This is a genomic window from Chitinophaga sp. 01L420 (genome assembly GCF_056399985.1).
In genome coordinates this window covers 173,015-230,685 of record NZ_JBFTSK010000015.1, presented here as the reverse complement: position 1 = coordinate 230,685, position 57,671 = coordinate 173,015, and the positions used below count along the sequence as shown (strand labels likewise).

The following is a 57,671-nucleotide window of genomic DNA, read 5'->3' as shown; positions in this document are numbered from 1 at the left end:
CACTGGGATGTTACTGCACAGACCATTTTACCGAAACAACTGCCGGTATTCTGTCAGCCGGAAGATGTAACGGCATTGGCAGAACAAGGTTTCACACAGGTAATACCTGTTCATACGTCCGTTAACTGGGAAAATACCACTATCAGCCGTACCGGCGGACAACATGGCACCGGAGAAATCGGTAAGATGATGGCGCCCGTGTCCGGCTTTGTGTTACAGGACGAACACACCACTTTATATATTGCCGGAGATACCATCTGGTGTGAAGAAGTGAATACCGCGATGGATACTTTCCAACCGGATTATGTAGTTGTAAATGCCGGCGCTGCACAATTCCTGCAGGGAGATCCTATTACCATGACTGCGACTGATGTGATTAAAACCATTCAGCATCCTGCACAGAGCAAAGTGATGGCGGTACATATGGGCGCCATCAATCATTGTTTTCTGAGCCGGGAAGTATTGAGAGCAGAAGTTAGCGCTGCAGGCTTGTCAGCACTTATTCCGGAACAAGGCGAGTGGATTAGTCCAGAGTAGGAAAGGTATGACTACTGCTGTTAGATCCAAAACTATTTGTTTGTCTGCCATCATGAAACTTTAAAAAAATGCTGGTCAAATATATTTCTTCGAAAACAAAATGCTTTCATCATGAGTGAGAAATTTCGCAAAAAAATGCAGGAGGTTTTTATACTCGATGATTTTGAAGCAATGAAAACGCTGGTGACCGATGGCGCCGACGTAAATTCAGTCGATGCCCGGGATGGTAGCCCGATCCTTCAACGAGCTGTGATTGAAAACAAAAAGGCCATAATCGATTTTCTAATAGCCCATCATGTCGATGTAAACAAGGCTGATCGAAGAGGGATGACAGCGCTTCACTATGCTGCCCTGTATAAATTTATTGATATCGCGGAAACCCTGATCGATGCCGGCGCACCAATAGATATAACTGATCAGTCCGGAAATACGCCTTTGGCATACGCTATAAGCGACAAACGGGAAGGATACCTCGAAATGATAAAATTATTAATTGATCACGGGGCAAATACTGACATCAAAACCAGGGATGGCAGATCGATGCTTGAATTTTATGGAATTTCATTAACAGATATCTAACCGTTTAAAAACGGCACAGGCATAATAATTCAAAAAAAGGGGCTGTCTCTGAAAATGAGACAGCCCCTTTTGCATAATAATGTCGGGAGTTATTACACCCATTCATTAACATGTTTTGCGTTGCCCATGCTAACTTCACGGGCTGAAATGGTAAAGGAGATGACCATTGGGTTTTTGTTTTCGTAGTCGAAAGACTCTTCAAACTTAACCAGGTAACCTTCTTTAAATTCCAAAGTTTTCAGTTTGGAATCAGTGTCTCTTTTGTAGAAGGTGATGGAACCATCTTTGCGTTCAAAGTTGTTTACCATCCACTCAAAGAGTTCTGTTTTTCCGGTAGATTCTACCGTCAGCTTAATACGTCCGCCACGGGTAATTGCCGATGGGCGTCCTGTAGCATCTGTTTCCTGTGTGAGATCGTAGGCGACATGCTGTACATTGTACTCTTCACCGCCTGCTGTGAATTTTGCCTTGAAGGACATGTGGGTTAATTTTTAAGGTTACAATAAAGAAAAAATAATTAGGATTTATTTATGTATTTATAAGTCCCAAATATAGGATGAAATTTTTCAATAGTCAAGAGTCCTAACAAATAATTTTAATTCCAATATCTATCGTCAATATAGCCATCAAAGTTAGTGTGAACGACTGTTCAGCAACATCATTTGTCTGCAGTTATCAAGATCCCTGCTCTTGCTTTCTACCTTCGCATTCAGGTCCGCCACTTGCATTTTCAGGTCTGCAATACTTTGCTGCGCATTTTGTAATTCACGCAGTTGTTGCTTGGTTTGTTGCAGTGACAAGCAGTTCTGCACAATATTATCATAAAGTCCATAATGCGTTACGGCATCTTTGGGAATGGAATTACGCATATCAGCCAGGGAAGCGGCTATTACCTGATCCATATAATTAGCGTTCTGATTAGGAAGATTAATGGAATCGAGGTTATGTTTTACCTTTTCCAGCTTCTGCAGGAACTCTGTCTGGAAGGCCTGTTCCTGTCTGAATGAACTCAGTTCTTTACGCAGGGAAGCATTTTCCCTGGCAGGTACCTGGTAATTAAAGAATACGGCTAACACAAACAAGGCGACTGTTATGATAAAAAATAACAGGAACCATATAAAGGAAATACTTCTTTCCTGCCTGTTTAATACTTGCATACTACGAAATGATTTTTTTGATTGAATTTATCGGGATACGAAATATGTTGTTTCATTTTCTAGTCGGTAAAAAACCAACGCTTGGTTTTATGCTTACGCAGGTATTCGGCATCTTCGGCTGATTCTTCTTTCACAAAAATATTGCTGTCCTGCTTGCGTCCGATATAATCCAGTCTGCTCAGGCTTTCAAACAGTTTATTCACGGCCCGTACAAAAGGAATCATGGGTTGCAGACACTCTCTTATATCGAGGTGTTTATAACGGATATTCGCACAGTTGATCATCAGGTTTTCCAGCTCACCCTGCCGTAGTTCACACCATTCAGATAAGTAGTTGAGTAATTCTTCTTTCCCCGCGCCGGCGCGTTGGTCAATAGCGTTTTTCATGGTACGGGCGAGGCCGGCAATAATTTCCAGCATCTGTGCAGGTGCCTGATTCAGGGCCAGCCATCTGAATTGGGTGATGCGGGTGCCAAGGAACTGAACCATTTTTTCGGTGATATACAATACCACCAGTGCCAGGTCATTATTCTGATTTCTGCCGTAAATTTTTTGCACGATGTGTACGCCATAGAGTTCCATTTGTCCCAGGAACTGATCCAGCTCATGGTGGAGATCTATTAAAGCAGGATGCGCGCTCACAATGCTACATGGAGGGATGTAATCATCATCCATCTGCGGACGGCCATCCGCCACACTAATGCGGGCCAGCACCATCTGGTAGCTACCCAGCTGCCCGGATGGCAACTGAGAAGCGGGTGCTACATACAAACTATATTCCGGGGTAGCATAAGGCAGTCTTGGCGGATCTTCATCCAACAAAGGCTCGCCACTGGGTTGCCGGTTAAACGGGTTCACCTGTATGATCACATAATAGGTACTTTCTGTATGCTGCGGATCCCAGGTATAAGTAGCTTCCGGAAAAGTAGTGGCATATTTCAGCGAGTGTACGGTATGCTCCGGTACTTCTATTCTGCCACCACCGGGAGTTACTGCCCGACACTCTGTTAATTTAATACGCCACTGCTGTTGATTATCACTGATAAACCAGCAACGCAGGGATTCTTTATTTTCTGCTTTGGGAGGTAGCAGGCCATAGTTGAGCGCATGTATGCTGCAGGAAAGTGCATCCCTGATCTGATCCAGCAGCGCATTTTCGGTATCAATAAAATGCTGCTTCTTTATCTTCATGCCATCGACCCAGTTAACGGGAAAATGCTTTAGCGGTTCTGCCATAATGCTGCTTTTAGGATAACATAATTCTGTTGCAAATAATCACACTGTTTTCTTTGATACCATTCATAAACACCGCCTTGTGCGGGTCCAGTGTTTTAGCTCCCCCAAACCAACGTGGCTTCAGGTGAAATACCCAACCATAGGGCTGTCCGGTGTTATCTACAAAATCAATGGGGGTATTGGGATAACGGTCGTTATAGTCATTTATAAAATGGTAGAACAAATCACCCAGATCCATTTTAATCGGGGTACGTGMCCTGAAGTAGGTACGACTATTATCCAGTGGTCCCTTCTCCATTTCCAGGCCAATAACGATCAGGTCTTTCATCTCATCTTCATTTACCTCCGGCATGTCTTTATACATCGGATATTGCCACCACTTATGCACCTTCACCGGAATGGCCATCATCTTCTCAAAAGTTTTATAAACAAATGTGGGCAACACAAAGGAAAACATACTGGTAAGCATAGGATAATACAAAAAGGTATCCTTATCCAGGAAACGGTTGACCAGCACAAAGCCTACGCCGCCAAACAGCCAGATGGCCAATATAAAAGCCAGTTCGGATACCAGTGTTGTTTCATTGGCCCAGAAACGGGTATACATGAAATGGCAATGCACTACACCCAGGCCCAGAAACCATACTTCATAGAAAAAATACTGGTTCATCAGGTTTTGATGGGTAAACAGGAAAGGGATGGAACTGATAACGGCAAATACCAGCGTCATACACACTAAATACAACAGTGCTTTCTTTTTATAAAGGCTGAAATTTTTAATGTATCTGCTGAGCAAAGCCACTATGAAAGATCCTACGGCCAGTACGCCGGCCAGCATAAAATAAAACTTAGCAGTGTATCTCATAGTTCTGTTGATGTCAAGGTTTTTCGGGTTTGGGTACTAACATTTCTTTGGTTTTTCAGATGCCCGGTAACAGCAAAAATAATTCCATAATAAACAACAGCCTGCTATCAGAGATAAAAATTATATCCCATGATACCCTGATCAGGTTGCTTATCCGACATCACTACCCTCTTATCTCCCGGAGGCGGCAACAGTAACGTGTTAATTTCCACATCTGCCGGCAAAAAATAGCCATAACAGGTTTCCAGCAATTTGCCAAATGGCTGCCAGGGAAGATAATCGTATATACGTTGGCGTTTAACCGGACCGATGCTGACCGTTAACACGGGCATATCTGTATAACACTGCGTGCCTACCATGGCATCTACACCCAGCAAACATTCTCCCAGGGGAATGCCGCTACCGGTTGTTACCAGCTGTGGTTCGCGGTTCCAGGAAATATCAACGGTTTCTTCCAATACCTGCTCCAGGCATAATTTCACCAGCGACATATTACCCGCAATATGATGCATATAAGGCAACAGCTTCACCAGTCTGTTGGCTGCCGCCGCAGGAAGACCTGCCGGCAGTTCCCAGAACGCATGGAATAGCTGGTCTGCATCTTTACCAAATACATCAAACAACAAATGCTTTTCCCGCTGTTCCAGGTATACCCGTTGCAGAAAAAATTCATTCTCCAGGGGCTGGAAAAATTTACGGGCCTGCTGTTGCTGCTGCTGCTGCTTTTTATAACGGACCACCATTTCAGTCACCCCGCTTTGCCGGGAAGAAGTCTCCTGCTTAAACTCATGAAACATGCCCTGCGGCAAACGGTCATAGATACCATCCCGTGAAAGAGAGAAATTGATAAAAGGCTGATAAGGCTGACTATCATCCAGTTTTACATGAGTAATATCTGTGGTAAACGAGCGGGTAAATACATTTTTCATCTGTACCACCACTTCTTCCTCCCGCACATGATTATCCAGTAATTCTCCCACCACCACTTCTGCCCTGACATCATAGGGCAAAGCATTGACGTGATCAATTACTTCCTCCAGCACCGCAGCCTTCTCTGCATTGTTTACCATAAGGTATTATTTAGGTTTTTCTTATCCTGCTATTACTGTTAGCATAACTATCTTTCATCTATGGTTCCGGGCTAACAACTCAGTAACAAAAATAGGGGTTTGATTTAATTATTATGGCTTAAATTTTGATCCGTGGAAAAAATCTTTTTTACGTGAATTAACTCTGGTTATTTGTCTAAATTTATATTAAAATTGTAAAAACCTGAAAAACCGATGGCCCCCCGTAAACCCGAAAATGAACGTAAGGTTAACTCATTCCGACCTTTTGGTAAAATAGCCAGTCATGTTGACCCCATGGTACTCTGGACATTTCTTGGTCTGTTCCTTATCAGCGCAGCGCTGCTTGCCTTTCAGATGGACGGCAGGGAAGATTGCAGCAATACCGATATAGCACTCAGTCATATCCAGAACAGTAACAGTAAAGCTTATTCTGTAGGTGAAGTCATTACTTTTAATGCGGAGAATCACGACAAAAAAACAGGCAGCTACACCTGGGAGTTCGGTGACTCCAGCGCTAAAGCCACCGGCAGACAGGTATACCACTCTTTTAATAAAGCAGGCAGCTATATTGTGACACTGACCTCCGGTAAATGCAGTTGGAATAAGGAAGTGCTGGTCATCATGAATACCCCCGTTGCCGCCACCACCAATAACGCCGACGTATTCCCTGTTATTGATGGTCCTTCTGAAGCCTTTGCAGGCCGACCCGTCACCTTCAGCAACAAAACACCCTCTGCCACCAAATGGAGCTGGCACCTGCTGCAGGACAACGCCGAAATACATAGCAATTCATCGGTTACCTATACTTTCTCCTCTCCCGGCGAAAGAACATTGTYACTTATTATCAATGGCGACAGCAGCCATATGGTGCTCAAACACATTACCGTATTCCCGGCCCGTCCGGTGGAGCGTCAGGAAACACCTCAACCCGTTATTGACCTGAATCCGGCACCAGCGCCTGCGCCCGCCCCGGTACCGGTACCTGAAAAGAAGCCATCTATTTCTGACGAGGAATTTAAATACCTCCTCATCCAGGTAACGCTGAAACAGAAAACAGCTGCAGACTTCTCCCAGTATCTCTGTAATAATCTCAACGCCAGAGTGGTACTGAATGCGAATGATGTAGATAATTTCACACATTTCTGCTCCCGCATTTATGGCAAGAAAAAATTCAAAATAGAAAGGGTTAATCTCACCAAAACACCAAATGGGTGCGTAAATGAGATCCTGATCATGTATGACCGTAAAAAAGTGTTGGGCATATTTTAAGCTGCTATCATGAAAGGAAAATATTATAAACTACCCATAGACTTTTCTCAGTTGCTGCAAAAAAAAGATATGCCGGCCATTGCACTGGAAGAGTCGATAGAGCAACATATCCATCTGCTCATCACCACCGTACTGGGGGAAAATAAAGATGATGCCCAGTATGGCTGCCAGTGGTGGGACAGCGACTTTGATATCAAAGCCTCCAACAATGAAGTAAAAGAGCAGATAGAAAGCGCCGTCAAAACATCTATTGTTCGCTATGAAAAAAGAATAGCACAGATAAGGGTCGTGGCCGCTGTAAACCAGGAAGAACTGTTACTGCCGGCTACCCGCAAGATGAAGAAGAAAATCCGCGTCACGGTATCAGGAACCATCGCCAAAAACAATAACCCGTTCCAATACAGCAGTTTCTTCTACATCAGCCCGTTGTCGTATGATTGATCATTTGTTTATTAACACCACCCATGAAAGAAAAAAAAGAACGCATAAAAGACAGGATGCTGAAAACCGCCGCCCGCCTCTGGGGATACCCGGATGCGGAAGTGGAAACCTCCTTTGACCCGGTAGTACAACTCCTGCTGGAAGCCTGCGCCAGTGAGCTGGAAAAAATTTCCGGCGAAGTGGATGTTTCACATGCGCGACTGGTGGAAAGACTGGCTCAGATCATGATGCCGGAGCCCATCACCAGCAGTCAGCCTGCCTATGGTATCCTGCATGCCCTGGCCACCGAACCTGTAGCAGATATTCACGCCGATCATCAGTTCTATCATCACACCAAAACAGGTACACATAGCCGCGATCTTTTCTTTTCTCCTGTCACCAGCCATCGTCTTTTCCGCGGCCAGGTCCAATACCTTGCTATTGGCAACAAGCTTTATGAAACACGTGACAACTGGTTCAAGGAACAGATACTGCAGGGACAAACCTTTCCCGACATGGCCCCCAATCATTTATGGATAGGCCTGTCTATGGAAGATGTAGCACATTCCTGGGAAGGCATGTCGTTTTTCTTTGACCTCCGCAATGTGCACCAACAAGAAATGTTTTACCATTACCTGCCACTGGCGAGGGTATTTATTAACAATAAAGAGATCTCCATAAAAGCCGGGTACCATCATAGCCGCAGTGCAGCAGAAGAAGAAGTAGACAGCATGATCCAGGTAGCCGTGAATAACAATGCACGTTACAGTCAGCATATACTGCACCGTTTCCGCCGTCATTTCCTCACCGTCACTGATGCCCCTAATGCCAACAGTCCTGGCATTCCGGAAACACTGCTCCGCATTTTCGGCACTGACAGCAACCGGATCAACAAAGACGTGCAATGGCTGCGTATTGAATTTCCCGAAGCATTGCATCACACATTGCTGGAAGATTTGTACTGCAGCATTAACTGCTTCCCGGTGATCAACAAAAAAAATAACGAGCAGTCGATGAAGCTGAATCGTTATCTGAATATCATCCCCATGCAAACACCCGATATCTTTTTTGATATCAAACGGGTATATGACCTGGAAGGCACCGATTACTATGTACGTAACTTCTCCACCGCCGGACAAATGCAGGAAGGCGAACTGGTGATCCGCAGCAGCGGTATCGGCCGGTTCGATACCCGTGAAGCCAAAGAAGTAATCGCCTACCTGGTGGAAGTGATCCGGGATGAAAGTTCCCTGTTTGAAGAAGTGAAGAATGACTATGTGACTAACCGGATGCGGGAACTGCATCAACTGATTGCGTCTCTGGAGGAGCAATTGCAACCGGGCGCCAACAAAGGGAATATCCCCTACGTGATGGTGAAGCCTAAAGAAAATGCAGAATATATCTTCATAGAATTTTATTCCACCAACGGCACCGCAGCCAATAACATCCGTATGGGTACACGGCTGCTGGAATATGGCAGCATCAACACCCGCCCCAACAGTATTACTTTACTCACCAATACACAGGGAGGAAAAGACCGGCTGAATATTGATGAAAAGATAAATTTGTACCGCTCGCATTTGTTATCTCATAACCGTATTGTAACACCGGAAGATATCAAAGCACTCTGCAAAACTATCTTTGGAAAAGAGATGAAGGCAGCTGTTGTAGCCAAAGGCATTGCCCTGCAACCAGGTAGCGGCGCCAGCTATAGCCGTACACTGGATATCCGTATCACCCTGCATCAGGCTACGGAACGTTATCCTGTTGCCAATCTTCATTATATGAAAGAGGAGTTGCTGTTACAGCTGGAAGAGAAATCCAGTAATACATTTCCCTACCGGGTATTTGTAAATGAGGCGCTGGTATAATATTTCTTTAACCGTCATTCATCAGCATCCGCTGATAAATGACGGTATCTGCATATGCTTCGCCGGCGAGGCGCCGACAACCAGTATTATTTTACTTATACATAAAAAAGAGTGATGCAATATCCGGCATCCCTGCCATATCCTGCCTACCTGGCCGCTACAGTAGTAACCGGCCCACCACCCAAAAATGCATTACTCCTGTTATCACCTACATTTCTCAACTGCACCTCTCCGCCTGTTTTCAACAAACCGGCAGGTACCCCCTTTTTCCCGTCTGCAGCATAAAGCACCACGGTATTACCAAAGCCGAGGTCTACGTATATGCGGCTGCTGACCAACCATCCTTTACCGGAGAGACTGGAATTTTTACGTATATACACACCGTTAGCCTGCAGGTCATCCAGCAATTGAATGCTGACCAGCTGTCCATCTTCGAAGGCGCCGTTATTTTGCAGGCGGGCGGCGTAAACGACCACTGCGTGTTTGACGGGTGCAGTTTTACCCAATGCGATACGGATCGTATTAAAATCCTTGTCTCCGGTTTTACTAACCGGGGCAGGTGTGGCGAATACAGATCCGCTGTTGGAATTTTTACTGAATACGTTATAGCCAAAGCCTGGCATATATAATTCCGGGCTTTCAAAAAGCTGCTTGATCGCAATGATCTTGTAGATATACTGGGCAGTTTCATTATTGAGCAACAACTGGTAGTAGTCGCTGCTCCCCTGCCGTTTTATATTTTTGGAGATGTTGCCCGATCCGGCATTATATGCTGCTGCGGCCAGTGTCCAGGAGTTCAGCTGATCATGCAACAGCCGTATTAGTTTACAGGCAGCATGTGTTGCTTTAATCAGGTGATTGCGTTCGTCATAACCAGCGCTGACCGTCAGGCCCAGCTCCGCAGCCGTGCCAGGCATAATCTGCCATACGCCCTGGGCACCTACCGGTGAGGTAGCATTACTCAGACCGCTTTCCACAATGGGCAGGTATTTAAAATCCAGCGGTACATTGTATTGCTGAAGAATCGGTTCTATAATGGGGAAATACTGTTCGGCTTTCAGGCGCAATGCAGGCAGGTAACCCTGATAGCGAAGGTTGCGCTTAATCACATCCATGAGACGATAGGAAACAAAATCTCTTTCCATCGGTACAACTTCCCCGCAGAAATCCACCTGTTGTGCTATCCCGGACCGGGTGAACAACAGGAATACAAGTAACGTCAAAACAAAACGTGTCCTCATTGTTTGGCCAACATGTATTTAGGAAGTACCGTTACCGGCACATATAATACCACCTGTTGTTTCCCTTCTGTTGTTTGCAGCACAATAATTACCTCATCGTCTTTCTTATATTGTTTGGAAGGCACTACAAATACCTCGCTGGCCTCTTCTCTGGGGGCGATGATAGTAGGTCCTTTCTTATAAAGGATGGGCATGGTATGCAGTAGTGAGGTGTCTTTTTTCTCCTTGTGGATCAGACTGGCCTTCACAATTTCAAATGGTTCTTTGCCTTTATTGCGGATGCGGAAGCAGAAGTAATTCATGCTACTCAGCGTCATGGCTTGTGCATATCCAACGCTGATACCATCTACCTTCACTTCGTACTGGTGATTTACTTTATGATCTTTCCCGAAGTCTTCCGCAATTTTACCAACGGTAACAGTATCTACGCTGATAAGGTTGCCGGTTTCTTCCGGCAAATTAGCCAGCTGTTCATCTCCGCTTCTTTCTCCCCTGCCTGGACGCGGTGCCTGTGGCGTTGCTTCCGGCGTGGTGAAGGCGCCGGTGGTCTTGGACTTACCGGATAAGGTGTATTTCAGGCGGGACAGATCCGCCTTATCATGATACGCAATGATCATGTAATGAATATTTTCGCCTTCCCGGACAATCAGGTTAGTTGGGCGTGGGGCCGCAGTAATGGGACGCAGGAATACCATGTTTCCATCCACTATGCGATAATCATAATCTGTATTCTTTCCGTCGCCGATCTGAAAAGTACTGATAGGGGCGCCGGAAGTAATGAGCGTTACCGCTCCTTTGGTAGTCAGAATACTATCTGTACCTGTTTGGGCTTTTACGGATAACCCGGCACTTGTAATTAACAAACAAAGCAGTAAACTGCACAACACTCGTTTCATCTTTAGGTCAGCTTTTACCTTTAAAAAATGTAGGGATTCTCCGGCTGTCAGCTTTCGGGCATATACACGAGCTGTTTAAAGCATCGTTAAAGCCCAAAAGCTGACCACTGAGGGTTATTTGCCATCCTGCTCGTAGGTAGTATCCCAATCAGTAGCTTCATCTCCTTTTTGACCCTCCATTTTGATCAGGAAGTTCTTGGCAGGGAAGTAAGGCTTGAGATGGATATCCAGGTGGATCCGGTCTTTCTGTATCGGATCCTGCTCAAAGCGACGGATGTTAAAGTCTTCAATCAGCTTATCAGGACCGGTGATGCCATCCAGGAAGCGGATAATCTGCTTCATCAGGTCCTTGCGTGTATTGGCATTGAAGTTTTCGAAGGCACGGCGGTTCAGGAAGTCCATCAGCACCTTGGTCACGAAATCGAATACCCGCACAACAGAATAAGTTTGCAGCCCCAGGTTATCCCCGTTGAACAGTGTTTTAGCACTGAAGGCCATTACTTTTCCGTATTCTTTCACCATGGGTACCAGTCCCATTTTTTCCAGGCTGGCAATTTCACTTTTCTTCAACTCGAATTTCACCCCATCCACTTCGTTCATGCCGCCGAATTTTTTACCGGCAGTTACCTGCGACATGAGGGTTTTATAGATCTTACCTGCCAGTGCACCGGAAGGCGGTACATACAGATGATCCTGCTCTCCTACTTCATCAAATTTGCCACGGCCTACCAGCCAGTTGCAGGACATGATTACATTGGAGCGGTGGATTTCGCCACCGGTAAGATTGGCCTGCTCAAACATCTCCATCACGTCATCCGGTGCATCCAGGTGTGCGAAGTCCGTTACCAGCATGGCTTTATTTTCATGGGCAATTTTCGCCCATTTCTCTATCACCTTATTGGAGCCCAAGTAGCCGGGAACAACAAGCAGACTGTAGTTGGTACGCAGATCCAACCGGTCATAGTTGCTCACCAACTCGTTGTTGACAGCGTCAATGAAACGGGTATTATCCAGGTCTTTCAGCTGCTCCAGTTCCACGTTGATAAAGGAGATGTTCTTTACCTTGTCGGATTCTGTATTCTTGAAGAAGAGTGCCACATTCCGGTAAGACTGTTCCAGTTCACGGGTGGAGTCCACTGCTTCACCCAGATTGGTTGACAATATCTTTCCGGCTTCTTCCGCGTGGGAAGCACAGTAGTCCACCATTTCAGGCAGCTCTGTTGTTTCGGACAATACTTTTTCCCAGAGGGACAGTACTTTTTTGAGTTTATCTCTTTCTGTTTTTTTGCCGGCTTCTGTCAAGAATATATTGCGGCGCGCCTTACGCTCGGGGTTAAGGTTTTGTGCACCTTCAACGGTACCTTCCAGGAGGTCAAAGCCGCCATACTTGGCAAGATCTTCAATATTTCCGCTGAGGTTAACTTCCTGCTGTGAAGACAGGCCATCATTTTGCAGCTCCTGGTTTTTCTGTAATTCTGCCATAATCAGTGAGGTTATGTTCCTGAATGGGGGAACTGTTAATTATTTGGTATTAAGGTCTTTCATCATGCCACGAATTGCGCCTAATATCGCTTTGCGGGCATCCGGATCTGCCAGGGCTGATTTCAGAATTTTATTCGTCTTCAGCTGTTTCATAATTTTCAGGTATTGTTCCTTTTCAGTAGCCAGATCATTGAGGAAAGCACTTTGTTCTGTAATACCTTTTATACCGAAATCACCCAGGTGATGGAATTGTAACTTTTCCGGCACAGTGCGACCTTCTGCATCATGGAAACTTACATTCACGGCTGGTTTGAAATGTTCAAAAACAGCTTCTACGGAAGTAAGCCCTTCCACTATTTCAGGTTTAACAGGTGTTTGCTGGGTTAACTTTTCAGCAAACAAGGTACGGTTATGCGAAATTTCCGCGATGGCTTCGTTGGCGTCCAGCTTCACTTCTGTGCCGCCAATTCCGTAGTTGTCATTCATTTGAGATAAATTTAGAATTTTGGAATCTGACAATCATCAATTTATTGTCCAGTCTAGCTGATCATTTTTTATATCCAGTGTTACAGTCATATCTTTTCGCAGACTACCACCTATGATCATGCGCGACAATGGTTTACGCAACTGACCCCGGATCACCTCCCGCAGCGGGCGGGCACCATACTGAGGAGAATAGCCCATCAGCGCCAGATGCCGGCGGGCATCCGCAGATACAGTTAAGCTGATCTCCTGCTGCTGCAATAGTTGCAGTAAATGTTGTAAATGGATATCAAAGATTTTCTCCACGTTTGCCTGCTGAATAGGACCAAATGGAACAATCTCTGTAAGTCTTCCCAGGAACTCCGGTCTGAAATGACGGGCCATCAGTTCCATCAACTGCTGCGATGCAGGGATCACATTCTCCTGAAAAGACCTTGCAATCGCTTCACTGCCAATGTTGGAAGTAAACAACACCAGCGCATTGGAGAAATCGCCTGTTTTTCCCAGCCGGTCATGAAGTTTTCCTTCATCCATGATCTGCAAAAAAATATCGAATACAGAGGGATGTGCTTTTTCAATTTCGTCAAACAGTACCACTGCATAGGGCTGTTGCCGTATTTTGTTGACCAGCAACCCACCTTCTTCATAGCCCACATATCCCGGAGGAGCGCCATACAACAGGGCGGCGGCATGTTCTTCTTTAAACTCTGACATATCAAAGCGGATCATGCAGCGTTCATCCTGGAACAGGAAGTCCGCCAATGATTTTGCCAGTTCCGTTTTACCGGTACCTGTTGGTCCCAGGAAAAAGAAGGAACCTATGGGCTGTCCGGGCCTGCTGAGGCCGGATCTTGACTCCAGTATGGCATCCGCCACTGCTTTGAGTGCATGGTCCTGTCCTACTACCCGCTTACTTAACTGCTGCTCCATGTTCACCAGGCGCTCTCTTTCCTGGGACTGTACTTTTCCCAGGGGAATGCCGGTGATAGCGGCAATCATGGTAGCCAGATCTACTGGAGTCACTTCTTCGTGTGGAGTGGTTGTTACAACAGAAAGCTGCTCCAGTAGCTGTTGCAGGTAAAGTTGTATGTCCGCAACCGCTGTCATTTTACTGACATCCTGCGGAGTATGCAACCGGGCAGCTAACAGGGTACCTAAACGTTCTGTCATTTGCCGGTGAAACCATTGAAAATCAGTTATTTGTAAGGAGTCCTTACCATTAAGAGATTCCAATTCCAGTTGTAAAGTTTGTAATAACCCGGCGCCGGTGTCCTGCATGGCGCGTATAGCCGCCATGGTACGGTCCAGCAGGTTAATAGCACTGTCTGGCAAAGATCTTTCTTTCAGATAGCGCCGCGACAAGCGGATGGATTCGTGTATGCTTTCGGGTGATACTTTGAGCTGATAGAAATTTTCATATACCGGTACAACTGCGCTCATCATGCGACCAGCCAGTATTTCATCGGGCTCCGTCAGTGTAACAGTTTCAAACCGGTGCCGCAGAATGGCATCCGGCTCTATGAGCTTACGAAACCCTTCCGGTGTGGTGGTGCCGATGAGAATAATTTCACCCTGACCCAATGCAGCTTTGATAACATTGGCCATACCTCCACCGGATTGCTTGTCCAGCAGACTGTGAAGATTATCGATAAAAAGTATATGCTTACCCGTTTGTTTAAGCTGCTGAATAATTTGCAGCAGGCGGTCTTCCAGTTCGTTTTTATAAGCAGCCCCAGCTATAAATGCACCGTAATCGAGTGCATACATTTCTGACGACTGCAACTGCAGTGGCACCTGTTTTTGTACGATAGCACGGGCCAGTCCTTCTACCAAAGCGGTTTTACCTACTCCGCCATCCCCGATCACCAATACACTGGCGCGGTCTTTACGTGTAAGCACTTCCGTGATGCTCCTGATTTCTCCATCACGGCCTATCACCGGATGAAACGTTTTCAGCAGTTGCGGATCTGTAATGCGATATACATATTTCAGTGCGCCGGGTTTAATACGGCTGGTGGTGGAGTTATCCGGTGCTATGTCTTTTCCACTTTTTCCGGCAGCTTTTAATTGCTCCCGTGTAAAAGGAAATGTTTTCAATTGTTCGTAGGAAAAGCCCACACCTGGTGTGCACAGTGCCATGAGCAAGGCCCAGGCATCCGCTTCTCCGAGATCGTTTTCTGTTGCTATGCTGATGGCTTCCTGTAGTACTGCTGTTGCCGCTTCATCCGGTTCCGGTTCATCCGGAATACGCGATGCCCTGGGCATCTCATCCAGTCGTACTTCCGCCCACTCTTCCAGGTAATATACATCCAGGTTCAATTGATGCAATGCAGGTGCCAGCCCTGTTTCTCTGTGTAAACAGGCGCGCAATAGATGCGCAGGTGTATACTGCGAATGATGATAATCTTTTGCAATGGCTGTTGCTATCCTTATGGCGGATTGCAATGCAGGGCCAAATATGGTCAATGTTGACAGGGTCATTTGGATGATACCAGGTTTTTCAAATATTAAGTTAACAATTACAATTACTATTTGGGCGCCCCTCTTAGGAGGCAAAGTAAAGATACAGCGAAAACATTTACATAGAATTCAATCTAAAAAAAAACTCGTTCGGGGTATACCATTCTATGCATAATCGGATATTATACGTATTTAACGTCCCTCACAATACACTACCATAAAGGGTTACAACGAATATAAAAAATATCACAACATATTATTTAAATTTTATTTTTGATGCTAAAATCTGGCAGAAAAATAAAATTTAAAAGGAAATTATTGGGAGGATGTCTACCTATTAAATATGACACAGACATTTTTTCTATCTCCTTAAAAAAATTATGACCTGGAAAATGCCCTGCTTGTCCAGATACTTCTATTGTCCTGCAGATCTTCCGCCAACTGCAGCAGTGACATAAAATCGAGATAAAAATTCTTCAGCATCTGCCGGTCCTGCAGTGATCTGTTCAGGGTTGTTTCAAAATAGTCCATCCCATGGCCAATACCGATGTAAACGCGGTTATTATAAAAAGAAATAAATAGTCTGGCAGTGCTCCTTTCCTGCAGGCGGATGATTTTTTCCATTAGTCGTTGCGTCAGCAATTGCTGCGCTTCGTTTGGATCCTGGGCATATACCATGAATAATTTATTGAAGGCTGCATCCGCGGGCAGCACCTTTTTGCCGAGGTCCCAGGTTTGAATAAATCCATTGTCGGCTGCAGTGCTGGAAAACAAGCTTTCCATTGCGGAATTACGGGAAAGAATATACACAGGGGTGCTGAAATAGCGCAGGAACTGTCCAATAAAATAGCTGCCGGAGAAGACAGTATCAGGCCCCTGCCCGCGTACCGTCACCAAAGGCATATGCGTCACCAGGAGATCGCAGAACTGGAAATTCATCTCCCCTGTTTTACCATAAACCTGGTCATTGCCACTGATGCGATAATTTTTCTTCGCAAACAAACCACTTTCGGTAAATTCCTCATAGCTGGCATAGTTGAGCGGCTGATAAGTATAGGAAGGATTGATAAAACCAATAATGGGCTTTACAATTCTTGTTTTAAAATCATGCTGAAAATCTACCGCATCGTCTACTCCTTTTCTTTTCATCATAACATAGCGGATCGCGTAACTGCCGAGCGTAAACAGCAATACAATACCCACTAYCAGAAATGCCTGGTTCCCAAAACCGGTGTTGGTGGTGGCTGCCGGCGCCTGCTGAGTGGCAACCCTGATCATGAAATAAATAAAGATGGCAAACGGAATCAGGCAGGCAGCCCACATCCAGCGCGTCCAGTTGCGACCGGAAATGCGTTTTTGTTCCATGGCCAGCAGCTCATTGCTGAGCTGCTGATCCAGGAAGGTATTAAATTCTTCCAGTGTTTTCATGAATGATACATTATCAGTTAGAAGACCAGTGGGCAGAAGATCCACCTATAGAAATGGGAGACATCTCAGGTACCTGCTGACTGATCAGCGCCTTAAAGGGCTGCACGTTTTCGGCAGACAAAGGCAGTTTGAAAAAAGAACGGCTTTGCCCAAGCCTTACATGCGCATATTCCATTGGAAACAATCGCAATCTGATAATACGCAGCGGCAGGGTAAGTTTATAATCCGTATAGGTATCTACGTTATTCACTGATTCTCCTTTTTCAAGACGGCTTACAAAGTCATGAATTTTCTCAGGACGTTTCTTCGCGTGGTACAGCATAAAGAGATAGGGGATCAAAACAGCTACGGGTAAAAACAATAATATAAACAGCACACCATTGGGTGTTTGACTGCTTTTTCCGGCAAAAATACTATAGGCTATTCCCCCAAAAACAAGCACAGCAAAAACTTCTGCGGTAATAAGGGCATTAATGGTTTGCTTTTTATCCTTCTCATGGATTTCAAGCAATGTTGTTTTCAGTTCAGAGAGGTTATTCATGCGGACATGTTGTGTTTAGGAATATGGATTTACTTCATTTGGATTTGAGTTTATAGAAATTACTGATAGCGAGATAAAAACCGGCTACGGATACCAACGCATAAGCGGAAATCAGTGCCCAGATACTTTCTCCCGTTACTTTATAAATCAGCATTTCAATTTTGGTGATACTGATCGTATCATCTCCGGGGCTATGAAACTGTTTATAACGATAGAAGATAAGTGCTATCCCTGCAATACCGAGTAACAAGCCAACGATCACACCTCCCCAGGAAGGCGCATCGTCCTCATCGGGAGATTTATTTATCTCTTCCTCTTTTTGAGAATCATTTAAAGTGCTCATGAGGATGATGGTTAAGGTTTATTGAATCAGGGTTACATCACACATCTCATCCGATCTGTTTCTCCGAGGTTAACCGAATTGAAACCGAATCATTCACAGCGCTAAAATAAATGAAAAAGAGAGAAAACACAAAATGCAATATCAAATGATACTTACTTCCGGCGGATGTACATATTCTTCCCAGGCGGCCTCTGCTTCAGCAACAGAGATATCACCGCTATACACCATCACTCTGTACTTCAGCTGGTAGTGTGCTCCCGGGTAAAGCTGCCATGGTTTCATGCGCGTAGGCGTATAGTTAAACATGAGTTCCCCCCCTTCCATATCTTCCGGCCATACGCGCAAAGGTTCGGGGGAATCAAAATTATCAGGATAGTTCATAATCAGCATTCCTGCCTTTCCCTGTGCGGTAGTGCCTGATATTTTCACCCAACGGGCGCGGGTGCTATCGGCATCTTTGCGGGTCTTACCTTCTGATGTCAGTACCTGGCTGGTTTTAGCTGTAAACTCCGCTGTTGTTCTTAGCCCGAAACCACCGCCATAGCGGTATTGCAACAGGGTAATACCATTGGGGGTATCCGGCGCAAAAGTGGAGGTAAAATCCCATTCCCGGCGGGATCCTTGTTCCGTAGCGGGATAAGCCTGTACCAGCCAGGTTTCCCGAATAGCCGTTTTTTCAGTGCCATCTTTCAGAAATGCAATATGATCCTGACCTGCGCTGAATCCACACCACACATTACCTGAAAGTGTTTCCAGGTGACCATTAAAACGTACTTTTCCTTCTTTCTTCTGCACATTCCAGAAATCTGTTTCTCTTCCTTCAAACAGCGTGTGGGTCCAGGGATTCCAGATACCCATATGATGCAGGTGTCCGGCATTAGGGAAGATGTTAGTCAGCACCACACCATTGGGAGCCCAGAGCGGGTGAATAAAGGCACTGCGGTTATATGCCGTGTCTGCGCCTGCCGGAGCTGCTACTGTTTCAAAATTATATTGCAGGATAGGTTGTTGTTGTTCTTCCAGCAACAGATGACCACCCTGCAGCACTGTTTTCATAGCCGGATTAGTCACCACTGCACCTTTTTTCAGCTCGTATTTCCTTTCTGTACCAGCAGGCGTAGTTCCCTGCATAATCCAGCATAACTGTCCTTTATATACATTAACGGCAACGGGCGTACGCTTTCCGTTGCTGACTTCTTCCAGGCTAACAGGTGCATTACCAACACCGGCTGGCAATGTCGTATATACGATACTGTTATTTCTGCTGATACTGCCTGCTTTTACAATAAAGCCGGCAATTACCTGAGCATGGATGCTGGTAACAAGGAATATCAGGAGAACGGTTAACCCGTGGAATTTTTTCATAAACTGCTGCATAGATTCTCAGAAAAATACGGTTTACTTTTTCACCATGCAAATACTCTGCGTAGGGAAATGATAATATTGTTGCAGTATGGGTAGCTTATTATCTTTTAAATCAATATTTTTGAACGCTTAATAAGGATACTATGGCATCCCCAAATATGAATATGCTGACTACCAAACTCATAATAACCAATAAAGCCGCCTTACAACAGAAATACGGCGATAGTCACCAGCTCATACTGGATGATTTAAATGCGTTGCAAACTTATGACAACAGCAGACACCTGGATGCACACATTATTTTCATTGACGACACCGTGCAGATGCAGGCTTGCCAGGCTACCACCGTAACAGATGCCAACGATGACGCGCAAAACAAGAAAGCGATCGATGATTTATACCGCTTCTTTTCACCGGGATATATACTGCTGGTGGGGGCACAGGATATCATTCCCTTCCAGCGTTTAAAAAATTTATTACCGGGCGACAATGATCCGGATGGAAACATCCCCAGTGATCTGCCTTATGCATGCGATACGCCTTATGACACGGATCCGGGGAAATTCATTTCCCCTACCCGGGTAACAGGCCGGCTGCCGGATATTCCCGCAATGGGAGATGCAAGCTACCTGCATACGCTGATTACCAATATTATTGAGGCGGCACCTGCACAGCGGGGTGATTATCTCCCTTACTTTTCCATCAGCACCTTTGACTGGCAGGATTCTACGCAGAACAGCCTGCAGAATATTTTTGGGAATCATACCAGCATGCTGGTATTTCCGGGAGATGAAACCATGACAGGAACTAACTGGACTGCGGCCCAATTGCAGGCAAAAACGCATTTTATCAACTGTCATGGCGCTATTTATAATCCTGCCTATTACGGTCAGAAAGCAACGGATTTTCCGCTGGCCATGCGATCTGACGTACTGAAAGATAAAATCACGCATGGCACCATTGTAGCAGCAGAATGCTGCTACGGTGGCCAACTGTTTGATCCGAAAAAGAACAGTGCCAAAAGAATCAGCATGGCCAACAGCTACCTTCTGAATCATGCACTTGCCTTTGTAGGCAGTTCCAATATTGCTTATGGTCCACCCACCGGACAGGGATTGGCGGATTTGCTGACACAATATTTTGTGATCAATGTGTTGAACGGCGCTTCTACCGGCAGGGCCCTGCTGGAAGCAAGACAGCGGTTCCTGAACGAAATGGGCCCCACACTTGATCCCTACGAACTTAAAACAGCCGCACAGTTTTACCTCCTCGGCGACCCGTCCTGGCAACCGGTGATCAACGATAAAGATCCCAGTACCACCGGCGCGGAACAGCCTTTCGTAAATACCGTGCAAAACCGCCGCGACAACCTGGAAGCCCGGGGTAAAATGCTGGACGACTTTATCGCCGTTCCTCACCCTTCTGATGGTTCCCATGCAACAGATCCTGCGCTGCACACCGCTATGCACCAGCTGTTGGATGAAAAAAACTTTGCCAAAGAACGGGACCCTARGATTTTTGTAAACAGGAAAAATAGCCAGGCAGGCAAAGAAGATGTCAGCGGCTCCATGCCATCTGTAAAATTTCACGTATTTTCGGAATCTGCCACCACCGGGGAAATACCGTTAACAAAGGTCATTGTGGTGAAAGAAAAAAACAATCAAATACTGGGGTATCGTGAATATGTCAGCAGATAAAACCAACAGGGACCAAAACAATCCCTTCATTACACTCACCGGACGCCTGGTGCTCCGCACATTTGGCAAACATAGTAAAAGTGAACACCTTGGCGTATTCCTGGTAACAGATCAGGGAGACTACCTGATACGTCCTGCCGGCGCCAACCCTTTTATGCAAAATCCCCTGATGCCACTGGCCGGCAAAACGATTGTTGCCACCGGTTGTATTGAGGATTATGTGTTTCTCGCCCAAACCTGGAAAGAAGAGGAATAGCAGCCCGGAGCTCCGGTAACAACGGCTATGAATGTGAACATTACCCGGACCCAGAAAAAGAGATAGCAAGCCTGATGACAAGCGGTTGTAAAATCTGAACTACCCGGTTCCGTAGATAAAAGAGGTAGCAAAGCCGATGACCAACAGTCATAATGCACGCCCTATTCTGCAAAGAGAAGCAGGAGTAAACCCGGTGAGTAACCATATCAGGTTCCCTACCCGGCAATAACAGGCACGCCATAACTATACAGTACATGTATATGTTTTTTTGTTATTTTGTCGTTTCAACGAATCCGCTGATGTTGCGGGAACGCGAACGGTCAAATGTTTACCTATGAATTTAGATGCGTTTATTAACCACCTTGTACGCGAAGGACAAGTAGCTGTAGTCAACCAAATTATCCCTTTTACACCGCAGGAATTACAGGACACCCAAACGATACTGGAGGCATATTATCAAAACGATATACTGGAAATACCCGGTACTGCACCAGCTTTCGATGCGGATGCCGCCCTCTGGGCCGCCGGGTATATTTACAGAATAGTACAACTGGCAATGCTCAGGGAAGCAGGAAAGCAAGACATCCTGCACTGGCTTAGTCCCTACCCCGCAACGCCTACAGCTGCCAGCATTTACAGCGCAGACCTCTGTCTGCGGTACCTGCCAGACCTGCTCAGTCTTAGCAAAAGCCTGGCACCGGATGATCCGCTGATGCAACAAATCAGGGAAACAGCCATGCAATGGCCTTTCTCTTCCACAGGCATGAACCTGCCTGCCAACGGGGATCTCACGGCAGTAATCGCATCGCCCGCTCTCCTACAGGCTTATGCCGACAGAATTATCGCTACCCGTGATTCAAACAGATGCGATATTCCCGCAGTGCAACAAACTGTCACCGCCTCACTTGGTAACTACGCGAGCATACTGTGGCCGGATTATAAAAAATGAACGAATTAAACACCGATATACTACTGAAGGATATGCTGGTTATAGTTATAATGGAGATAAACCGGGTATTGTGGCGGCTACAGAAAGAACTGATGCACAGCCACTGGATCGTGACCAATGCCGTGATATGTGCTGTAGAGTCCATACCTAAAAAGGATCATATTGCGATCATGTCAGAGAATGGGGATCTGGCGGTGTATGACCTGCACGATAACAGATCAGCGGAGTAATACGGCACCGGTACCGGGACCAGTGGCATAGATAATACGTCCATCTTCCATTTTAATACCGGCAGCAGTATCTTCTGCCAGCAGCAACGGTCCATCCATATCCACATAGTCCAGCAGCGGCAACAGATGTGCTACCGCAGAGGTACCCACCGTACTTTCATTCATGCTACCCGTCATCACCTTCATGCCGGCTTGTTTTGCAGTAGCAATCATGCGCAGGGCGGGTGTAATGCCCCCGCATTTGGTGAGTTTGATATTAATGCCATGGAAATAGCCCTGACATTGGGCTACATCCTGTTCCACAATACAGCTTTCATCTGCTATTACCGGCAGTACCACCTGCTCATACACCTTTTTCATTCCTTCTTTATCGGCTGCCGGCATGGGTTGTTCGATGAATTCCACGCCGAGTTCTTTTAATGCAATGGCGTTGCGCAATGTTTCATCAACACCCCAGGCACAATTGGCATCTACTCTAAAAACTGCGTCTGTGTGCTTTCTCAGCTCAGTAATGATGGCAATATCTTCTTTAGTGCCCAGCTTGATCTTATAAATAGGCCACGGAAATTCTTTCAGTTTGCGCACCATATTTTCTACGGTGTCAATGCCAATGGTATAATCTGTCAGCGGATTATGTGTAATATCCAGGCCCCATACTTCGTACAACTTTTGATGCTGTTGTTTAGCGTAAAGGTCCCATGCAGCAATATCCAGTGCGCAGAGTGCAAACATATTGTCCTGCAGCAAAGGATACATATCCTGCCAGAAAGCGGCTGGCGTGCTGAGGTGATAATCTTCAATAAAAGAACGATGTTGTTCTATCGCCTCTATAAGATGGGGTACCGTTATATTGTAGTAGGAATTATCTGCTGTTTCTCCCAATCCACTGTGGCCATCCTGCTCCAGCTTCGCTACCAGCAAAGGTTGCACGTCTTTCGATTTACGGGAAATCGTAAAGGTGTGACGAAATTTCAGTTCAAAAGGGTAAAGGGTGAGCTTCATATACTGAAAATACTACGATTTTTTTTCTTGTGCACGATTAAGAGCATTTTGTGGAATACGATATCGCCAGTAGTGCGATGCGACCGCAGGAATATTGATCCTTTCTGTGTCCGGATGGCCGGTTGAGCGTCCTTCAGCGGCCAGCAGATCCTGTATCTGGAAAATACGCCACATGGCAGGTGCCTTCATATGGCGGGCGACGATTTCCCGGATCAGCGCCGGGCTGGCTTCAGCAGGTGCAGGACCTTTATGGTGTAGTTCCTGCTGATAATATTTTCGGGAGATGTGAACGTCTTCCTGCCACCATCCTCTCAAAGTGCTCATGTCGTGCGTAGAAGGCGTTAATACAGAAAGATACGGCGCTTTGGATATTGCGGTAAAGGTGACGTCTCCTGCTTTTGGCATGCGTTCTATTTCCAGGCTTAAAATACCTTGTGCCTGCATTACGCCGGGAACACATGCTGGTACCATGCCCAGGTCTTCCCCACAAATAAGCATGTTGGTAGCTCTTTTGATCAGCGGCAATTTATGGATCGCTTCTTTGCGCCAGCAACTCTCCTGCCGTACGTAGAAGTAGTCGTGATACAATGCCTGCAGATGCCTACGGGTACTGCCATCCAACGCAGCAAAAGAATAGGTAGCTGCCATATCATAACGGGGATGATACAACGTTCTGTTACGGTTTGTCACCTTTATAAACAGTACATCTGCCAGGAGGGTATATAGCATATTTTTCACTGCTTCCGACAGAGTAGATTCCAGTACTTTTCGCTGGGTATCAAATGCAGGGAGCAGCTTATAACGACCATCTATGAGGGGTTCCATCAGCTGCTCTTTCATCATGCCGGCATAATTACCAAAAATATCTTCCAGGACGGCGTTGGTAATGTAAGGCTGACAAAACCGATCTTCTTCAAAATCTATTCCACGCAGCCGCATTTCTTCCCGGCTAACGGGAACGGCTGGATGAAAATAACCGAGTATTCCCTGTATAGCATCTCCTGGTATTTGCCAGATGCGGAAAAAGCCGAGAATATGATCGATACGAAAGGCATCGAAGTAAACGGACATATGCCGGAGCCTTTGCTGCCACCACTCCAGGCCATTGACCGCCATTTGTTTCCAGTTGTAGGTAGGAAAGCCCCAGTTTTGTCCTGTTGTGGTAAAACTATCGGGAGGAGCACCCGCCTGCATATCCAGGTGATAGCATTCGGGATTCATCCAGGTATCTGTGCTATGGCGGGCTACGCCTATTGGAATATCTCCTTTCAGCGCTACGCCGCACTGGTGTACCGCTGCTGTGGCAGCCGCTAACTGCCGGTGGAGATGATATTGCACAAAGAAGTGATAGTGTGCTGTCGCAGCAGCCGCTTCATCTGTTATAATAAGTTTGTTGATAGCTGTGTAGTCGTAAACGTTAAGGATCGGCCATTGAGTAAAATCACCTGTTTGATAGCGATCGCGCAGGTAACAATATACTGCATAAGGCAGGAGCCAGTGTTCATTGGAAGCAAACCACTGCCAGTAATCGCGTGTTTGCAGCTTCTCTCCTTCTGCTTCGTATAATGCCCTGAGATAGGCCAGTTTAAAAGACATGACCGTTTCATAGTCCACTGTTTCCTTTTCGTTCAGCCATTGCCGTAACCGACCAAATTGCCGTTGCAATGGATGCGTATCCGGCAGGCTACCTACCTCCTGCAATCTTATGTATAGCGGATGCAATGCGAAAGAGGAAATAGCTGCGTAGGGATAGGAATCTTTCCAGGTATTGGTTTGGATGGTATCATTCACCGGCAGTACCTGTATGAGTTGAAAACCTTTGTGCTTCGCCCATTGCGCCAGTTGAGGCAGGTCTGCAAATTCTCCGGTGCCAAATCCTTCCGTACTGCGCAGACTGAATACCGGCACCGCAATGCCGGCGCCTTTCCAGGGGGTATAGTCTATGCGCAGGAGGCCATCGTGCAGAATTACCTGTCTGCCTGTTACTGCTACCGTATGCAGTTCCCTGTTATCCCCATTTTCGAACTGTACAAACGCTTGTATATCCAGGTCATAAATACCGTACTTATAATAAAGCGGCATCGGTGATCCGGAGAGATCCAGTGCCACAGAAAACCAGCCCTGGGCATCGTATTGCAGCAATAATGGCTGTAAAATATTCCAGTTACCGGTTGATGGGTTGCTACCCAGTAAACAAATGGTTTTATGACGATCTAACAGGGGGGCCTGTACGCGGAATATATGCGTGGCCGTTAGTGGCCCGATGATAGCAGCGGTGGTTCTGGGATAAAATACGCGGGAGAATGGCGCCGTGAGCCAGGCATTTTCCGGGCGGGCGGCATCATTCCAGGTATCTGTAAAAACCACTTCAGGATGCTCTCCGGGGGTGAAGGCAAATTCCCGTACGGCTCCTTCGTATACTACGTCTTCCAGTTCTCTTAAAATATACTGGTATTGGAGGGTAAAGGCTTCTCCGGGAGCCAGCTGAATATCGGTATACCACCAATCTGCATTCAACCATTGCATACGGCGGGCATGCCTGGGCACATCACTGCCCAGTGCAGGTAAATTACCCAGCAGATAAAGTTCCTGCCCGTAATAAGTATGGTAACGGAGATAAAAACGTAGTCTATAATTCATTGGGTCCCGGCTAAGCGGGAACAAAGTAAGAAAAAATAGGGATCAAGTTGAAAACCTGAGAGATAGTGTAAATTTTAAGCATGAAGTTTAGTCAATCTATAAAGGAAGAATGCTGCAGATCTAAGCCTGCCAACTGCCCGAAAGCGGGTATCACGGATATTTTAGCAGGAATTTTATTTCGTTGTCGCTAAATACGCCTTTAGGATATAGGGCATTAAGAACACCCGTCATTACCTACAAAAGTGTATTGTGATTATGTTGGCTCCGTCGATGCTATGCTTAACACCCGCTAAATACCTATAGAAGCAGTGCAGCAGAGGTGGACTTGATGCGGGGATGACGTCCGGATGTATAACCGGGATGAAATTGCATCAGAAGATGTATGGAGGTCAGAAGTGGCCATAGCAGGGCTGCTTCAGTGTCAGACTGTAGCTGTGGAAAGAGAGGTACTATTCAAAAGGAAGCAGGTATAAGGGGTTTATTCATCAAAATATCTCCGGGGGCAAGATCGCTTTATTCCAGTTGAATGACAGCTGGATATGCGTGTGTATAGATAAGTTTGGGAAGCAATTTCGTCCGCTTTGGATACCTACGTTTATGAGCATATTTGGGTACCTGTGGCGCTGCCACCGCAATAATATCTGCGGCCATGTATTTTCTGTTGCCCGATGGACCATCTTTGTACATCGCTCTTACCTGGAAAACTACTACCAGTGAACCTTGCCCGGGTACCTCCAGCGAAACATTTGTTTCCTGGAAAGTGGTATCCGGCTCTATCATTAGCGTAACAGTTTCGCTACCCACCACCTGGCGTGATATAAAATCAATGCGCGTTGCGATCACTTTTACTTCCAGGGCAACCATGCCTTTATACCCGGCGATGGTTTGTGCGGGAATATTTAATATTCCGTTACTCAGAAGCCGGGGAGCCACCGGAAAGAAACGATCTACACCGGTATGTTGATTGAAGCGGAAGCCTGTCAGGGCCTCGTGATGATCGCCGGCAGCAATGAGTAGCCTGTTCAGCCGATTGATGTGGCCGCTGTCACAGGGGATATCCAGGTGACCGTAGAAAGCATGACGGATAAAAGCGCCTTTCCGGCTGGCGATGCCAAAGCGCCGGGATGCGCGGCGGGTAGCAGCCGTTTGCCGTACGCTTTCAGGCATGGAGCGCAGGAAATAGTTGCCATTGCGCTTATACCCAATGAGAGGACCGAGTTTTCCCGTAAAGGGAATGATAGACATTTGTTTTGCCATGAGAGATAATTTTGATTACTATAAATATAACATAATCCCGGGGAAGCTGTTTATGGGACAGATGGAAGATTAGCTAAAGGGAGTGTAATGGGTATTGTTTAATATTCAACGATAGTCCGGGAGGGATTTGAGAATGGCAAACGTGAGTGTATTGGCATTTAGAGAATATTGAAAAAGATATTCCCCCGGTTTTCAACTTAATCCAAAAATAGCTTGTCTTACTCAGGATTAGCTGATTATCCTGATTCTTAATAAGTCCATAAAAAAATTGGCGAAGACAAAACAGATCCATCTGTTTCCATCTTCGCCAATTATATTAGAAAATCCGGGTAATCATCTTCATCAGCGTCCTGCTGAGTAAGACAAACTACGCTTATTTTACTTCTTCGAATTCAGCATCAGTTACGCCATCGTTAGCAGCGTTAGGTTGACCCTGTTGCTGACCGCCGTTAGGCTGTTGAGCACCTTCCGGTTGACCCTGAGAAGCTTTGTACAGCTCTTCAGAAGCAGCAGTCCACGCAGCTTCCAGTTCAGCAGTAGCTATATCCAGCTGTGCACCGTCCTGAGATTTGTGTGCTTCTTTCAACTTATTCAGTGCGTTTTCGATGGTTTCTTTCTTGTCAGCAGGCAGTTTATCACCGTACTCCTTGATCTGTTTTTCAGTCTGGAATATCAGGCTATCCGCTTTATTCAGCTTTTCGATCTGCTCACGTTGTTCTTTATCTGCAGATTCGTTGGCTTTGGCTTCGGCTTTCATCTTTTCGATTTCGTCCTTGTTCAAGCCGCTACCAGCTTCAATTTTGATGTTCTGTGTTTTACCAGTGCCTTTATCTTTTGCAGTTACGTGCAGGATACCGTTGGCATCAATATCGAAGATTACTTCGATCTGAGGAACGCCACGCGGAGCCGGAGGAATATCACCTAAGATAAAGCGGCCCAGTGTTCTGTTCTGGCTGGCCATTGGTCTTTCACCCTGCAGTACATGGATTTCCACGCTAGGCTGGCTATCTGCTGCGGTAGAGAAAGTTTCAGATTTCTTGGTAGGAATAGTGGTATTGGATTCGATCAGTTTGGTCATTACACCGCCCATTGTTTCGATACCCAGTGACAGTGGTGTAACGTCCAGTAACAGTACGTCTTTCACTTCACCTGTCAGTACACCACCCTGAATAGCAGCACCTACGGCCACTACTTCATCCGGGTTTACACCTTTATTAGGTTTTTTACCGAAGAATTTTTCAACTACTTCCTGGATTTTAGGAATACGGGTAGAACCACCTACCAATATTATTTCATCAATTTCAGAAGTATTCATACCGGCGTCTTTCAGTGCTTTGCGGCAAGGCTCCAGTGTTCTTTCCACCAGGCTATCGCTCAGCTGCTCAAATTTAGCGCGGGTTAATTTTTTCACTAAGTGTTTAGGAACGCCATCCACTGCAGTGATATAAGGAAGATTGATTTCAGTTTCCTGAGAAGAAGACAATTCGATCTTTGCTTTCTCAGCAGCTTCTTTCAAACGCTGCCATGACATTGGATCTTTGTGTAAATCTACTGCTTCGTCTTTTTTGAATTCGTCAGCCAGCCAGTCCATGATCACTTTATCGAAGTCATCACCACCCAGGTGGGTATCACCATTGGTAGATTTTACTTCAAATACGCCATCACCTAATTCCAGGATGGAGATATCAAAGGTACCACCACCAAGGTCAAATACAGCGATTTTGCTATCGATGTGCTTTTTGTCCATGCCATAAGCCAGTGCAGCAGCAGTAGGCTCATTGATAATACGACGAACCGTCAAACCGGCAATTTCACCGGCTTCTTTGGTCGCCTGACGTTGTGCATCATTAAAGTAAGCAGGCACAGTGATCACCGCTTCTGTTACTTCCTGACCCAAATAATCTTCAGCTGTTTTCTTCATTTTCTGCAGGATCATCGCTGAAATCTCCTGCGGCGTATATAATCTGCCGTCAATATCAATACGTGTGGTGTTGTTATCACCTTTTACCACTTTATATGTAACGTGACTCACTTCACTGGCAACTTCGTCAAAATGACGGCCCATAAAACGCTTCACTGACATAATAGTGTTTACGGGGTTGGTAATAGCCTGACGCTTTGCAGGGTCACCTACTTTCCTTTCTCCGTTCTTCAAAAAAGCCACTACAGATGGGGTTGTTCTCCTGCCCTCATCATTGGCAATCACTACCGGTTCGTTACCTTCCATTACGGCAACGCATGAATTGGTAGTTCCTAAGTCAATGCCTATTATTTTTCCCATAGTATTAAAGATTATCCTTTAGTTGTAAGTATGTTTTCGTGTTTGTCGTTGGTTTGTCAATGATTATGCCAAGCAAAAAAATATGAAATTATGTCAGTCAGGTACCCTATATTTGAGGATAGTATTTAGTTATTAGGGGCTGTCAGCTATTCCCAAAGACGTTAATGACTAAATAACCCAAAACACAAAATTGTTCATAGCCTCGCCTTCCTTTAAGCTATTTCATTCCTGTCCTACCGGTTTTTATTGGTAAAAAATTGTATAACCTAACCGTTATTCTTATGAACAAATCCATTCTATGGAGGGTTGCATGCCTGTTGTTAGCAACCACCCCGATGATGAGCCAGGCTCAGGATCAACCATCCACCACTTCTGCCATTAGTGCTACTCCATCTGTACGATTATTCCGTGGTCCTGGTGACTACAAAGTCTGGTCCATTGGCATCAATGGCGGCGTATTGGCGCCTGTAGTTGCTACTGGTGGCAGTAATGACTTCACTAAATGGAAAGGATCTGCCGGTTATGGCGCCTATGTAAAATACCAGATACTCCACTTCCTGGCCCTGAGGGCTGATTATGTAGGTGGTAAGTTACAGGCCGATAATAGTAAAAGCCTGGGAAATGGAAAGCCGCTTGTGAGCCCTTACAAATCTTTTGAAACCAAACTTCCCTGGTCTGCCACGTTAAATGCCGTGTTTAATATTACTACTGTCAACTGGCTATTCAGACAAAACTTCGTTTCGCTGTACGCCTCTGTGGGCGGTGGTTTAGCTGGATACAAGCCAACACTGGAGCTAAACAATGGTACCCAGGTAAATTATAAATCAGACGATAAAGCTATTAAGGAACTGATTATTCCGGTAGGAGCAGGTCTTAAATTCAAACTGTCAGAGGCCATCAACCTGGACCTTGGTTACACCATGTATTATACGGATGGTGATAACCTCGATGGTTATCCACATGGCCCCAACAAGGATAAATACTCCTATGGCTACGCCGGGCTGGAATTTGCACTGGGCAAGAAAGGAAAGAAACAATTGCAATGGCATAACCCTGCCAGCGCCATGTACGATGAGCTGGAGGCACAAAAAGCCACCCTCGCCGCCTCTCTGGACGCTGCCAATCAAAACAATGCCAGGTTGACGGCTGATGTAGATAAACTGACAAAAGACAGTGATGGAGATGGCGTTTCTGACTTCTTCGATAAATGCCCGGGAACTCCTGCCAATACCAAGGTAGACGGCTCCGGTTGCCCGCTGCCAGTACCGGTAATAGAAAAGAAAGAAGAAAAAATAGTGATTACCGAAGAAGATACCCGTATTGTAAAAGAAGCGATCCGCAACCTGGAATTCGATTTTGCCAAAGCCAGCATCAAGCCGCATTCCTATCCTGCACTGGACAGAGTCGCAGATCTGCTGAAACGCAAAAACCTTAACCTGAAACTGAGCGGACATACCGACAATGTAGGTAGTAAGGACCGGAACCTTGCCCTGTCGAGAGAAAGAGCGGAATCCGTTAAAGCTTACATGGTAGAAAAAGGCGTCAATGCCTCCAAAATTGAAGCCGTGGGCTATGGCATGTCACAGCCTATTGCCAGCAATAAAACCGCTGCAGGCCGACAAAAGAACAGAAGAGTAGAGTTTACCATATTCTAGGAATAATTACGAATTACAAATTACGAATTACGGATTTGTGGGAAGAAAATAGAGGAAGTATCCGCTGTCATCTTCTCACAAATCCGTAATTCGTAATTTGTAATTCGTAATTTCATTTTATGGAACCAATAACAATCAGAACGATAGTGGCTTCAGATGATCCGGTGGTAGCCAACATAGTAAAAACCACCCTGACAGAATTCGGTATGAACAAGGCCGGTACCGCGTTTTCAGACCCTACCACCGACCACTTATCTGTACTCTTCGATATTCCCCGCGCCATTTATTACGTAGCAGAAATGGAAGGCCGCGTTATTGGAGGCGCTGGTATTCATCCGCTGGATGGCGGAGAAGCACATGTATGTGAATTGCAAAAAATGTATCTGCTCCCGGAATCCCGTGGTAAGGGCCTCGCAGGCAAGCTTATTACCTTGTGCCTCGACTATGCTAAACAAAATGGCTATACGCAGTGCTACCTCGAAACCAGCCCCGAATTAGCCCGTGCAAGAAAAGTTTATGAACAATTCGGTTTCAGGTACCTGACAGGACCGATGGGTAACACCGGCCATTTTGGCTGTGACAGCTGGATGTTGAAGGATTTATAGTTTTCTACAGGGAGAGGTGTGGCTGCTACTATATAAAAACGGCATACTTATTGCAAACTGGGCCGTACATAAAAGAACATATCATGAAAAAACTTATTCTGTCTGGCGTACTAGCCATCGGAACTATGCTGGCAGTACAAGCGCAAAATGTAAAATTTGGTATTAAAGGGGGTTTGAATATTTCCAAACTCACGGCTTTTGATGAGTCTAAAACCCTGGCCGGCTTCAATGCAGGTGGTTTCATCAACATTGGACTGAATAAAAGCTGGGCCATTCAGCCTGAAGTAGTGTATTCCGCCCAGGGAACAAAACTGAATTCCAGTGTATTTTTTGGATTGGGTCATATCCCCAGCACTGTTAAGCTGAACTATGTGAATGTGCCGGTAATGGTTCAATACACGATCGCAGAAGCATTTTATGTAGAAGCAGGCCCACAGCTGGGCATCCTGGCCAGCGCAAAATACAGGGTCAATAACAACACCACAGATGTTAAAGACGATATGAAATCTATCGATTTCGGACTGGGCTTTGGTTGCGGCTATACATTTGATATGGGACTCGGTGTAAACGCCCGGTATAATTTTGGCCTGACCAATGTATTTGATTCCGACAATTTCAATCACAAAAATTCAGTAGCACAGATCGGCCTGTCTTACAAATTCTAAGCATAAGGAGAAAAGCATAAAGCAAAAAGCTATTGTGTAGCAGATATCAGCAGATATTCTACACAATAGCTTTTTGCTTTATGCCGTATGCTTTCTGCTAATTGACTATCTTTGCCCCTCGCATTAATCATTTTCAGCATGAGTGTTGTACAAACCATCAGAACGGCCGCCGTGGCCGCCATTAAATCGCTTTACGATCAGCCGTTAGTTGAAGCAGACATTTCAATCAATACGACCAAACCTGAATTCGAAGGTGAGTATACCATTGTAGTTTTCTCTTTCACAAAATTCAGCCGACAAAAACCAGAAGAAACAGCGCAACGCATCGGCGAATACCTGACGGCTCATAACCCGGAACTGGTTTCCCGTTTCAACGTAGTAAAAGGCTTTCTGAACCTGAGCATCAACGATGCCTACTGGACTAAATTTCTGCACACAAATTATAGTAACGCAAACATCGGAATACAGCCTGCCAATGGTAAAAAGATCATGGTGGAGTATTCATCTCCCAATACCAACAAACCTTTGCACCTGGGGCACCTGCGTAATAATTTCCTGGGCTTTTCCATTGCTGAAATTATGAAAGCAAATGGCTTTGAAGTGATCAAGGCCAACCTGGTAAATGACCGTGGTATTCACATCTGCAAATCCATGCTGGCATGGCAACTCTTTGCACACGGTGATACGCCGAAATCCAGCGGCATTAAGGGCGATCACCTGGTGGGTGACTACTACGTGAAGTTTGAATCTGTGGTAAAAGAACAGGCCGAACCTATTATCGACCGGGTACTGGAAAACAACTTTGCCGATTTTGAAGGCGCTGAAGTGGAAAAACTGGAGAAACTCGTTACTGCACTGCACAAGCCGGAAGTAAAAGAAGATAAAGAAAAAACGGCCAAGATTATGGACGACATCAAAGAGATGTCGCGTAATAAGACCGAGATCATGCAGCAGGCCAAAATCATGCTGCAGCAATGGGAAGCCGGCAACCCGGAAGTAAGGGAACTGTGGGCCACCATGAACAGCTGGGTGTATGAAGGCTTTGCAGAAACCTACAACCGCCTGGGCATTAATTTCGACAAGATGTACTATGAGAGTGAAACCTACCTGTTAGGTAAAAACCTCGTAGCAGAAGGACTGGAGAAAGGCGTTTTATTCAGAAAAGAAGACAATTCTGTATGGATAGACCTCACCGCCGATGGACTTGATCAAAAGCTGCTGCTCCGTGGAGATGGCACCTCTGTATATATGACACAGGACCTGGGTACCGCCCGTTTGAAATACGAGGATTACCACATGGACCAGAGTGTGATTGTAGTGGCAGATGAACAGAACTACCATTTCAAAGTACTGCAACTGATCCTGGAAAAGCTGGGCGAGCCCTCTGCTCCTGGTCTCCTGCACCTCAGCTATGGCATGGTGGAATTGCCACATGGTCGTATGAAAAGCAGGGAAGGTACTGTAGTGGATGCAGATGACATGATCACTGAAATGATACAGACTGCAGAAGAAAATGCCAAAGAACTCGGTAAAAAACTGGATACTTTTTCTGAAGAAGAGCTGCATGAACTGTACGACACCGTAGGTATGGGTGGTTTGAAATTCTTCCTGCTGCGTGTAGATCCTAAAAAGAAAATGATCTTTGATCCTAAAGAATCTATTGACCTGCATGGATTCACCGCCACCTTCATCCAGTATGCACATGCGCGTATTAAATCCATTATCAGGGAAGCAGGTCCGGTAGCAGATCTGGCTACATTCAGTTACACCGGCGAATTGTTACCGCTGGAAAAAGAACTGATCATACTGAACGAACAATTCCCAGGCGTGCTGGCAGAGGCTTATCGTGAGTTGAGTCCGTCTGTTATTGCCAATTATATTTTCTCCATTGCACAGTTATTCAATTCTTTCTATGGAGAAAGAGTAGATGGGGTACCTACCTATTCTATTGTAAGAGCGGCTACAGAAGAAAAGAAAAAACTGCGCCTGCAAATTATCATGCTCACTGCCAACATCATTCAGCAGGGTATGAAATTAATGGGGATCCGGGTACCAGAACGGATGTAAAAAGCATTTTTTATATAATAGAAAAAGGAAGGCCAATCGCCTTCCTTTTCTTTTTTTAAATAAACGCTGCAAGCCTTACGAATCACAGCGTTAGCAGCTTGCGACCGCCGTGGCCGAAACTGCCGAAGAAAATACCACAGTAAGCAGCAACGAAAAAAGGAGCTTGCCTATCCTTTATGCGCTGTTTAAAATCCTTCTACACTGTGGCAAATAATTTTATCCGTAGTCACTTCTTTTTCTCCTATCAAGATAGCTTTATCACACAGGGCTTCCCCTTTCTCCTGCTCACCTGCACCCATATACGATTTTCCGAGCATAAACATAGCAAAAGCATTGGTAGGTTGCAAGTGCAACACTTTTTTCCATTGTACAATCGCCCGTTTAAAAAGCCGCTTGTCGTACAGGTCGTGCGCCTGCTGTTGATAATGACCTGCTATTACCGGCGTATCCTTAACAACGTATAGACCAGGCCGATAGTTTACCGCTATCCGCTGTTTCTTATTAAAGTAACCAGCTGCCGGTTCACTATAGATTGCAATAAATAGTATAATGGTACATATACTGATTATGAGCTGGCAGGGTTTCATGAATCGCGGCACTTAAAGTGGGTGCCGGACAAATATAGAGTATATATAATTTATATGCAATAAATTATATATACTATTTTCTAGCCGTTAAGTTCATCTCCGCTGAAAGACAGCGGTAACAGATCATTTGCACGGTTAATAACATATATTTTACCACTCAGACCTCCCAGGATAAGCCGGATAGGGGCATCCTGTTTCGCTTCATATTCAGATATTGCCTGCCGGCACATGCCACAGGGTGAAATGGGATGCGAACTATCGCCATTGATATTATGATAGCTGATAGCAATGGTATCAATATCTATATTGGGATATACAGAAGCTGCAGAAGCCAGCGCTACTCTTTCTGCACATAAACCAATCGGGAAAGACGCATTTTCCTGGTTAGAACCAGCTACTATTTCACCATTGGCCAGTCTGATGACGGCTCCCACCTGGAAATGTGAATAAGGTGCATAGGCATATGCTGTTACTTCACGGGCTTCCTTGAGCAACCATGCATCCGCATCATCAAGGCCAGTAATATCATCGTAAACGAGGTATTCAATATGCAGCGATTGTTTTTCCATATCAGCGTTTTTGGGTAGTACTTACGGCCGTGGGCTTGTCGGGGTAAGACAACTACGGACCGGCGATATGCCGGTCCGTAATTTACTTTAAATTATATTTAGGTACAATTACTTACTTAATATTTCTGAAGATACGGCTCCAGCGGATACCACCTTCTCCGTAACTCATCCAGATCAACCATGCCTTACCGACTACGTGATCTTCCGGTACAAAGCCCCAGAAGCGGGAATCCAGGGAGTTATTCCGGTTATCACCCATCATCCAGTAATAATTCATTTTGAAAGTATAGGAATCAGCAGCTTGACCATTGATAATGAATTTACCATCTTTTCTTTCCAGTGTATTGCCTTCGTATACACGTATAATACGGTCGTATAAGGCAATATTGCTTTCTTCCAGTTTAACGGTAGCTCCTTTTTTAGGCACATACATAGGACCGAAGTTTTCATCTGTCCATTTGAAATGCGCGGTATCATGCGGGAAAACGCTGTTGTAATTAAAGTCTGCAAAATTAGATTCCTCGTAGATCGTCACACTTTTAACAATCGGAAATTGTTTTAGCGCAGTAACGTTTGCCGGTGTGAGGTTATACAGAAATTTGTTGCCATCAATCTGGTAGAAGTCCGGCGGTGTGGTAGCAATGCCCAATTCTTCCAGCCTGCTGGAATTCAGCTGATCACCGGTGGTTTCTACAATGTATTTATGCTGACTACCAGCAGGAACAGGTGCTGCCTTACCATTGATATATACAGCGCTATGAATGATCTGTAAGGTATCGCCGGCTTGTGCCATGCAACGCTTAATATAATTCTCGCGCTTATCTACCGGGCGTTGAATAATCTGAAATGAGTTCTGTACTGCCTGCCAGCCATTTGCCCTTACCATGTTATAATAACTGGGATCGGGTGAATCTATGGCCACAGTATCACCTTCCGGGAAGTTAAATACCACTACATCATAGCGTTTAATGTCGGAAAAGCCGGGTAAGCGTCTGTACTTCCATTTTACCGCTTCAGAATAAGCTTTGGCAGATTTAGTGAAGGGCAGTGTATGGTGCACAAAAGGCACTGCCAGGGGGGTCATGGGGATACGTGGACCGTAACTGATCTTACTTACAAACAGAAAATCGTTCACAAGTAAGGTCTTTTCCATAGAGGGGGTCGGGATCGTATAGGCCTCAAAAATAAAGGTGCGGATAAGCGTGRCTGCTATGATAGCGAAGATACCAGCGTCTAACCATTCTCTAACCGCAGATTTCTTTTTCTTTGGCTGACTGTCTTTGTTTTTTTTCCAAAATGCCAGGTTCATTCAGTTACGCTTATTAGATGCTTAAAAAGGCAAATATAATATTCTGTTGTTAGCCAGTAGCTATTACTTTACAAAAGTTTTCTTAAAAATAGATTAAAAGATAGTTTATTATAATTTTCGCCCATATGGTGCCACGACAAATGAATTGCCTAAATTTGACTTTTTACTATACCTGCGTTGAATACATTTACCATTAAGGATATTGAAAACTTTACCGGTATAAAGGCACACACGATAAGGATCTGGGAACAACGTTATCCGCTTTTTCAGGCCAGGAGAAAGGACACTAATCATAGAACATATGATAGCGATGATCTGAAAACGTTATTGCGCATAGCCTATTTATACCATCACGGGATAAAGATCTCGCGCATAGCTGCTTTGTCGGCAACGGAACAAAACAAATTGTCACTGGAAATTGCGATGGAAGGGAAATCCACCCTGTTACCCGTAAATGACCTGATTGCTGCCGCCCTCGACTATGACCATCAACAGTTTGAGCGCATTTTTTATAACCAGGTATTACACCTGGGCTTTGAAAAATGCATTACACAGGTTGTGTATCCTTTTCTTGAAAGGATAGGCGTATTATGGTTAACAGGGAATGTAATACCCGCGCAGGAACATTTTTCCTCCAACATTATCCGCACCAAAATAATGACAGCGATTGACGGGCAGCCCATGAATCCTGCTGCTACAGAGCATTTCCTGTTGTTTTTACCGGAAGGGGAATTTCATGAGATTCCGCTGTTATATGCACAATACCTGCTGAAAAAACAAGGTAAGCTGGTGACCAGCTTCGGCGCCAATGTGCCGCTGGACGATTTGCATGCGTTCCTGGCTGCAAAGAAAGTAACCCATATTTATACCCATTTACTCACCAATCTCTCTTCCTTCACCATCACTGAGCTGACAACAAAACTCAGTCTGCAATATCCGGATATAAAGTTGTTGGTGGCTGGTCCGCAGACGAAGTTGCTGACACGCCCATTGCCGGCGAATGTACTAATAGCGGAAAGCCTGGAAAAGTTGTTGTCTTTTAGTAATTAGTTATAGTACACCTGCTAATATCTCATTGATTTCACGGGCGCGGTTCAGCACCATAAAGTGGCCGCCATCGGGGATCAGGTGGGTCGGTTTCAGGTATTTAACGGGGAAAGGCAGGTCTTTGGCACCATGAATATGGACCAGTCCTTCGGGTACTTCTTCATTTTCCCAATGCAGGATAGCATTTACAGCCCACCGCATATAGGTATAATCCCGCTTCGCGAGATATTCATTTACCAGTGTCCGCTCTGCTTCGGTTTCTATATTGAGAAATTTTCTAACGATGACATTCCTGCGCTGGTAAAGAATCTGATCGGGGAGTTTATGCAGGCCGAGTCGTTTTACCCAGTTGTAATAAGGTGGTTTTTCCGAGCTGAGTTTAATGCTGGAAAGCAGGATATTCTTTTCTACGGGGATATGCCGGGCTATTTCCAGGCTCATCATACCACCAAAGGATACACCCATCAGGGAAACAGGCCCATCAGCCGTAATACCTTCTGCCATACGGGCGGCATATCGGCTGATGGGCTCATCCTGCAGGGGAGCGATCCACTGCAGGTGATGCACCTGGTAGTTGGTGGGGAAACGCAGGTTATTAAAAATGCGTTCATCCGCCCCAAGTCCACTGATCAGATACAGGTGTTTTTGCATATAGCTGATTAAGAACTTACTTTTTTCTTATCGCGGGCAGGTACTACAAAATCATCCACATCATCTACAGTAATGGTTTTACCGGATAAGATGATCAACCTTTCCACCACGTTTCGGAGTTCGCGGATATTACCTGTCCAGTTGTGATTTTGCAGGGCTTTCATCGCTTCTTTATCTATTGCTTTACGGGAAATACCATATTCACTGCAAACGCTGTCCAGGAAACTATCTACCAGTAAAGGAATATCATCTCTGCGATCGTTCAGGGAAGGTACATGAATCAGGATCACACTTAAACGGTGATACAAATCCAGGCGGAAATTTTTGCCTTCCACTTCCTGCAGCAGGTCTTTATTGGTTGCTGCCACTACACGAACATCCACACTGATTTCTTTATCACCACCTACGCGGGTGATCTTCCCTTCCTGTAAAGCGCGTAGTACTTTTGCCTGAGCACTGAGACTCATATCCCCTATTTCATCGAGGAAAAGGGTACCACCGCTGGCCTGTTCAAATTTACCGATGCGTTGTTTTACCGCGGAAGTAAAGGAACCCTTTTCGTGACCAAACAATTCACTTTCTATCAATTCACTTGGGATAGCAGCGCAGTTTACTTCTACCATAGGGCCGGCGGCGCGGTTGCTGCGTTCATGCAACCAACGGGCTACCAGCTCCTTACCTACCCCGTTTTCGCCGGTCACCAATACCCGGGCATCTGTAGGGGCTACCTTTTCTATGGTTTCCCTGATCTTCAGCAGCGGGCTTGACTGGCCTATCATTTCCGGCACCTTATTTACCTTGCGGCGCAGGGTTTTGGTTTCGGTGACCAGGTTGGTTTTATCCATGGCATTACGCAGGGTAATGAGCAGGCGATTCAGATCCGGTGGTTTGGAAATATAGTCGTAGGCACCTTTTTTCACGGCATCTACGGCAGTATCAATGTTGCCGTGACCAGACACCATGATAATAGGAATGTCACCGTTCACTTCCCGTGCTTTCTCGAGAAATTCCAGTCCATCCATTTTAGGCATTTTGATGTCGCACAAAACGGCATCATATGGCTTTGCCTGGAACATTTTAAATCCTTCCATGCCGTCTGCGGCCTCATCTACCTTATACCCTTCATAACTTAAAATTTCCGTGAGCGTTTTACGAATACTTTTTTCGTCGTCTATTATTAGAATGTTAGCCATAATCGAGTTTGATTTTGTATTACCAGCAATTAGCTGCCATTTATACAACGGGCAAAAATAAAGATTAATCAGTTAAAATTGCAGTATATCTAATATCATTTAACATGTCGGAAACAATTGAGATCGTGTCCTATAATTCCCTTTGGCCGGAAGAGTACCGGGAGATCGCCCTGCAGCTCAAAAATGCACTGGGGGAATATGCGCTGGCCATTGATCATATTGGTTCTACCAGTGTGCCGGGTTTACCGGCGAAAGATGTGATTGACGTACAGGTAACCGTAGCCTCCCTGGACTTACCATTGCAGCCGGAACTGGAACAGCTGGGATATACTAGAAAAGCACACCTGACAGATCACCGGCCCCCCGGCAGGGATGATCTGGCAGACATAGAACTACAAAAAGATTATTATTTCAGAAATAACAGGAGAATCAATCTGCATGTGCGGGTAGCGGGCCGGTTTAATCAGCAGTATGCATTGCTGTGCCGGGATTATCTGCGTACGCACCCACATGCTGCCCAGGCCTATGCGGTGGTGAAACAACAACTCTCTAAATATTTTCCGCATAACGCAGATGCGTATTACGATATCAAGGATCCGGTGTTTGATCTGATCATGGAAGGGGCCTATGAGTGGAGGAAGCTGTTAGCTGTTAGCTTTTAGCTGTTAGTCTTTAGCGAATGGGGGAGCGAGGGTATTTGAGCGGTTAACACTGATAGATGGCGATATAGCTGTTAGCCATTAGCTGTTAGCTTTTAGTCTTTAGCGAATGGGGAGCGAGGGTATTTGAGTGGTTAACGTTGATAGATGGCGATATAGCTGTTAGCCATTAGCTGTTAGCTTTTAGTCTTTAGCGAATGGGGGAGCAAGGGTATTTGAGCGGTTAACGTTGATAGATGGCGATATAGCTGTTAGCCATTAGCTTTTAGTCTTTAGCGAATGGGGGAGTAAGGATATTTGAGTGGTTAACATTGATAGATGGCGATATAACTGTTAGTGTAATACAGTGCTATTGCTCATCTTCGCTGCATTGTGCTAACAGCTAATGGCTAAAAGCTAAAAGCTCTTGAAATTCAGCAAACAGTCTACTACCTTTACAGGATTTATGCGTAATTTCATCATATATAAAGTGCCAATACCTGTAATATCCATCCGCATATGAATGATTTTTTGGAAGAGTTGAAGCGGCGGCACCAACTGGCAGCGGCGAATGCCTATCCGGCTACCGGTGCAGTAGATGATTTCGTCAGCAATCTGGTCAACTGGCTTTTTCCGGAGCACACGGGTCAGGTAATGGCCGATCCAGTAGTACTGGAGCAATACAGCCATCAGCTGGAAGCACAGTTACAGCAGTTACTGCAATCTATGGTGCATCAGTTGCCCACAGATACGGCTGCTTTGAGTGGGACTTTTATGAGTAAAGTCCCGGTAATTTATGATGAGCTGACCAAAGATGCAGGCGCCATTTACCAGGGTGACCCGGCTGCGTCCTGTATATATGAAGTGATCCGGGCTTATCCGGGTTTTTATGCCATTGCTTTTTATCGCATTGCGCATGCCCTGTACAACCTGAAAATACCGGTGTTACCGCGTATGATTACAGAACTGGCGCATTCCCGTACCGGTGTGGATATTCATCCGGGAGCAGTAATTGCCCCCTGGTGTTGTATAGATCATGGAACTGGCATCGTTATCGGGGAAACAACCGTCATAGGACCACATGTAAAGCTGTACCAGGGCGTTACCCTGGGAGCGCTGAGCATAGAAAAGAGTATGGCGCGCAGCAAAAGGCATCCTACTATTGAAGAACATGTAGTGATCTATGCCGGCGCCACTATACTGGGCGGAGATACTATAATTGGCCATCACAGTGTAATTGGTGGTAATGTGTGGCTCATTAAAAGTGTAGAACCATTTTCCAGAATCTATTACAAAGCAGAACATAAATTTTCAGACACAAATCAGGATTAATACAATACAATGGCTTCCATCATAGATCTCATCGGTAATACGCCGATGGTAGAATTGAAAAATATTTCGGTTAATCCGGCGGTGAAAATATTTGCCAAGCTGGAAGGCAACAACCCCGCAGGCAGTGTGAAAGACAGGGCTGCTTATGGTATGATCAAAGGGGCGCTGGACAGAGGCGATATTAAGCCGGGTATGAAACTGATTGAAGCTACCAGTGGTAATACCGGCATTGCATTGGCCATGATTTCCAGCCTGTTTGGACTGGAGATTGAACTGGTAATGCCGTCAGATGCCACCAGGGAGCGTGTACTCACTATGGAAGTATACGGCGCCAAAGTAACACTTACGCCAAAGGAGTTATCGATGGAAGGTTCTATAGATTATGCCAACGACAAGGTGGCCCAGGGGGGTTATTTTATGCTGAACCAGTTTGCCAATCCTGACAACTACGGCATGCACTACAAGACTACCGGACCTGAAATATGGAAGGATACGGAAGGCGCCATCACTCATTTCGTGAGCGCTATGGGTACTACCGGTACAATTATGGGCGTATCGCGTTATTTAAAGGAACAAAATCCGGAGATACAGATAGTAGGTTGCCAGCCTACAGATGGTTCCAAAATTCCTGGCATCCGCAAGTGGCCGGAGGCATATCTTCCTAAAATATTTGAAAGACCAAGAGTAGACCGCATCATGGATATTTCAGAAGAAGAAGCCAGGATCATGACCAAAAGACTGGCAAAAGAAGAAGCTGTTTTCTGTGGTATGAGCAGCGGAGGCGCTGTGGCAGCGGCAGTACGGGTATCTCAGGAACTGCGTAGTGGCATTATCGTTAGTATCATCTGCGATCGCGGGGACAGGTATTTATCGAGTGATCTGTTTGCTTAGCTTTTAGCTTTTAGCTGCCAGCTATTAGTTTTTACCGGTTAAATTACAGCAGTTATCCATCATTACTATAAAAGAGAAAGGAGCGAAGATGATCTTCGCTCCTTTCTCTTTATAATCTTCGCTCTTATCTAAAAGCTAACTGCTAATAGCTAACAACTATTTCTTCATATACATTACTTCTTTCACCAGTTTCACGGTACGCTCAACATCAGGCAGGTACTGTTTAACCAGGTTAGGCGCATAGTGCATAGGAGCATCCTGTGCAGTAATACGACGGATAGGTGCATCCAGGTAGTCGAAACCTTCTTTCTGGATACGGTAAGTGATTTCAGAAGAGATGCTTGCAAAAGGCCATTGTTCTTCTACGATTACCAGGCGGTTCGTTTTCTTTACAGATTCCAGGATGGTGAACCAATCCAGCGGACGAATGGTACGCAAATCGATTACTTCTGCTTCGATACCTTCTTTTGCCAGTTCTTCTGCTGCACCCAGTGCTACTTTCATCATTTTGTTGAAAGAAACGATGGTTACATCTTTACCTGCACGTTTAATATCTGCTTTACCAATAGGGATGATGTATTCTTCTTCAGGCACTTCACCCATATCGCCGTACATTAACTCACTTTCCATGAAAACAACCGGATCGTCATCGCGGATAGCCGCTTTAAGCAACCCTTTTGCATCATAAGGGTTAGAAACGGATATTACTTTCAGCCCGGGGATATTGGCATAGTAGCTTTCGAAAGCAGTAGAGTGCTGAGCGCCGAGCTGTCCTGCAGAACCGTTAGGTCCGCGGAAAACGATCGGGCAGCCCACTTGTCCACCACTCATCGCGAGCATTTTGGAAGCGGTATTGAGGATCTGATCCAACGCCAGTACAGCGAAGTTCCAGGTCATGAATTCAAGAACCGGACGCAGGCCGTTCTGAGCAGCACCTACGCCAATGGCAGTAAATCCGAGTTCTGCGATCGGCGTGTCAATTACGCGTTTTGGACCAAACTCATCCAGCATTCCCTGGCTCACTTTATAAGCACCATTGTATTCGGCTACTTCCTCCCCCATAAGGAATACCCGTTCATCACGGCGAAATTCCTCCTGCAGGGCTTCTCTTAAGGCTTGTCTGAAAGCTATCTGACGCATGCTATTCTTAATTGAAAGTTTAATTGCCTTTATCGAAAGGCAGGGCAAAAATATTGTTTGTTAGCGAAAAAGCAAAGTAAACGCCCGATTAATAATTATTATGCCCCTGACATACACATTGTTGGCGGTTAATTAAAATAATTATATATATTTATATTTTATAACATTATTGAAGCCTGCCAACAATTTCCCGCTGTCATGATTACCATCACTATCCTGACCTTATGCTTTTTAGCTGCCCTTTCCTGTAAAATCAAAAAGGCCCGTTCTCCTGTCCTCCAGGTACTTTTATGGTATCTTCACCTGGTTTTTGGTTGCTTTGCCGGACTATGTCTGCTCCTGATGCTGAATAATTACGGTTTTAAAGGCACCCAGACAGAAAGGATTTTCTTTACCCTCTACGCCGGAACCGGCATGCTGTTATATGGCTTAACGAAACCAGACAATGACGCCAGGTATGCCTACCTGCTATGCTTCTTTGGTTTTCCTTTTGTGCTGCTACTCGGATTATTGATTCCTCCCCTGCGTACCATTACCCTCGTGGCAGCTATTACCCTACTCTCCGACAGTGAGTTTCAGCGCTATAATATTGATGATGATTATGCCCTGCAAACAAAAACCACCAGCATCTTATCCACCTACCCGGCATATAGCCTGGTAGAAGACAAATATTTATTCTTTGAGAAAATAACACCTGATGTAGTGACGCCCAGGACCACCCTGCATTCCCTGAAGATGTTGAAACGCGGACAGGATAGTGTTTGGATCAGGTTGAACAACCGGGATACGGTGATTGCAATTAGCTATTAGCCATTAGCTTTTAGCTTTTAGCAAAATGCAGCGGAGATAAACATATATTTATGTTCTCCGCTGCATTTTGCTAAAAGCTAAAAGCTAATGGCTAATAGCTAAAAAAACTATACTTTTTCAATAATAATCGCACTTGCTCCACCACCGCCATTGCAGATACCTGCAACGCCGTAACGGGCATTCTGCTGATGCAGGATGGAATTGAGGGTTACCACGATACGTGCACCGCTGCAACCAATAGGATGTCCCAGGGCTACTGCACCGCCCCATACATTTACTTTATCCAGCGGCAGACCAAGGTCTTTTGCATTGGCAATAGGCACGCAGGAAAACGCTTCATTTACTTCCGCATAATCCATATCCCCTATTTGCAAGCCAGCTTTGGCCAGGGCATTGTTGATGGCTTTTAMCGGCGTAGTTGTAAACCATTCCGGCGCCTGGGAAGCATCTGCAAAGCTGATGATTTTAGCCAATGGCTTCAATCCCAGTGCTTTCAGCTTTTCACCGCTTACCAGTACTACTGCTGCTGCACCATCATTGATATTGGAAGCATTGGCGGCGGTGATGGTACCATCTTTCTGAAAACTTGGTTTCAGGGTAGGCACTTTTTCAAAGATGACTTTTTTATAGTCCTCATCTTCTGCCACCGTTACCACCTGTTTACCAGGTACCTGCACCGGTACTACTTCTTCCTTAAAATAACCTTTTTCCCAGGCAGCTGCTGAACGTTTGTAGCTTTCAATAGCGTAGGCGTCCTGGTCTTCCCGGGTAATGTGATACTCTGTAGCACACAGTTCTGCTGCGTTGCCCATATGGAAATCCTTGTAAGGATCCCAGAGACCATCACGGATAATACCGTCTATAATGTTTCCATGTCCCAGTTTATATCCTGTACGGGCTTTATCCAGGTAATAAGGGGCTGCGCTCATGTTTTCCATGCCGCCGGCCACCACTACTTCGTTATCACCCAACATAATGCTTTGTGCGCCCAGCATAATTGCTTTCATGCCGGAGGCACATACTTTGTTAACAGTAGTACAGGGTACACTATTGGGAACTCCCGCTGCCAGACTGGCCTGGTTGGCAGGGGCCTGACCCAGGTTGGCACTGAGTACATTGCCCATATACACTTCATTCACTTCTGTTGCTGCAATACCTGCTCTTTCCAATACTGCTTTGATAACGGTAGCACCGAGCTGTATAGCCGGAACGCCTGACAATGCACCATTGAATGAACCTATTGGTGTGCGGGCGGTAGCTACTATAAATACTTCTTTCATCTGATAAATAAGATTGATTTGGCTAATTGATAATCTACCAAATATAAGGAAAGATAGGTGAACAATAATGGCGCAGAAGACCGGATCTTCTGCGCCGTTAGCTTCATCTGGTTATATATTACTGGATAACGATGGGAGTTGCTTTTTCTTTATCAGCTCCCTTGTTCTGAATGTAATAAACACCTTTAGGTTGTGTACTCAGGTCCAGTCTGATCTGCCGATCCTTCATTATTTCCGTACGTACCAATGTGCCACTGCTATTGTATACCTCTATCACTAAAGAGGTAGCCGGCACTTTCTCCAGCTTAAGGTACACAACGCCATTAGATGGATTGGGGAAGACATTCAGTTTGCGAACAGTTACCCCAAGGTCCGTCAGGCTCGTCTTCACCAACGTGTAGTTATTACTCAGCCGCGCCTGCATAAAAGCCAACACCCGGATGGAATCGCTCACCGTACGTCCATACATACTTACCTTTAATTTGTAAGTACCAGGCTGACTAATTGTGATGGTCCGGGAGGTATCACCGGTAGACCACAAATAAGTAATATCATGATTCCAGATGCCTCCGATTGCGGTTACCGCATCCAGGGTGATCGAATGGCCCGGCAAAATGGTGGTATCGGGGCCGAGATTAACGCTCACAAAGGGGATGATCTCTACCTGTCTCCTGACGGAATCAATCACATGTAAACTATCCTTCACCCGCATGTATACCTGGTAAATGCCTGCCTGCGAATAAGTGTGCGAAACGCTGCTGCCTGTGCCAGTGGTGTAATCTCCGAAATTCCATAAATAGGTGGCGTTACCTGTACCTGGTGCAGGAACCGCTGTAAAGTTCATCGTCAGCTGACCGTTATTAGCCCTGCTGTAACTGAAGTCTGCCCGTTGCTGCTGTGGGTGGCGTACCACAATGGTATCGCTGGCGGAGCGTCCGTACATCGTGGCTTTCAGCCAATAGGTACCGGGCTGTGTCACCGTTATACTCCTGCTGGTATCACCGGTAGACCATAACCAGGTCACATCGTGGTCCCAGAATCCAACCGCAGATACACCGTCCAATACGAGCCCCGTACCTGGAGCAATGGTAGTGTCCTGGCCCAGGTTAACGGTAACAGGTGGCCTGATCGTTATAATGTGTGAGATGCTGTCCTCCTGATGGGCTACGGTATCTGCTACCCATAAGGTAACCAGGTAATCACCTGGATGTGCATAAGTATGTGCAGGATTGTAAGCCGAAGAAGAGGTGCCATCGCCAAAATTCCATTTACGCTTGCCAATGTAGTTCCGCAGGCCGGTGTAAAATTCAGTAAACTTCATGGTGAACAGTCCATTGTTCACCCGCTGCGCTGTAAAATTGGCTTTCAGACGACAATTGTTGGTCACTACAATCGTATCTGCACTGACCTTGTTACCATAGGTAACAGCAAGCCAGTAAGTACCGGGTTGTGTTACCAACACGTTCCAGGTGGTATCGCCGGTAGACCACGAGTAGGTAGCTCCCGCAATTGTTTCTCTGGGCGCCAGCCGGAGGCTAAATCCCGGGCATAGCGATGTATCCGGTCCCAGGTATACCTTTACCGGTAAAGAATCTCTTTGGTTTGTGGTGAAATTTAGCGGAAGGGATTTTGCCTGTCTACTGAAAATCAAAAAACTAAAAATAAAAAGTAGTAGATATTTATTCATGGGTTAAGGGTTTTCATTTTGCTTGAAGAGCCATAAAATTATGCATTCCTTCAACTAATTTAAATTTATTAACATACATGATACCTTTGCCTGCACTTTTCCAGCCTTCGTCAATTTCCCGTATGTTTGCAGTTGCGTGATATCTCAAAACTCCATACAACAGATCCTCAGCCGCATAGACATTGTGGAAATAGTGGGCTCCTTCGTTAAACTTAAAAAAAGGGGCGCCAACTACCTGGGTTTGTGCCCGTTTCACAACGAAAAATCCCCGTCTTTCACCGTTTCTCCTGGCAAAGAGATTTATAAATGCTTTGGTTGCGGCGCCAGCGGCAATTCCATCAGCTTTATCATGGAGCACGAAAAGTACTCCTATGTAGAAGCGCTGCGGTGGCTGGCACAACGTTACCAGGTAGAGCTGGAAGAAACAGAGKTAAGTCCTGAGCTGAAACAGCATCAGCTCATGGCGGACAGTTTGTTTATCATCAACAACTACGCCCGGGAGTATTTTACAGATGTCCTTTTCAACAAAGAAGAAGGGCAGAATGTAGGCCTTAGTTACTTCGAAGAACGCGGATTTACGGAAGAAACGATCAAAAAGTTTCAGCTGGGCTACTGTATGAATACCTTTGACTCCTTTGCAAAATCAGCATTGGATAAGGGGTATAACCTGGAATACCTGCAAAAAACGGGGCTGGTAGCCATCCGTAATGATCAGCCGGCAGATAATTATCGCGGGCGTGTGATTTTCCCTATTCACAACCAATCCGGTAAGATCCTGGGATTTGGTGCACGTATCCTGGTAAAATCAGACCGGGCACCTAAGTACATCAACTCTCCCGAAAACGAGATCTATGTAAAAAGCAGGGTACTGTACGGTACCTATTTTGCACGGCATGCCATTGATAAACTCAATGAATGTTTGCTGGTAGAGGGATATACAGATGTGGTTTCCCTGCACCAGGCTGGTGTGGAAAACGTGGTAGCGTCCAGTGGTACTTCGCTTACGCAGGATCAGCTCCGGCTGATAAAGAAATATACCAATAACCTCACTATCCTCTATGATGGGGACAGTGCTGGTGTGAAGGCTGCACTTCGTGGGCTGGATATGGCCATAGAAGAAGGCCTGAACGTGAAACTGGTATTGCTGCCGGACAAAGAAGATCCGGATAGCTATGTGCAGAAGATAGGTGCAGAAGCGTTCCGCGAATTCATCAAAGATAATAAGCAGGACTTCGTACTGTTTAAGCTGCAGCTGAGCATGCAGGAAGCAGGCACCGACAGCAATAAAAAATCGCAGCTGGTAAATGAAATTGCCGAAACCATTTCCAAAATTGATAAGGCAGAAGATTTTACCCGGCAGCAGGATTATATCCGGCAATGCAGCCAGTTATTACATATTGATGAACAAGGGCTGATTCAGCTGGTCAATAAATTTATCCGTGACAGGCTTGTCAAACGTGAGCAGGCCCACGCCCGTAATAACCCCGCTCCCGACGACGATGGACTCAGCGAAGAGGCCATTGCCGCTATGGAAGCTGCCGAGACAGGCATTTCTGTAGAATCGCTGATCAACGGGCACGAAAAGCAGGAGAAAGAGCTGGTAAAAATCTTACTCCGCTTCGGTGATAAACCATTTAGTGAAGAAGAGAATAGTACGGTGGCAGATTATGTCTTCCATCTCCCCTATGACTTTGAAGCACTTGCAGAAAGCGAAGTGGTAAAAAGAATCTTAAGAGAATATAAAGTGCTGTATGATACCGGTAATCTGCAGGATAAGAAATGGTTCCTGTATCATGAGGACCAGGTTTTGTCCAAACAAATTGCCAATATCCTCGAAGATAAGGAGGCGGACCTCAGCATGAACTGGAAAGACCGTTTTGAAATAGATACCGTGTATGGGGATAATGCTTATCTGAAAGATACCATCTCTACTACCAACTATCTTATTCTCCGTAAGATCAAAAAGCTGATCTACGAAAACCAGGAAGAAGCGAAGAAGGCGACGGACATGGATCAGATCATGAATTGCCTGGAAATGCAGAAACACCTGAACTCTCTGGAAAAAGAGCTCACTAATGGTATGGGTACCGTTATTTTCAAATAACCGTTTACGTTAGTATAAAAAAATAACCCACGGTGCTATACCGTGGGTTATTTTTATGCTGTTATCACTATTTTCAGATCCGTTCCCATACCTGGAACGAAAATGCGTATTGATTTTTTTCATCTGCTTCATGACGCTCATCCCTGACCAGTTCGAACTCTCCCCCATCTATCTGCGGGAAGAACGCATCTCCGGGAACAACGGCGTATACGCGGGTAAGATAAATACGTTCAATTAACGGCCATGCCTGTTCGAAGATCTGGGATCCGCCGGTAATAAACAGCTCCTCTCCTTCAAATGTTTTTGCTTTGGCAATCCCCTCTTCAATAGAACGTACTACATAAGCGCCTTCCGGCCGATAATCCGGCTGCCGGGTAATCACAATATTTGGTCTGCCTGGCAGGGCTTTGCCCAGGGATTCAAATGTTTTGCGTCCCATAACAATGGGTTTGCCCAATGTAGTGGCTTTAAAATATTTAAGATCCGTTGGTAAGCGCCAGGGCAGCATATTATTGATGCCAATAACATTGTTATCCGAGGCAGCTACAATGATGGATATACGCATATAAAGAAGGTTATATAGCTACCGGAGCTTTAATGGCTGGATGGAACTGATAATTGACCAGTTCAAAATCTTCATACTTAAAAGAAAAAATATCTTTTACTTCCGGGTTGATCTTCATCACCGGGAGCGGGAAAGGTTGTCTGCTTAATTGCAGGTTGGCCTGTTCCATATGGTTGCTATAAAGATGTACATCACCGAAAGTATGTATAAAATCTCCGGCGTCCAGGTTGCAGACCTGTGCCATCATCATGGTGAGCAGTGCGTAGGAAGCGATATTGAAAGGTACGCCCAGGAATACATCGGCGCTGCGTTGATACAGCTGACAGCTCAGTTTTCCACGGGTTTCCCCTTTGGCTGTATCTGCCGGGGTGACATAAAACTGGAACAGGCAATGACAGGGGCTGAGTGCCATTTCTGACAGTTCACCTACATTCCATGCGTTCACGATGATACGGCGGGAGTCCGGATTGTTTTTAATGGTGTTTACAGCCTCTGTAATCTGGTCGATTACTTTTCCGCTACGGGTTTCCCAGCTACGCCATTGCTTGCCGTATACAGGTCCCAAATCGCCATTTTTATCAGCCCATTCATCCCAGATGCTGACACCATGTTCTTTCAGCCAACCGGTGTTGGTGTCGCCTTTCAGAAACCACAATAATTCGTATATAATAGATTTAAGATGCAGTTTTTTGGTGGTGACCACCGGAAATCCTTCCTGTAAATTAAAGCGCATCTGGTAGCCAAAGCAGCTGGTAGTACCGGTTCCAGTACGATCTGTTTTAACGGCGCCTTCCCTGATAATATGTTGTAATAAAGATAGATACTGATCCATAAGGGCGCAATTTACGAAGTTTACAATCGAAAAAATATAACATAATTATATCAAACAAAAAAAACCGAAATACCTGTAAAATTTCGTAATCTGCTATAATAATTCAACATTACAACAAGATCGGCTTAATGAGAACTCCCTCCCCCGGAAGATGTACTGAAAAACCTGTGTTAGCCATTCCGGTAGGGTAATTACAGAGGAAAATAGTTTTAAATAATACAACCAAAATCAAGAACAGTTTTAGTCCTTTAATCATCAAAATTACTATCAAACTATATGATAAAATAACCTCTTTTACCACATCACCATTTATCTAAACCAAACAAGCTATGCTTCTACCAAAATCCAGCTTGCTGGTACTGCTATGCCTGTGCAGTACCCTGGCACTATTTGCGCAACAAAGTATTTCCGGAAAAATAAAGGATGCCGTAAGTGGCAAACCTATTCCAGGGGTCACCGTTCGGGTACCCAATATGAACAAAGGCACCATCACAGACCCCGATGGCAAGTTCACCCTGGCCATTCCAGCTGGAACCACCAGTTTACTGGTGAGCTACACCGGCTACAAGAGTCAGACGGTGGCATTGAAACCAGGAGAAACGATATTGAATATTTCTATAGAAGAAGATTTTGCCCGTCTGGAAGAAATTGTGGTAACGGGTTTGGCCACCAATGTAAAGCGAAGTAACCTTGCCAATGCGGTAGCCACTATTTCCGGCAAGGAATTAAATGGAGTAGCGCCTGCCCAAACCTTTGATGCAGCCCTTAGTGGCAAAGTACCGGGTGCATTGATCACCGCCAACTCCGGAGCTCCCGGTGGTGGTATTTCCGTAAAAATGAGAGGTATTACTTCCGTATTCGGAAACTCCCAGCCCCTGTATGTAGTAGACGGTATTTTCTTCAATAACAGCAGTATCCCGGCCGGGTTGAATGATGTTACCGGCGCCGCTACCGCAGGCAATCCCAATAACCAGGATAACCCTTCCAGCCGTATTGCGGATCTGAACCCTGAAGACATTGAAAATATTGAAATTCTGAAAGGTGCTTCAGCGGCAGCCATGTATGGCGCCAAAGCAGCAGCTGGTGTAATTATTATCACCACTAAAAAGGGGAAGACCGGTCAAACGAAAGTAAGTGTAAACCAGGAAGTAGGTTTCACCCAGGTAAGGCACCTGATGGGCGTACGCACGTTCACAGAAGATGCAGCCGCCGATCTGGCTGGTGCTGCCAGCAATCCGGATCCTGCTGTGCAGGCAAAACGGGCTGCTTATAAAGCACAGTTTAATACCGCCAAAAATGCAGGCAAGATCTATGACTATGAAAAAGAAATGTTTGGGCAAACCGGACTGGTATTGAACACCGGCGTTTCTCTCAGCGGAGGTAGTGAAAAGACCACCTTCTATCTCTCCGGCAACAGGAGGCAAGAAGATGGTATTGTGAAGAATACCGGTTATTTCAACAACTCCATTCGCCTGAATGTAGACCATAAAGTAAATGATCGTGTATTCCTTGGCGTTACTACCAATTATATAGGGTCTTCTGCTGACAGGGGGCTTACCAACAACGACAACAACGGTGTATCCTATGGTGTTGCATTGTCTTCCACACCTGATTTTGTGGAGCTGCATCCCAATGCACTGGGAGAATATCCGCGCAACCAGTTTGCTTCTTCCAACCCATTGGAAACACGTGATCTGATGGCCAACAACGAAAAAACCAACCGCTTTGTAGGTGGGGGTAACCTGGAAATTAAACTGCAGATGAGTGATCGTTCTACTACCCGCTTTATAGGTCGCGGTGGTATCGATTATTTTAACTTTAAAACCGCTGCACTGTTCCCCCGTAACCTGCAATTTGAAGAAAACAACCTGCAGGGACATTCTATACAGGGCAACACCAACAACACCAATACCAATATTGCGGGCTTCTTCATCAATTCATTTACACCTAATCCTAACCTCACGTTAAACAGTACAGTAGGTGCTACCCTGGAAAATGGTTTCATGGATAACATTGTTACCAATGCCACTAACCTGGTATCCGGACAAAGTAACCTGGACGCCAGTGCCAATACCAATACCCGCCAGTTCCGGCAGAAATTCCGGGATAATGGTATTTTCATACAGGAGGACCTTTCTCTTATGGATGCCATCACATTAAGTGCAGGTGTGCGTTTTGACAGGTCTACCAACAATGGTGACTACAAGAAGTACTATGTCTTCCCTAAAGGATCCTTTTCCTGGAACCTGACCAAAATGAAATTCTGGAATATTTCCAGCATTGATAACCTGAAGATCCGTGCCGCTTATGGACAGTCTGGCAACGTGCCTCCCTATGGCAGTAAATTTACCGCTATGCTGGGTAGTAATATCGGCGGATTCCCTGGTGTACTCGTGGACAACCTGCAGGGAAATCCCGATATCAAACCAGAACGGCAGGCAGAATTTGAAACGGGTTTGGATATCAGTGTGCTGAATGGCCGTATCAGCCTGGAAGCCAGTTACTATAACAAAAACATTTATGACGTACTGCTGCGCCATGCATTGCCTGCCTCCACCGGTTATGCCAATGAGTGGAAAAACAGTGGTGACCTAAAGAACGAAGGTATTGAACTGGGACTGAATACCATTCCCGTGAATACCGCCCAATTCAGGTGGAACAGTACTATTAACTTCTGGTTTAACCGCAGTAAAGTTACCAAACTGATCATTCCTCCATATGCCATTGGCGCTTTCGGTAACTCACTGGGAACTTTCTACCTGGAAGAAGGACAGCCGGCTACGCAGATCAAAGGTACTGTGGATGGTAAACTGAAACTTATCGGCAACTCAGAACCTAAATTCCAGATGAGCTTCTTCAATGAAGTGACCCTGTTCAAAAACTTCTCCCTCCGGTTCCTTATTCACTGGAAAAAAGGTGGCGACAACATTAATCTTACCCAGCTGCTGACTGACCTTGGCGCTACTTCCCCTGACTTTGATGAAGTGAGCAATGGCACCAAGGCAGGGCTTTACCGTCCCGGCGCCGGTGATGCATCTATTTATGTACAGGATGCTTCGTATGTGCGTATTCGTGAGATAGGTTTATATTACAACGTGCCGCTGAAAAACAACAAAACAATCAGAGGTTTACGTCTCGGCATTTCCGCCAACAACTTCTTTACCTGGACTAAATATGTGGGTTATGATCCGGAAGTTTCCAACTTCGGCAGTAACACCATTACTACTTCGCAAAGCCGCGGCAGTATTGGGTTATCTACTGGTGTAGATGTGATGCCTTTTCCTGCATCTAAAAGAGCCAGTTTTCACGTTGGTATAGATTTCTGATCATTTTCTCTCTGCTAATAAAATCATTCTATATGAAAAAGTATATCTCAACGATCGCTGTTGTTTTCTCGCTACTGTTCATCAATGCATGTCAGAAGGGAGAAATCAATAGTCTCAATACACCAGTTGTAGACGGTATTTCAAAAGATCCGTCCAGAAGTGATTTGTTTAACCTGGTAACCGGCGCCGAATCCGGGATGCGCAACAGTCTTGCTGCTTACCTGGATGGCGTAGGCGTTATAGGCCGTGAAATTTACCGTTTCTCTACTGCAGAACCACGGTATACCACGGATTTATTAGGTGGTGGCACCAAGCTGCTGGATAACAATACCTTTTATCTCACCAATCCATGGGCTTCCCGTTACCAGGTAGCCAGGCAGTGTTTTATCCTGCAGGATGCCATCAGGAATACCCGTACAGAAATTGCTTCCGATGCACAAAAGAAAGCCTTCCTGGGTTATTCAAAAACGCTGATTGGCTACCAGCTATTACTGAATATTAACCTGACCTATACCAATGGTGCCCGTATACCCGTAGCCAGTGGTGGCACCCTGGGACCGGTAATCACCAATACCGACCAGGTACTGGATTCTGTGTTGAAATTTTTGGATGAAGGCAAAACGGATCTCACCGGTTCTGAAGTGATTTTCCCATTATCCGCTGGTTTCAACGGATTTAAAGATGCTGCCGGCTTAATCAAATTTAACCGTGCGCTTGCGGCAAGGGTACATATTTACCGTAAAAACTGGGCAGCCGCGTTAACTGCGCTGAATGAATCTTTCTTCGACCTGAACGGTAATCTGAACATTGGCATCTCTCACAGCTTTTCTACCAACGGTGGTGACCTGGCAAATATCATGTTCATTGCGCCTAATGGTAACGGAGAAATAAGGGTATCGCATCCATCTTTCACCACTAATCTTGCTCCGGGRGACGACCGGCTGGATCTTAAAACAGCTACCCGTACTTCTTCTGCCAGTCAGGGTGGATTAACCGGCAACCGGGATGTGATCATATGGGCTTCCCCTAATTCACCTATCAGCATTATCCGTAATGAAGAACTGATACTGATCTATGCAGAAGCAAAAATTCAACTCAATGCCCTGCCTGATGCCATTGTTGCTATCAACAGGATCCGTACCGCCCATAATCTTGCTCCTTATCCCGGCCCATCCACGCAGGCAGCACTGATTACAGAACTGCTGTATAACAGGCGCTATTCCCTGTTCATGGAAGGACATCGCTGGATTGATGTAAGAAGATATAACCTGTTGGGCACCTTGCCTAAAGACAGACCAGATGATGACGTGTGGGAGAAATATCCGTTGCCTCAGAGTGAGAGCAATATTTAGAGAGCGGTTAGCCATTAGCTTTTAGCTTTTAGCAAAAATGCAGCGAAGAGAAACATATATACTATGTTCTTCGCTGCATTTTTGCTAAAAGCTAAAAGCTAATGGCTAATAGCTATTTAAATTCCCCTTCTCTTCATTTCCTTTCTGATCAGGGCCAGTTCTCGTCCCATTTGTCCGGCGATGGAAGTATTTTCCTGCGCCCTGCGAAGCAGGTAAGGCATTACCTCTTTTACCGGGCCATAAGGCAGATATTTACTGACATTGTAGCCGGCATGTGCCAGGTTAAAGGTGATGTTATCACTCATACCCAGCAACTGGGAGAAGCTAACATGCGGATGATTGTGAATAATGCCTTTTGCATCCAGCATACGGGCGGCCAGCATGCAGCTGTTTTCATTATGTGTACCAATGAAAACTGCGAGCTTATCCAGGTGATCCAGACAGTATTTCACTGCAGCATCATAATCCCTGTCTGTGGCTTCTTTACTCGGTTGTATTGGTGTAGGATAATTATTTTCTGCGGCGCGCTTATTTTCTTTTTCCATGTATGCACCACGTACCAACTTTGCTCCCAGCAGATACCCTTCTCTTTCTGCTTTCTGCAGCGATACCTGCAGGAAGTTGTAACGGTCGTGACAGTACATCTGGAAAGTATTATATACTACTACTTTTCCTCTGTTGAATAAAGACATCATCTCATCTGTGAGATCGTCAACCGGATCCTGAATCCAAGATTCTTCTGCATCCACCAGCACTGCTACGTTATGCCTGGAGGCAGCTTCCGCAATCGCATAGATGCGATTACGCACACGGATATATTCTTCCTGTTCTGCGGCGGATAAGGCTTCTTTACGATGCACCTTTTCCAGCAGGTCGAACCTGGCAAAACCGGTTATTTTAATGGCTATAAAAGGAATGTCGGGTCTGCTACCTGCGTATTGGATAGCCCGGATAAACTCTGGTACAGCAGCATCATAGCTATGTTCACCTTCCATGGCTTCCACCCCATAATCCAACGCAACGCCGACATGATAGTTGCCTAACTGCAATGCAGTCGTAGCCGCTTCTTCCAGGCTTTCGCCACCACAGAACTGTGAGAAAATAGTTTTTTTGATAATCCCTTTAATGGGTAATCTCAGTTTAAATGCGATGGGTGTCATCACTGAACCGAATTTTACCAACCAGGGTTTCCCTATATTACTAAAGAGAAAGTTGGCTTTTTTCAGTGCTTTGTCGGTCTTTGCCTCAAATGCAATAGCCGTATTATCAAATGATAAAGGTAGCTGCTTTTCCATGGGCCGCAAAGTTAGGGTGCGTCCACCTTTTAAACAAAAATCATTATAATATCAGCATATCTTTTTAACAGCGTTATCAGATATTGTCTATTGCTTCTCATAAATTGTTTAAGCATACCTGTTTACCGCTGTTTATTTTATTACTTTTAGGTCTTTTCTATTACATACAAAATTCCCGGAATATGCTATTTAAAACTGATACTATCTCCCAAACTGYCACCTGGCAAAAGACTTTTATCCTGTTTCTACTGGGGGGAATAGTATTCACCGGCTGCCAGCCAAAAGCGCCGGAAGCCGCTACTGTGAACCTGAAAACACCGGGCGTTAAGTATATTTCCTATAAGGGCACCACCGGCCAAAGGACACCGGTAACTCTCCCGGACAGCTCCCGGGTGATCCTCAATTCTGCCTCTGTGCTGGAAGTACCGGAGAACTATCTGCAGGGCAACCGTGCCGTCATACTGGATGGCGATGCTTTTTTCAATGTCACCCCTGCTACCGATACTTTTACGGTAAC

Annotated in this window: 51 protein-coding genes (2 of these 51 running past the window's edge); 22 read left to right on the top strand and 29 right to left on the bottom strand. The window is 45.5% G+C overall.

Going from position 1 to position 57,671, the window contains the following annotated elements; genetic code table 11:
- Window positions 1-537: the 3' portion of an MBL fold metallo-hydrolase gene (locus tag AC1DP6_RS17000; RefSeq protein WP_477055894.1), read on the top strand. The gene continues 222 nt to the left of window position 1, outside the view; the window shows 537 of its 759 coding nt (coding positions 223-759); the start codon falls outside the window, past its left edge; its stop codon occupies window positions 535-537.
- A 111-nt stretch (window positions 538-648) separates the two neighbouring features.
- Complete coding sequence (locus tag AC1DP6_RS16995; RefSeq protein WP_477055893.1) at window positions 649-1,116, top strand: ankyrin repeat domain-containing protein; 468 nt, start codon at window positions 649-651, stop codon at window positions 1,114-1,116.
- 92 nt (window positions 1,117-1,208) lie between these two features.
- Here AC1DP6_RS16995 and tssD read toward each other — a convergent pair whose 3' ends face one another.
- The 5 genes from tssD to AC1DP6_RS16970 form a co-directional block, all read right to left on the bottom strand.
- Entirely contained in the window at window positions 1,209-1,595 is a 387-nt protein-coding gene (gene tssD, locus AC1DP6_RS16990; protein ID WP_441574615.1) for a type VI secretion system tube protein TssD, read from the bottom strand.
- A gap of 153 nt (window positions 1,596-1,748) precedes the next feature.
- On the bottom strand, window positions 1,749-2,273 hold the full coding sequence (gene tssO, locus AC1DP6_RS16985; protein WP_477025904.1) for a type VI secretion system TssO: 525 nt from the start codon (window positions 2,271-2,273) through the stop codon (window positions 1,749-1,751).
- A gap of 59 nt (window positions 2,274-2,332) precedes the next feature.
- Entirely contained in the window at window positions 2,333-3,508 is a 1,176-nt protein-coding gene (locus AC1DP6_RS16980) for a hypothetical protein (RefSeq protein WP_441574617.1), read from the bottom strand.
- A 10-nt stretch (window positions 3,509-3,518) separates the two neighbouring features.
- Complete coding sequence (locus AC1DP6_RS16975; protein ID WP_477055892.1) at window positions 3,519-4,373, bottom strand: TssN family type VI secretion system protein; 855 nt, start codon at window positions 4,371-4,373, stop codon at window positions 3,519-3,521.
- A 107-nt stretch (window positions 4,374-4,480) separates the two neighbouring features.
- Window positions 4,481-5,443 (bottom strand): hypothetical protein, encoded by a 963-nt coding sequence (locus AC1DP6_RS16970; protein WP_477055891.1) that lies wholly within the window; start codon window positions 5,441-5,443, stop codon window positions 4,481-4,483.
- 213 nt (window positions 5,444-5,656) lie between these two features.
- Here AC1DP6_RS16970 and AC1DP6_RS16965 point away from each other — a divergent pair, with 213 nt between their 5' ends.
- The 3 genes from AC1DP6_RS16965 to AC1DP6_RS16955 are packed head-to-tail and all read left to right on the top strand — an operon-like array spanning window position 5,657 to window position 9,003.
- Complete coding sequence (locus AC1DP6_RS16965) at window positions 5,657-6,712, top strand: PKD domain-containing protein (protein WP_477055890.1); 1,056 nt, start codon at window positions 5,657-5,659, stop codon at window positions 6,710-6,712.
- Between the two features lie 9 nt (window positions 6,713-6,721).
- A complete protein-coding gene (locus AC1DP6_RS16960) occupies window positions 6,722-7,153 on the top strand; it encodes a GPW/gp25 family protein (protein WP_441574621.1) in 432 nt (143 codons plus the stop codon).
- A gap of 23 nt (window positions 7,154-7,176) precedes the next feature.
- Window positions 7,177-9,003 (top strand): hypothetical protein, encoded by a 1,827-nt coding sequence (locus AC1DP6_RS16955; protein ID WP_477055889.1) that lies wholly within the window; start codon window positions 7,177-7,179, stop codon window positions 9,001-9,003.
- Window positions 9,004-9,149: 146 nt separating this feature from the next.
- Here the strand turns inward: AC1DP6_RS16955 and AC1DP6_RS16950 are convergent, their stop codons facing one another.
- The 9 genes from AC1DP6_RS16950 to AC1DP6_RS16910 form a co-directional block, all read right to left on the bottom strand.
- Window positions 9,150-10,244, bottom strand: a complete 1,095-nt coding sequence (locus tag AC1DP6_RS16950; protein ID WP_477055888.1) for a lytic transglycosylase domain-containing protein — start codon at window positions 10,242-10,244, stop codon at window positions 9,150-9,152.
- Window positions 10,241-11,140: a hypothetical protein gene (locus AC1DP6_RS16945; RefSeq protein ID WP_477055887.1), complete on the bottom strand. Its 900-nt coding sequence runs from the start codon at window positions 11,138-11,140 to the stop codon at window positions 10,241-10,243. Before AC1DP6_RS16945 ends, AC1DP6_RS16950 begins: the two co-directional genes overlap by 4 nt.
- Window positions 11,141-11,254: 114 nt before the next feature.
- Window positions 11,255-12,622: a DUF5458 family protein gene (locus AC1DP6_RS16940; RefSeq protein WP_477055886.1), complete on the bottom strand. Its 1,368-nt coding sequence runs from the start codon at window positions 12,620-12,622 to the stop codon at window positions 11,255-11,257.
- Between the two features lie 39 nt (window positions 12,623-12,661).
- Window positions 12,662-13,108 carry a hypothetical protein gene (locus AC1DP6_RS16935; protein WP_441574626.1) on the bottom strand — a complete coding sequence of 149 codons (447 nt, stop codon included), beginning with the start codon at window positions 13,106-13,108 and terminating at the stop codon, window positions 12,662-12,664.
- Window positions 13,109-13,144: 36 nt separating this feature from the next.
- Window positions 13,145-15,586: an AAA family ATPase gene (locus AC1DP6_RS16930; RefSeq protein ID WP_477055885.1), complete on the bottom strand. Its 2,442-nt coding sequence runs from the start codon at window positions 15,584-15,586 to the stop codon at window positions 13,145-13,147.
- A 357-nt stretch (window positions 15,587-15,943) separates the two neighbouring features.
- Window positions 15,944-16,993 (bottom strand): DUF3137 domain-containing protein, encoded by a 1,050-nt coding sequence (locus AC1DP6_RS16925; protein ID WP_477055884.1) that lies wholly within the window; start codon window positions 16,991-16,993, stop codon window positions 15,944-15,946.
- Between the two features lie 13 nt (window positions 16,994-17,006).
- Entirely contained in the window at window positions 17,007-17,534 is a 528-nt protein-coding gene (locus AC1DP6_RS16920; protein ID WP_477055883.1) for a hypothetical protein, read from the bottom strand.
- 34 nt (window positions 17,535-17,568) lie between these two features.
- Window positions 17,569-17,877 carry a hypothetical protein gene (locus AC1DP6_RS16915; protein WP_477055882.1) on the bottom strand — a complete coding sequence of 103 codons (309 nt, stop codon included), beginning with the start codon at window positions 17,875-17,877 and terminating at the stop codon, window positions 17,569-17,571.
- Between the two features lie 141 nt (window positions 17,878-18,018).
- Window positions 18,019-19,242, bottom strand: a complete 1,224-nt coding sequence (locus tag AC1DP6_RS16910) for a DUF6807 domain-containing protein (protein WP_477055881.1) — start codon at window positions 19,240-19,242, stop codon at window positions 18,019-18,021.
- Window positions 19,243-19,385: 143 nt separating this feature from the next.
- Here AC1DP6_RS16910 and AC1DP6_RS16905 point away from each other — a divergent pair, with 143 nt between their 5' ends.
- The 4 genes from AC1DP6_RS16905 (at window position 19,386) to AC1DP6_RS16890 (ending at window position 22,374) form a co-directional block, all read left to right on the top strand.
- On the top strand, window positions 19,386-20,939 hold the full coding sequence (locus tag AC1DP6_RS16905; RefSeq protein ID WP_477055880.1) for a C25 family cysteine peptidase: 1,554 nt from the start codon (window positions 19,386-19,388) through the stop codon (window positions 20,937-20,939).
- The gene (locus AC1DP6_RS16900; protein ID WP_477025918.1) at window positions 20,920-21,195 is read left to right on the top strand and encodes a hypothetical protein; all 276 of its coding nucleotides are present in this window, start codon (window positions 20,920-20,922) and stop codon (window positions 21,193-21,195) included. Before AC1DP6_RS16905 ends, AC1DP6_RS16900 begins: the two co-directional genes overlap by 20 nt.
- A gap of 334 nt (window positions 21,196-21,529) precedes the next feature.
- Entirely contained in the window at window positions 21,530-22,144 is a 615-nt protein-coding gene (locus tag AC1DP6_RS16895) for a hypothetical protein (protein WP_477055879.1), read from the top strand.
- Window positions 22,141-22,374 carry a hypothetical protein gene (locus tag AC1DP6_RS16890; protein WP_477055878.1) on the top strand — a complete coding sequence of 78 codons (234 nt, stop codon included), beginning with the start codon at window positions 22,141-22,143 and terminating at the stop codon, window positions 22,372-22,374. Before AC1DP6_RS16895 ends, AC1DP6_RS16890 begins: the two co-directional genes overlap by 4 nt.
- Here the strand turns inward: AC1DP6_RS16890 and AC1DP6_RS16885 are convergent.
- From AC1DP6_RS16885 to dnaK, 4 genes are all read right to left on the bottom strand, one after another.
- Window positions 22,363-23,376, bottom strand: coding sequence for a dipeptide epimerase (locus tag AC1DP6_RS16885; RefSeq protein WP_477055877.1), 1,014 nt, complete (start codon window positions 23,374-23,376; stop codon window positions 22,363-22,365). The two genes, AC1DP6_RS16890 and AC1DP6_RS16885, sit on opposite strands and share 12 nt — an antisense overlap.
- Before the next feature lie 12 nt (window positions 23,377-23,388).
- Window positions 23,389-26,016: a 4-alpha-glucanotransferase gene (locus AC1DP6_RS16880; RefSeq protein ID WP_477055876.1), complete on the bottom strand. Its 2,628-nt coding sequence runs from the start codon at window positions 26,014-26,016 to the stop codon at window positions 23,389-23,391.
- A gap of 513 nt (window positions 26,017-26,529) precedes the next feature.
- Window positions 26,530-27,273, bottom strand: a complete 744-nt coding sequence (locus tag AC1DP6_RS16875; protein ID WP_477055875.1) for a hypothetical protein — start codon at window positions 27,271-27,273, stop codon at window positions 26,530-26,532.
- A 373-nt stretch (window positions 27,274-27,646) separates the two neighbouring features.
- Window positions 27,647-29,554, bottom strand: a complete 1,908-nt coding sequence (gene dnaK / locus AC1DP6_RS16870) for a molecular chaperone DnaK (RefSeq protein WP_477055874.1) — start codon at window positions 29,552-29,554, stop codon at window positions 27,647-27,649.
- A gap of 281 nt (window positions 29,555-29,835) precedes the next feature.
- On the opposite strand from dnaK, the gene AC1DP6_RS16865 reads away from it, so the two are divergent.
- From AC1DP6_RS16865 to AC1DP6_RS16850, 4 genes are all read left to right on the top strand, one after another.
- The gene (locus AC1DP6_RS16865) at window positions 29,836-31,209 is read left to right on the top strand and encodes an OmpA family protein (protein ID WP_477055873.1); all 1,374 of its coding nucleotides are present in this window, start codon (window positions 29,836-29,838) and stop codon (window positions 31,207-31,209) included.
- A 119-nt stretch (window positions 31,210-31,328) separates the two neighbouring features.
- Entirely contained in the window at window positions 31,329-31,814 is a 486-nt protein-coding gene (locus tag AC1DP6_RS16860; protein ID WP_477055872.1) for a GNAT family N-acetyltransferase, read from the top strand.
- 83 nt (window positions 31,815-31,897) lie between these two features.
- A complete protein-coding gene (locus AC1DP6_RS16855; protein ID WP_477055871.1) occupies window positions 31,898-32,479 on the top strand; it encodes a porin family protein in 582 nt (193 codons plus the stop codon).
- A gap of 138 nt (window positions 32,480-32,617) precedes the next feature.
- On the top strand, window positions 32,618-34,546 hold the full coding sequence (locus AC1DP6_RS16850) for an arginine--tRNA ligase (protein ID WP_477055870.1): 1,929 nt from the start codon (window positions 32,618-32,620) through the stop codon (window positions 34,544-34,546).
- A 185-nt stretch (window positions 34,547-34,731) separates the two neighbouring features.
- Here AC1DP6_RS16850 and AC1DP6_RS16845 read toward each other — a convergent pair whose 3' ends face one another.
- From AC1DP6_RS16845 to lepB, 3 genes are all read right to left on the bottom strand, one after another.
- On the bottom strand, window positions 34,732-35,133 hold the full coding sequence (locus AC1DP6_RS16845) for a tetratricopeptide repeat protein (RefSeq protein ID WP_477055869.1): 402 nt from the start codon (window positions 35,131-35,133) through the stop codon (window positions 34,732-34,734).
- Between the two features lie 80 nt (window positions 35,134-35,213).
- Window positions 35,214-35,702: a cytidine deaminase gene (locus AC1DP6_RS16840; protein WP_477055868.1), complete on the bottom strand. Its 489-nt coding sequence runs from the start codon at window positions 35,700-35,702 to the stop codon at window positions 35,214-35,216.
- A 112-nt stretch (window positions 35,703-35,814) separates the two neighbouring features.
- Window positions 35,815-37,011, bottom strand: coding sequence for a signal peptidase I (lepB, locus tag AC1DP6_RS16835; protein WP_477055867.1), 1,197 nt, complete (start codon window positions 37,009-37,011; stop codon window positions 35,815-35,817).
- 177 nt (window positions 37,012-37,188) lie between these two features.
- On the opposite strand from lepB, the gene AC1DP6_RS16830 reads away from it, so the two are divergent.
- Window positions 37,189-38,061, top strand: coding sequence for a MerR family transcriptional regulator (locus AC1DP6_RS16830; protein ID WP_477055866.1), 873 nt, complete (start codon window positions 37,189-37,191; stop codon window positions 38,059-38,061).
- Here AC1DP6_RS16830 and AC1DP6_RS16825 read toward each other — a convergent pair whose 3' ends face one another.
- Together AC1DP6_RS16825 and AC1DP6_RS16820 are read right to left on the bottom strand one after the other, a co-directional pair.
- Window positions 38,062-38,709 (bottom strand): alpha/beta fold hydrolase, encoded by a 648-nt coding sequence (locus AC1DP6_RS16825; protein WP_477055865.1) that lies wholly within the window; start codon window positions 38,707-38,709, stop codon window positions 38,062-38,064. It lies immediately after the preceding gene.
- A gap of 8 nt (window positions 38,710-38,717) precedes the next feature.
- Window positions 38,718-39,902 (bottom strand): sigma-54-dependent transcriptional regulator, encoded by a 1,185-nt coding sequence (locus tag AC1DP6_RS16820; protein WP_477055864.1) that lies wholly within the window; start codon window positions 39,900-39,902, stop codon window positions 38,718-38,720.
- Window positions 39,903-40,006: 104 nt separating this feature from the next.
- Between AC1DP6_RS16820 and AC1DP6_RS16815 the strand changes: the two genes are divergently transcribed.
- The 3 genes from AC1DP6_RS16815 (at window position 40,007) to cysM (ending at window position 42,763) form a co-directional block, all read left to right on the top strand.
- Window positions 40,007-40,564 (top strand): GrpB family protein, encoded by a 558-nt coding sequence (locus AC1DP6_RS16815; RefSeq protein ID WP_477055863.1) that lies wholly within the window; start codon window positions 40,007-40,009, stop codon window positions 40,562-40,564.
- Between the two features lie 495 nt (window positions 40,565-41,059).
- Window positions 41,060-41,872 (top strand): serine O-acetyltransferase, encoded by an 813-nt coding sequence (locus AC1DP6_RS16810; protein WP_477055862.1) that lies wholly within the window; start codon window positions 41,060-41,062, stop codon window positions 41,870-41,872.
- A gap of 9 nt (window positions 41,873-41,881) precedes the next feature.
- Window positions 41,882-42,763, top strand: a complete 882-nt coding sequence (cysM, locus tag AC1DP6_RS16805; RefSeq protein ID WP_477055861.1) for a cysteine synthase CysM — start codon at window positions 41,882-41,884, stop codon at window positions 42,761-42,763.
- Window positions 42,764-42,919: 156 nt separating this feature from the next.
- Here cysM and AC1DP6_RS16800 read toward each other — a convergent pair whose 3' ends face one another.
- Window positions 42,920-43,951, bottom strand: coding sequence for a pyruvate dehydrogenase complex E1 component subunit beta (locus tag AC1DP6_RS16800; protein WP_331969309.1), 1,032 nt, complete (start codon window positions 43,949-43,951; stop codon window positions 42,920-42,922).
- 150 nt (window positions 43,952-44,101) lie between these two features.
- On the opposite strand from AC1DP6_RS16800, the gene AC1DP6_RS16795 reads away from it, so the two are divergent.
- Complete coding sequence (locus AC1DP6_RS16795) at window positions 44,102-44,713, top strand: hypothetical protein (RefSeq protein ID WP_477055860.1); 612 nt, start codon at window positions 44,102-44,104, stop codon at window positions 44,711-44,713.
- A 107-nt stretch (window positions 44,714-44,820) separates the two neighbouring features.
- Here AC1DP6_RS16795 and AC1DP6_RS16790 read toward each other — a convergent pair whose 3' ends face one another.
- Both AC1DP6_RS16790 and AC1DP6_RS16785 read right to left on the bottom strand, forming a co-directional pair.
- On the bottom strand, window positions 44,821-45,993 hold the full coding sequence (locus AC1DP6_RS16790) for an acetyl-CoA C-acyltransferase (protein WP_477055859.1): 1,173 nt from the start codon (window positions 45,991-45,993) through the stop codon (window positions 44,821-44,823).
- 118 nt (window positions 45,994-46,111) lie between these two features.
- Window positions 46,112-47,680: a PKD domain-containing protein gene (locus AC1DP6_RS16785; protein ID WP_477055858.1), complete on the bottom strand. Its 1,569-nt coding sequence runs from the start codon at window positions 47,678-47,680 to the stop codon at window positions 46,112-46,114.
- A gap of 136 nt (window positions 47,681-47,816) precedes the next feature.
- Between AC1DP6_RS16785 and dnaG the strand changes: the two genes are divergently transcribed.
- A complete protein-coding gene (gene dnaG, locus AC1DP6_RS16780; RefSeq protein ID WP_477055857.1) occupies window positions 47,817-49,784 on the top strand; it encodes a DNA primase in 1,968 nt (655 codons plus the stop codon).
- A gap of 73 nt (window positions 49,785-49,857) precedes the next feature.
- On the opposite strand, the gene AC1DP6_RS16775 is transcribed toward dnaG, so the two are convergent.
- Together AC1DP6_RS16775 and AC1DP6_RS16770 are read right to left on the bottom strand one after the other, a co-directional pair.
- Window positions 49,858-50,349, bottom strand: a complete 492-nt coding sequence (locus tag AC1DP6_RS16775; protein WP_477055856.1) for a dihydrofolate reductase — start codon at window positions 50,347-50,349, stop codon at window positions 49,858-49,860.
- 10 nt (window positions 50,350-50,359) lie between these two features.
- The gene (locus AC1DP6_RS16770) at window positions 50,360-51,181 is read right to left on the bottom strand and encodes a thymidylate synthase (protein WP_477025944.1); all 822 of its coding nucleotides are present in this window, start codon (window positions 51,179-51,181) and stop codon (window positions 50,360-50,362) included.
- 329 nt (window positions 51,182-51,510) lie between these two features.
- Between AC1DP6_RS16770 and AC1DP6_RS16765 the strand changes: the two genes are divergently transcribed.
- Both AC1DP6_RS16765 and AC1DP6_RS16760 read left to right on the top strand, forming a co-directional pair.
- On the top strand, window positions 51,511-54,507 hold the full coding sequence (locus AC1DP6_RS16765) for a SusC/RagA family TonB-linked outer membrane protein (RefSeq protein ID WP_477025945.1): 2,997 nt from the start codon (window positions 51,511-51,513) through the stop codon (window positions 54,505-54,507).
- Window positions 54,508-54,539: 32 nt separating this feature from the next.
- Entirely contained in the window at window positions 54,540-55,859 is a 1,320-nt protein-coding gene (locus AC1DP6_RS16760; RefSeq protein WP_477025946.1) for a RagB/SusD family nutrient uptake outer membrane protein, read from the top strand.
- A 116-nt stretch (window positions 55,860-55,975) separates the two neighbouring features.
- On the opposite strand, the gene AC1DP6_RS16755 is transcribed toward AC1DP6_RS16760, so the two are convergent.
- Window positions 55,976-57,154, bottom strand: a complete 1,179-nt coding sequence (locus AC1DP6_RS16755; protein WP_477025947.1) for a proline dehydrogenase family protein — start codon at window positions 57,152-57,154, stop codon at window positions 55,976-55,978.
- A gap of 182 nt (window positions 57,155-57,336) precedes the next feature.
- Here AC1DP6_RS16755 and AC1DP6_RS16750 point away from each other — a divergent pair, with 182 nt between their 5' ends.
- On the top strand, window positions 57,337-57,671 hold the 5' portion of the coding sequence (locus tag AC1DP6_RS16750; RefSeq protein ID WP_477055855.1) for a FecR family protein. The gene runs 463 nt beyond the window's last position; the window shows 335 of its 798 coding nt (coding positions 1-335); the start codon lies at window positions 57,337-57,339; its stop codon lies beyond the right edge, outside the window.

Bases quoted from the DNA above. Each gene is read 5' to 3' on its own strand.
- AC1DP6_RS16980 (WP_441574617.1), bottom strand. From the start codon at position 3,508: ATGGCAGAACCGCTAAAGCATTTTCCCGTTAACTGGGTCGATGGCATG.
- AC1DP6_RS16885 (WP_477055877.1), bottom strand. From the start codon at position 23,376: ATGAAGCTCACCCTTTACCCTTTTGAACTGAAATTTCGTCACACCTTT.
- AC1DP6_RS16820 (WP_477055864.1), bottom strand. From the start codon at position 39,902: ATGGCTAACATTCTAATAATAGACGACGAAAAAAGTATTCGTAAAACG.
- tssD (WP_441574615.1), bottom strand. From the start codon at position 1,595: ATGTCCTTCAAGGCAAAATTCACAGCAGGCGGTGAAGAGTACAATGTA.
- AC1DP6_RS16865 (WP_477055873.1), top strand. From the start codon at position 29,836: ATGAACAAATCCATTCTATGGAGGGTTGCATGCCTGTTGTTAGCAACC.
- AC1DP6_RS16910 (WP_477055881.1), bottom strand. From the start codon at position 19,242: ATGAAAAAATTCCACGGGTTAACCGTTCTCCTGATATTCCTTGTTACC.
- tssO (WP_477025904.1), bottom strand. From the start codon at position 2,273: ATGCAAGTATTAAACAGGCAGGAAAGAAGTATTTCCTTTATATGGTTC.
- AC1DP6_RS16875 (WP_477055875.1), bottom strand. From the start codon at position 27,273: ATGGCAAAACAAATGTCTATCATTCCCTTTACGGGAAAACTCGGTCCT.
- AC1DP6_RS16860 (WP_477055872.1), top strand. From the start codon at position 31,329: ATGGAACCAATAACAATCAGAACGATAGTGGCTTCAGATGATCCGGTG.
- AC1DP6_RS16950 (WP_477055888.1), bottom strand. From the start codon at position 10,244: ATGAGGACACGTTTTGTTTTGACGTTACTTGTATTCCTGTTGTTCACC.
- AC1DP6_RS16840 (WP_477055868.1), bottom strand. From the start codon at position 35,702: ATGGAAAAACAATCGCTGCATATTGAATACCTCGTTTACGATGATATT.
- AC1DP6_RS16855 (WP_477055871.1), top strand. From the start codon at position 31,898: ATGAAAAAACTTATTCTGTCTGGCGTACTAGCCATCGGAACTATGCTG.
- AC1DP6_RS16895 (WP_477055879.1), top strand. From the start codon at position 21,530: ATGAATTTAGATGCGTTTATTAACCACCTTGTACGCGAAGGACAAGTA.
- AC1DP6_RS16845 (WP_477055869.1), bottom strand. From the start codon at position 35,133: ATGAAACCCTGCCAGCTCATAATCAGTATATGTACCATTATACTATTT.
- AC1DP6_RS16880 (WP_477055876.1), bottom strand. From the start codon at position 26,016: ATGAATTATAGACTACGTTTTTATCTCCGTTACCATACTTATTACGGG.
- AC1DP6_RS16785 (WP_477055858.1), bottom strand. From the start codon at position 47,680: ATGAATAAATATCTACTACTTTTTATTTTTAGTTTTTTGATTTTCAGT.
- AC1DP6_RS16955 (WP_477055889.1), top strand. From the start codon at position 7,177: ATGAAAGAAAAAAAAGAACGCATAAAAGACAGGATGCTGAAAACCGCC.
- AC1DP6_RS16930 (WP_477055885.1), bottom strand. From the start codon at position 15,586: ATGACCCTGTCAACATTGACCATATTTGGCCCTGCATTGCAATCCGCC.
- AC1DP6_RS16755 (WP_477025947.1), bottom strand. From the start codon at position 57,154: ATGGAAAAGCAGCTACCTTTATCATTTGATAATACGGCTATTGCATTT.
- AC1DP6_RS16770 (WP_477025944.1), bottom strand. From the start codon at position 51,181: ATGGATCAGTATCTATCTTTATTACAACATATTATCAGGGAAGGCGCC.
- cysM (WP_477055861.1), top strand. From the start codon at position 41,882: ATGGCTTCCATCATAGATCTCATCGGTAATACGCCGATGGTAGAATTG.
- AC1DP6_RS16940 (WP_477055886.1), bottom strand. From the start codon at position 12,622: ATGGCAGAATTACAGAAAAACCAGGAGCTGCAAAATGATGGCCTGTCT.
- AC1DP6_RS16850 (WP_477055870.1), top strand. From the start codon at position 32,618: ATGAGTGTTGTACAAACCATCAGAACGGCCGCCGTGGCCGCCATTAAA.
- AC1DP6_RS16815 (WP_477055863.1), top strand. From the start codon at position 40,007: ATGTCGGAAACAATTGAGATCGTGTCCTATAATTCCCTTTGGCCGGAA.
- AC1DP6_RS16775 (WP_477055856.1), bottom strand. From the start codon at position 50,349: ATGCGTATATCCATCATTGTAGCTGCCTCGGATAACAATGTTATTGGC.
- AC1DP6_RS16945 (WP_477055887.1), bottom strand. From the start codon at position 11,140: ATGAAACGAGTGTTGTGCAGTTTACTGCTTTGTTTGTTAATTACAAGT.
- AC1DP6_RS16920 (WP_477055883.1), bottom strand. From the start codon at position 17,534: ATGAATAACCTCTCTGAACTGAAAACAACATTGCTTGAAATCCATGAG.
- dnaK (WP_477055874.1), bottom strand. From the start codon at position 29,554: ATGGGAAAAATAATAGGCATTGACTTAGGAACTACCAATTCATGCGTT.
- AC1DP6_RS16890 (WP_477055878.1), top strand. From the start codon at position 22,141: ATGAACGAATTAAACACCGATATACTACTGAAGGATATGCTGGTTATA.
- AC1DP6_RS16810 (WP_477055862.1), top strand. From the start codon at position 41,060: ATGAATGATTTTTTGGAAGAGTTGAAGCGGCGGCACCAACTGGCAGCG.
- AC1DP6_RS16825 (WP_477055865.1), bottom strand. From the start codon at position 38,709: ATGCAAAAACACCTGTATCTGATCAGTGGACTTGGGGCGGATGAACGC.
- AC1DP6_RS16795 (WP_477055860.1), top strand. From the start codon at position 44,102: ATGATTACCATCACTATCCTGACCTTATGCTTTTTAGCTGCCCTTTCC.
- AC1DP6_RS16995 (WP_477055893.1), top strand. From the start codon at position 649: ATGAGTGAGAAATTTCGCAAAAAAATGCAGGAGGTTTTTATACTCGAT.
- AC1DP6_RS16765 (WP_477025945.1), top strand. From the start codon at position 51,511: ATGCTTCTACCAAAATCCAGCTTGCTGGTACTGCTATGCCTGTGCAGT.
- AC1DP6_RS16915 (WP_477055882.1), bottom strand. From the start codon at position 17,877: ATGAGCACTTTAAATGATTCTCAAAAAGAGGAAGAGATAAATAAATCT.
- AC1DP6_RS16960 (WP_441574621.1), top strand. From the start codon at position 6,722: ATGAAAGGAAAATATTATAAACTACCCATAGACTTTTCTCAGTTGCTG.
- AC1DP6_RS16970 (WP_477055891.1), bottom strand. From the start codon at position 5,443: ATGGTAAACAATGCAGAGAAGGCTGCGGTGCTGGAGGAAGTAATTGAT.
- AC1DP6_RS16935 (WP_441574626.1), bottom strand. From the start codon at position 13,108: ATGAATGACAACTACGGAATTGGCGGCACAGAAGTGAAGCTGGACGCC.